General features: G+C 62.4%; 57 protein-coding genes and 1 pseudogene (2 of these 58 only partly in view). 36 read left to right on the top strand and 22 right to left on the bottom strand.

Features of this window, described 5'->3' with window-relative positions:
* The 7 genes from HU230_RS28405 to HU230_RS28375 form a co-directional block, all read left to right on the top strand.
* Positions 1-88, top strand: the final stretch of a protein-coding gene (locus HU230_RS28405; protein ID WP_176528959.1) for a hypothetical protein. 356 nt of this gene lie to the left of the window's left edge; the window shows 88 of its 444 coding nt (coding positions 357-444); its start codon lies beyond the left edge, outside the window; its stop codon occupies positions 86-88.
* A gap of 123 nt (positions 89-211) precedes the next feature.
* Positions 212-613 (top strand): phosphoribosyl-ATP diphosphatase, encoded by a 402-nt coding sequence (gene hisE / locus HU230_RS28400; RefSeq protein ID WP_176528960.1) that lies wholly within the window; start codon positions 212-214, stop codon positions 611-613.
* A gap of 63 nt (positions 614-676) precedes the next feature.
* Positions 677-1,258 (top strand): YqaA family protein, encoded by a 582-nt coding sequence (locus tag HU230_RS28395; protein WP_176528961.1) that lies wholly within the window; start codon positions 677-679, stop codon positions 1,256-1,258.
* A 124-nt stretch (positions 1,259-1,382) separates the two neighbouring features.
* Positions 1,383-1,883 carry a superantigen-like protein SSL4 gene (locus tag HU230_RS28390; RefSeq protein WP_176534827.1) on the top strand — a complete coding sequence of 167 codons (501 nt, stop codon included), beginning with the start codon at positions 1,383-1,385 and terminating at the stop codon, positions 1,881-1,883.
* A gap of 170 nt (positions 1,884-2,053) precedes the next feature.
* Positions 2,054-3,025 (top strand): NAD(P)H-dependent flavin oxidoreductase, encoded by a 972-nt coding sequence (locus HU230_RS28385; RefSeq protein WP_176528962.1) that lies wholly within the window; start codon positions 2,054-2,056, stop codon positions 3,023-3,025.
* On the top strand, positions 3,025-3,798 hold the full coding sequence (locus HU230_RS28380) for a thioesterase family protein (RefSeq protein ID WP_176528963.1): 774 nt from the start codon (positions 3,025-3,027) through the stop codon (positions 3,796-3,798). Before HU230_RS28385 ends, HU230_RS28380 begins: the two co-directional genes overlap by 1 nt.
* A gap of 237 nt (positions 3,799-4,035) precedes the next feature.
* Positions 4,036-6,207: an ATP-binding protein gene (locus HU230_RS28375; RefSeq protein WP_176528964.1), complete on the top strand. Its 2,172-nt coding sequence runs from the start codon at positions 4,036-4,038 to the stop codon at positions 6,205-6,207.
* Positions 6,208-6,357: 150 nt separating this feature from the next.
* Here the strand turns inward: HU230_RS28375 and HU230_RS28370 are convergent, their stop codons facing one another.
* Positions 6,358-7,920: an AMP-binding protein gene (locus HU230_RS28370; protein WP_176528965.1), complete on the bottom strand. Its 1,563-nt coding sequence runs from the start codon at positions 7,918-7,920 to the stop codon at positions 6,358-6,360.
* A 64-nt stretch (positions 7,921-7,984) separates the two neighbouring features.
* On the opposite strand from HU230_RS28370, the gene HU230_RS28365 reads away from it, so the two are divergent.
* The 3 genes from HU230_RS28365 (at position 7,985) to HU230_RS28355 (ending at position 10,202) form a co-directional block, all read left to right on the top strand.
* Positions 7,985-8,983 carry an NAD(P)H-dependent flavin oxidoreductase gene (locus HU230_RS28365; protein ID WP_420840811.1) on the top strand — a complete coding sequence of 333 codons (999 nt, stop codon included), beginning with the start codon at positions 7,985-7,987 and terminating at the stop codon, positions 8,981-8,983.
* A gap of 115 nt (positions 8,984-9,098) precedes the next feature.
* Positions 9,099-9,356: a hypothetical protein gene (locus tag HU230_RS28360; protein WP_176528967.1), complete on the top strand. Its 258-nt coding sequence runs from the start codon at positions 9,099-9,101 to the stop codon at positions 9,354-9,356.
* Between the two features lie 108 nt (positions 9,357-9,464).
* Entirely contained in the window at positions 9,465-10,202 is a 738-nt protein-coding gene (locus tag HU230_RS28355) for a hypothetical protein (protein WP_176528968.1), read from the top strand.
* A 140-nt stretch (positions 10,203-10,342) separates the two neighbouring features.
* Here the strand turns inward: HU230_RS28355 and HU230_RS28350 are convergent, their stop codons facing one another.
* Positions 10,343-11,767: a toll/interleukin-1 receptor domain-containing protein gene (locus HU230_RS28350; protein WP_176528969.1), complete on the bottom strand. Its 1,425-nt coding sequence runs from the start codon at positions 11,765-11,767 to the stop codon at positions 10,343-10,345.
* Between the two features lie 398 nt (positions 11,768-12,165).
* Between HU230_RS28350 and HU230_RS28345 the strand changes: the two genes are divergently transcribed.
* From HU230_RS28345 to HU230_RS28335, 3 genes are all read left to right on the top strand, one after another.
* Positions 12,166-13,305 carry a patatin-like phospholipase family protein gene (locus tag HU230_RS28345; protein WP_176528970.1) on the top strand — a complete coding sequence of 380 codons (1,140 nt, stop codon included), beginning with the start codon at positions 12,166-12,168 and terminating at the stop codon, positions 13,303-13,305.
* Positions 13,306-13,418: 113 nt separating this feature from the next.
* Positions 13,419-14,003, top strand: a complete 585-nt coding sequence (locus HU230_RS28340; protein ID WP_210284170.1) for a hypothetical protein — start codon at positions 13,419-13,421, stop codon at positions 14,001-14,003.
* Positions 14,004-14,030: 27 nt separating this feature from the next.
* Positions 14,031-15,356, top strand: coding sequence for a TRAFs-binding domain-containing protein (locus HU230_RS28335; RefSeq protein ID WP_176528971.1), 1,326 nt, complete (start codon positions 14,031-14,033; stop codon positions 15,354-15,356).
* Between the two features lie 23 nt (positions 15,357-15,379).
* Here the strand turns inward: HU230_RS28335 and HU230_RS28330 are convergent, their stop codons facing one another.
* On the bottom strand, positions 15,380-16,045 hold the full coding sequence (locus HU230_RS28330) for an O-methyltransferase (protein ID WP_176528972.1): 666 nt from the start codon (positions 16,043-16,045) through the stop codon (positions 15,380-15,382).
* 94 nt (positions 16,046-16,139) lie between these two features.
* Here HU230_RS28330 and HU230_RS28325 point away from each other — a divergent pair, with 94 nt between their 5' ends.
* Positions 16,140-16,772 (top strand): TetR/AcrR family transcriptional regulator, encoded by a 633-nt coding sequence (locus tag HU230_RS28325; protein WP_176534829.1) that lies wholly within the window; start codon positions 16,140-16,142, stop codon positions 16,770-16,772.
* A gap of 308 nt (positions 16,773-17,080) precedes the next feature.
* Here the strand turns inward: HU230_RS28325 and HU230_RS28320 are convergent, their stop codons facing one another.
* Positions 17,081-17,332 (bottom strand): C40 family peptidase, encoded by a 252-nt coding sequence (locus tag HU230_RS28320; protein WP_176528973.1) that lies wholly within the window; start codon positions 17,330-17,332, stop codon positions 17,081-17,083.
* A gap of 538 nt (positions 17,333-17,870) precedes the next feature.
* On the opposite strand from HU230_RS28320, the gene HU230_RS28315 reads away from it, so the two are divergent.
* The 13 genes from HU230_RS28315 (at position 17,871) to dhaK (ending at position 29,052) form a co-directional block, all read left to right on the top strand.
* Entirely contained in the window at positions 17,871-18,335 is a 465-nt protein-coding gene (locus HU230_RS28315; protein ID WP_176528974.1) for a RidA family protein, read from the top strand.
* A gap of 609 nt (positions 18,336-18,944) precedes the next feature.
* Complete coding sequence (locus tag HU230_RS28310; RefSeq protein ID WP_176528975.1) at positions 18,945-20,303, top strand: ABC transporter substrate-binding protein; 1,359 nt, start codon at positions 18,945-18,947, stop codon at positions 20,301-20,303.
* A 75-nt stretch (positions 20,304-20,378) separates the two neighbouring features.
* On the top strand, positions 20,379-21,353 hold the full coding sequence (locus tag HU230_RS28305; RefSeq protein WP_210284171.1) for a carbohydrate ABC transporter permease: 975 nt from the start codon (positions 20,379-20,381) through the stop codon (positions 21,351-21,353).
* Positions 21,350-22,312 carry a carbohydrate ABC transporter permease gene (locus tag HU230_RS28300; protein ID WP_176528976.1) on the top strand — a complete coding sequence of 321 codons (963 nt, stop codon included), beginning with the start codon at positions 21,350-21,352 and terminating at the stop codon, positions 22,310-22,312. The genes HU230_RS28305 and HU230_RS28300 overlap by 4 nt, the downstream gene beginning before the upstream one ends.
* Complete coding sequence (locus tag HU230_RS28295) at positions 22,309-22,509, top strand: hypothetical protein (protein ID WP_176528977.1); 201 nt, start codon at positions 22,309-22,311, stop codon at positions 22,507-22,509. The genes HU230_RS28300 and HU230_RS28295 overlap by 4 nt, the downstream gene beginning before the upstream one ends.
* Before the next feature lie 3 nt (positions 22,510-22,512).
* Positions 22,513-23,610 carry an ABC transporter ATP-binding protein gene (locus HU230_RS28290; protein WP_176528978.1) on the top strand — a complete coding sequence of 366 codons (1,098 nt, stop codon included), beginning with the start codon at positions 22,513-22,515 and terminating at the stop codon, positions 23,608-23,610.
* Complete coding sequence (locus HU230_RS28285; protein ID WP_176528979.1) at positions 23,603-24,628, top strand: ABC transporter ATP-binding protein; 1,026 nt, start codon at positions 23,603-23,605, stop codon at positions 24,626-24,628. Before HU230_RS28290 ends, HU230_RS28285 begins: the two co-directional genes overlap by 8 nt.
* A 21-nt stretch (positions 24,629-24,649) precedes the next feature.
* Positions 24,650-25,273 (top strand): dihydroxyacetone kinase subunit DhaL, encoded by a 624-nt coding sequence (dhaL, locus tag HU230_RS28280; RefSeq protein WP_176528980.1) that lies wholly within the window; start codon positions 24,650-24,652, stop codon positions 25,271-25,273.
* On the top strand, positions 25,270-25,662 hold the full coding sequence (dhaM, locus tag HU230_RS28275; RefSeq protein ID WP_092118687.1) for a dihydroxyacetone kinase phosphoryl donor subunit DhaM: 393 nt from the start codon (positions 25,270-25,272) through the stop codon (positions 25,660-25,662). The genes dhaL and dhaM overlap by 4 nt, the downstream gene beginning before the upstream one ends.
* A gap of 22 nt (positions 25,663-25,684) precedes the next feature.
* Positions 25,685-25,996, top strand: a complete 312-nt coding sequence (locus HU230_RS28270; protein ID WP_176528981.1) for an HPr family phosphocarrier protein — start codon at positions 25,685-25,687, stop codon at positions 25,994-25,996.
* Between the two features lies 1 nt (position 25,997).
* Positions 25,998-27,617, top strand: coding sequence for a phosphoenolpyruvate--protein phosphotransferase (ptsP, locus tag HU230_RS28265; protein ID WP_176528982.1), 1,620 nt, complete (start codon positions 25,998-26,000; stop codon positions 27,615-27,617).
* Positions 27,610-28,032 carry a hypothetical protein gene (locus HU230_RS28260; RefSeq protein WP_224943655.1) on the top strand — a complete coding sequence of 141 codons (423 nt, stop codon included), beginning with the start codon at positions 27,610-27,612 and terminating at the stop codon, positions 28,030-28,032. Before ptsP ends, HU230_RS28260 begins: the two co-directional genes overlap by 8 nt.
* A 36-nt stretch (positions 28,033-28,068) precedes the next feature.
* Positions 28,069-29,052, top strand: coding sequence for a dihydroxyacetone kinase subunit DhaK (gene dhaK / locus HU230_RS28255; RefSeq protein ID WP_176528984.1), 984 nt, complete (start codon positions 28,069-28,071; stop codon positions 29,050-29,052).
* A gap of 464 nt (positions 29,053-29,516) precedes the next feature.
* Here dhaK and HU230_RS28250 read toward each other — a convergent pair whose 3' ends face one another.
* From HU230_RS28250 to HU230_RS28220, 7 genes are read right to left on the bottom strand one after another with little or no spacing between them, the layout of a single operon-like run.
* Positions 29,517-30,503, bottom strand: coding sequence for a phosphotransferase (locus tag HU230_RS28250; RefSeq protein WP_176528985.1), 987 nt, complete (start codon positions 30,501-30,503; stop codon positions 29,517-29,519).
* 18 nt (positions 30,504-30,521) lie between these two features.
* On the bottom strand, positions 30,522-31,010 hold the full coding sequence (locus HU230_RS28245) for a hypothetical protein (protein ID WP_176528986.1): 489 nt from the start codon (positions 31,008-31,010) through the stop codon (positions 30,522-30,524).
* Positions 30,997-31,251, bottom strand: a complete 255-nt coding sequence (locus HU230_RS28240) for a multiubiquitin domain-containing protein (RefSeq protein ID WP_176528987.1) — start codon at positions 31,249-31,251, stop codon at positions 30,997-30,999. The genes HU230_RS28245 and HU230_RS28240 overlap by 14 nt, the downstream gene beginning before the upstream one ends.
* Positions 31,251-31,739 (bottom strand): ubiquitination-like system serine protease family protein, encoded by a 489-nt coding sequence (locus HU230_RS28235; RefSeq protein ID WP_176528988.1) that lies wholly within the window; start codon positions 31,737-31,739, stop codon positions 31,251-31,253. Before HU230_RS28235 ends, HU230_RS28240 begins: the two co-directional genes overlap by 1 nt.
* A gap of 58 nt (positions 31,740-31,797) precedes the next feature.
* Entirely contained in the window at positions 31,798-33,054 is a 1,257-nt protein-coding gene (locus HU230_RS28230) for a HesA/MoeB/ThiF family protein (protein WP_176528989.1), read from the bottom strand.
* Positions 33,055-33,089: 35 nt separating this feature from the next.
* Positions 33,090-33,485, bottom strand: a complete 396-nt coding sequence (locus HU230_RS28225; protein ID WP_176528990.1) for an E2/UBC family protein — start codon at positions 33,483-33,485, stop codon at positions 33,090-33,092.
* The gene (locus tag HU230_RS28220) at positions 33,485-34,003 is read right to left on the bottom strand and encodes a hypothetical protein (protein ID WP_176528991.1); all 519 of its coding nucleotides are present in this window, start codon (positions 34,001-34,003) and stop codon (positions 33,485-33,487) included. Before HU230_RS28220 ends, HU230_RS28225 begins: the two co-directional genes overlap by 1 nt.
* A 191-nt stretch (positions 34,004-34,194) precedes the next feature.
* On the opposite strand from HU230_RS28220, the gene HU230_RS28215 reads away from it, so the two are divergent.
* From HU230_RS28215 to HU230_RS43700, 3 genes are read left to right on the top strand one after another with little or no spacing between them, the layout of a single operon-like run.
* Positions 34,195-34,491 (top strand): hypothetical protein, encoded by a 297-nt coding sequence (locus HU230_RS28215; RefSeq protein WP_176528992.1) that lies wholly within the window; start codon positions 34,195-34,197, stop codon positions 34,489-34,491.
* Positions 34,492-34,518: 27 nt separating this feature from the next.
* Positions 34,519-35,607, top strand: a complete 1,089-nt coding sequence (locus HU230_RS28210; protein WP_176528993.1) for a HigA family addiction module antitoxin — start codon at positions 34,519-34,521, stop codon at positions 35,605-35,607.
* Between the two features lie 52 nt (positions 35,608-35,659).
* Entirely contained in the window at positions 35,660-35,788 is a 129-nt protein-coding gene (locus HU230_RS43700; RefSeq protein ID WP_275949074.1) for a hypothetical protein, read from the top strand.
* Between the two features lie 75 nt (positions 35,789-35,863).
* On the opposite strand, the gene HU230_RS28205 is transcribed toward HU230_RS43700, so the two are convergent.
* On the bottom strand, positions 35,864-36,907 hold the full coding sequence (locus tag HU230_RS28205) for a nucleotidyl transferase AbiEii/AbiGii toxin family protein (protein WP_176528994.1): 1,044 nt from the start codon (positions 36,905-36,907) through the stop codon (positions 35,864-35,866).
* A gap of 9 nt (positions 36,908-36,916) precedes the next feature.
* Positions 36,917-37,585: a DUF6088 family protein gene (locus HU230_RS28200; protein ID WP_176528995.1), complete on the bottom strand. Its 669-nt coding sequence runs from the start codon at positions 37,583-37,585 to the stop codon at positions 36,917-36,919.
* Between the two features lie 183 nt (positions 37,586-37,768).
* Between HU230_RS28200 and HU230_RS28195 the strand changes: the two genes are divergently transcribed.
* Both HU230_RS28195 and HU230_RS28190 read left to right on the top strand, forming a co-directional pair.
* The gene (locus tag HU230_RS28195; RefSeq protein WP_176528996.1) at positions 37,769-41,800 is read left to right on the top strand and encodes a type II TA system antitoxin MqsA family protein; all 4,032 of its coding nucleotides are present in this window, start codon (positions 37,769-37,771) and stop codon (positions 41,798-41,800) included.
* A complete protein-coding gene (locus HU230_RS28190) occupies positions 41,793-41,954 on the top strand; it encodes a hypothetical protein (RefSeq protein WP_176528997.1) in 162 nt (53 codons plus the stop codon). Before HU230_RS28195 ends, HU230_RS28190 begins: the two co-directional genes overlap by 8 nt.
* A gap of 988 nt (positions 41,955-42,942) precedes the next feature.
* On the opposite strand, the gene HU230_RS28185 is transcribed toward HU230_RS28190, so the two are convergent.
* Complete coding sequence (locus HU230_RS28185) at positions 42,943-43,185, bottom strand: MerR family transcriptional regulator (RefSeq protein ID WP_224580947.1); 243 nt, start codon at positions 43,183-43,185, stop codon at positions 42,943-42,945.
* Positions 43,186-43,802: 617 nt separating this feature from the next.
* Between HU230_RS28185 and HU230_RS28180 the strand changes: the two genes are divergently transcribed.
* On the top strand, positions 43,803-44,003 hold the full coding sequence (locus tag HU230_RS28180) for a hypothetical protein (protein WP_057848204.1): 201 nt from the start codon (positions 43,803-43,805) through the stop codon (positions 44,001-44,003).
* Between the two features lie 21 nt (positions 44,004-44,024).
* Here the strand turns inward: HU230_RS28180 and HU230_RS43695 are convergent, their stop codons facing one another.
* From HU230_RS43695 to HU230_RS28150, 8 genes and pseudogenes are all read right to left on the bottom strand, one after another.
* Positions 44,025-44,150 (bottom strand): hypothetical protein, encoded by a 126-nt coding sequence (locus HU230_RS43695; protein ID WP_256459636.1) that lies wholly within the window; start codon positions 44,148-44,150, stop codon positions 44,025-44,027.
* Between the two features lie 554 nt (positions 44,151-44,704).
* Positions 44,705-45,100: a hypothetical protein gene (locus HU230_RS28175; RefSeq protein ID WP_166104310.1), complete on the bottom strand. Its 396-nt coding sequence runs from the start codon at positions 45,098-45,100 to the stop codon at positions 44,705-44,707.
* A 204-nt stretch (positions 45,101-45,304) separates the two neighbouring features.
* A complete protein-coding gene (locus HU230_RS28170; RefSeq protein ID WP_176528998.1) occupies positions 45,305-45,802 on the bottom strand; it encodes a hypothetical protein in 498 nt (165 codons plus the stop codon).
* A 674-nt stretch (positions 45,803-46,476) separates the two neighbouring features.
* Positions 46,477-47,192: pseudogene (locus HU230_RS28165) on the bottom strand (IS5 family transposase).
* Between the two features lie 1,208 nt (positions 47,193-48,400).
* Positions 48,401-50,143 (bottom strand): ABC transporter ATP-binding protein, encoded by a 1,743-nt coding sequence (locus HU230_RS28160; RefSeq protein ID WP_176528999.1) that lies wholly within the window; start codon positions 50,141-50,143, stop codon positions 48,401-48,403.
* Between the two features lie 775 nt (positions 50,144-50,918).
* Positions 50,919-51,044, bottom strand: a complete 126-nt coding sequence (locus HU230_RS43690) for a hypothetical protein (RefSeq protein WP_275948935.1) — start codon at positions 51,042-51,044, stop codon at positions 50,919-50,921.
* Between the two features lie 313 nt (positions 51,045-51,357).
* The gene (locus tag HU230_RS28155; RefSeq protein WP_176529000.1) at positions 51,358-51,615 is read right to left on the bottom strand and encodes a hypothetical protein; all 258 of its coding nucleotides are present in this window, start codon (positions 51,613-51,615) and stop codon (positions 51,358-51,360) included.
* 1,147 nt (positions 51,616-52,762) lie between these two features.
* Positions 52,763-53,029, bottom strand: coding sequence for a hypothetical protein (locus HU230_RS28150; protein ID WP_224943641.1), 267 nt, complete (start codon positions 53,027-53,029; stop codon positions 52,763-52,765).
* Positions 53,030-53,694: 665 nt separating this feature from the next.
* On the opposite strand from HU230_RS28150, the gene HU230_RS28145 reads away from it, so the two are divergent.
* The 3 genes from HU230_RS28145 to HU230_RS28130 form a co-directional block, all read left to right on the top strand.
* The gene (locus HU230_RS28145) at positions 53,695-53,931 is read left to right on the top strand and encodes a hypothetical protein (protein WP_176529002.1); all 237 of its coding nucleotides are present in this window, start codon (positions 53,695-53,697) and stop codon (positions 53,929-53,931) included.
* Between the two features lie 935 nt (positions 53,932-54,866).
* Entirely contained in the window at positions 54,867-55,037 is a 171-nt protein-coding gene (locus tag HU230_RS28135; RefSeq protein WP_176529003.1) for a hypothetical protein, read from the top strand.
* Positions 55,027-56,508, top strand: partial view of a recombinase family protein gene (locus tag HU230_RS28130; RefSeq protein ID WP_176529004.1) — the 5' portion only. Its footprint extends 588 nt past the window's final position; 1,482 of the gene's 2,070 nt are visible here — the first part of the coding sequence; its start codon is at positions 55,027-55,029; its stop codon lies off the right edge, out of view. Before HU230_RS28135 ends, HU230_RS28130 begins: the two co-directional genes overlap by 11 nt.

The raw sequence follows: 56,508 nt of genomic DNA, 5'->3' as shown, positions 1-56,508 counted from the left end.
TGGGCCGGCCTATTATGGCGGCGGACCGTACTATGGTTATCACGGCTATTACGGGCGCCGCTCGGCACTGCCCTATACGCCGTACTGACATCGTCATCGGTTCGCAGAACTGTCACAAAGTATCGAATCCACCGGCTGTGAGGCCGGTGGATTTTTCGTTGTCGGCTTGCCCGTTAACACGCTGGCGACGCGTTTCGATTAGGCTCGTAGGATGAGTGATTCGATCGAGCGGCTTTACCAGGCGGTGATCGCGGCCAAGGATCTTGATCCGGCTACGTCGCGCACGGCACGGCTGTTCCAGCGCGGGCCGGCCAAGATGGCCAAGAAGCTCGCCGAGGAAGCGGTCGAGGTCGTGATCGACGCCGTCAGCGGCAAGCCGGATGCCGTCGTCCGCGAGAGCGCGGACCTGCTCTACAATCTCACCGTTCTCTGGGCATCGGCCGGCGTGAAGCCGGGAGATGTCTGGCGCGAGATGGAGCGGCGCGAGCGGCTGCTCGGGATCGCCGAGAAGTTGCCGAAGTCGCCAGTCAAGCTGCCCAAGACCGCGCCCGTTCCGGTGGTTCGGCGTCGAATTGTCGCGCTGGAGAACCGGCTGCGCAAACGGCAGTCGTAAATCAACCAAATTCGATCCATTCCCGGCATGGACAAATCCGCTCCATGATGGTTCATCGCGCCCATGTTGAAACGGATTTACGACTGGTGCGTCGCAGCGGCCGACAAGCCCTACGCACTCTGGATTCTCGCGGCCGTCGCCTTCGCCGAGAGCTCCTTCTTCCCGATCCCTCCTGACATCATGCTGTTGCCGATGTCGCTAGCGCGGCCGAAGCGGGCCTGGTGGTTCGCGGCCGTCTGCACCGTCGCGTCCGTCGCCGGCGGCGTGCTCGGCTACGCGATCGGCGCGCTGCTCTATGACTCGCTCGGGCAGTGGCTGATCCATCTCTATGGCCTCTCCGACAAGGTCGACGCGTTCCGCGCCTCCTATGCCGAGTGGGGTGCCGTGATCATCCTCGTGAAGGGGCTGACGCCGATCCCCTACAAGCTCGTGACGATCACGTCGGGCTTTGCCGGCTACAACATCGGGCTGTTCATCATGTGCTCGATCGTCGCACGCGGCGGCCGCTTCTTCTTCGTCGCGGTGCTGCTCAACCGCTATGGCGATGTCATCCGCGCCGAGCTCGAGAAGCGGCTCGGCCTGTGGGTCGCGATCGGCGCGATCGTGCTGGTGCTGGGCTTTGTTGTCGCATTCAAGCTGATCTGACCAAAGTTCTAGCTGTTCGCGTCTTTGCTCGCGGACGGCTTCGGACTACGGTCGCTGCGTTGGCTGATGGAATCGACGACCCGTGAACCTCGCGAGACTCAATCCCGCCAAGGCGTGCGTTGCGATGGCGGGCCTTGCGCTGTCGATGGCGCTGCCTGCGACCGACAGCGCACGGGCGCAGACTGCGCCGCCCGCGCTCGGCGTGCAGTCGCCGGCGCAGCAGCCGGCTGAGTCTCCGCAGCAACAACAGATCGAGTTGCCGCCGGCGCCGGTCGAGCGCGAGAATCCCGGGCTGATCAACGAAATCGGAAAGCTGTTCGAGAAGTTGAAGTCGGCGCTACCGTCGTTGAAGAGCCCCGGCGAGACCATCAACGATCTGTCGAACATCGCGCGCCCCTCGACGATGGTGACCGGGCGCGCGGCCTGCGTGGTGGCCTCGAACGGTGCGCCGGACTGCAAGATCGGCGCCGACCGGCTGTGCCAGAGCAAGGGGTTCAAGGAGGGCAAGAGCATCGATACCGACGCCTCCGAGAAATGCTCGCCGCTGGTCTATCTGCCGGGCCACAAGCGAGGGCCGAACGACTGCAAGACGGAAAATTTCGTGACACGGGCGGTCTGCCAGTAGGGGCGGTCGAAACTGCGTCTGGGATGCCAGATCCGCCCGAAAACACGACATCTGGATGAGGTTTTGTCATCCTTTTTGCAGCGCCATGACGCAATACTTGACACTGGAAAGATTGCCTTGTTGGTATGACGGTCAGCATCGAGACCAACCAATTTGAGGATCTGCCGCCAATGTCCATGCCTGCTCTGTTCAAGGGCCGCCTGTCTCTTCCCGTGATCGGGGCGCCGCTGTTCATCATCTCGGTGCCCGACCTCGTCATCGCCCAGTGCAAGGCCGGTGTGGTCGGCTCGTTTCCGTCGCTGAACGCGCGGCCGCCGGAACTGCTCGACGAATGGCTGTACCGGATCAAGGAAGAGCTCGCCGCCTACGACAAGGCGCATCCGGAGCGGCCGTCAGCGCCGTTCGCGGTGAACCAGATCGTGCACAAGTCGAACAACCGGCTCGATCACGATATGGCGCTTTGCGAGAAGCACAAGGTGCCGATGATCATCTCCTCGCTTGGCGCGCGCGAGGAGCTGAACCAGGCCGTCCACGGCTGGGGCGGCATCGTCTTTCACGACGTGATCAACCAGAAGTTCGCGCACAAGGCGATCGAGAAGGGCGCCGACGGCCTGATCCTGGTCGCGGCCGGCGCCGGCGGTCATGCCGGCACGCTGTCGCCGTTCCCGTTCGTGTCCGAGACCCGGCAGTGGTTCGACGGGCCGATCGCACTCTCGGGCACCATCGCCAATGGCCGCGCCATTCGCGCGGCGCGCATCATCGGCGCCGACTTCGCCTATATCGGCTCGGCCTTCATCGCGACGCAGGAGGCGAACGCGGTCGAGGGCTACAAGAGCATGATCACCAATTCGTCCGCCGAGGACATCGTCTACTCCAATTTGTTCACCGGCGTGCACGGCAACTATTTGAAGCCGTCGATCGTCGCGGCCGGCATGGATCCGGAAAACCTGCCGACCTCCGATCCGTCGAAGATGAGCTTCGGCACCGATTCGTCGGGCGAGCGCGCCAAGCCGAAGGCTTGGAAGGAGATCTGGGGCTCCGGCCAGGGCGTCGGCAGCATCTCCAAGGTGGTGCCCGCGGCCGAGCTGATCGCGCGGTTCAGGAAAGAGTACGAGGAAGCGGTCGATCCGGCGCTTGCGTGATGGAGCCGATCTTTCGCGTTGACGGCGACCGCGTCGTCACCAGTCCGGATGCCGCGGGTCCATGGGATCCGCGGATGCAGCACGGTTCCGCGCCGGCCGCGCTGGTGGTGTGGGTCGCAGAAGCCATCCCCACGCCGGTGCCGATGCGGATTGCGCGGGTCACGATCGACCTGATGCGTCCGGTGCCGGTGGTGCCGCTGACGGTCTCGAGCGAGATCCTGCGCGACGGCCGCAAGATCCAGCTCTGCGGCGTCAGACTTCTCGCCGACGGCGTTCTCGTCGTCTCGGCCACCGTGCTCAAGATCAAGCAGCAGGCGGCCGAGTTGCCGCCGGATGTCGCAGCCGTTCCGGTCGATCTGCCGGGCCCCGACGAAAGTATCGTCGAGCCGGGCAATCTCGCGAATAGTCCGTTCGTGAAAAACATCTCGATGCGCGCCGCGCGCGGCCGCTTCGGCGTGCTGGGCCCAGGCGCGATCTGGTTCCGCGTCAACCAGCCGCTGATCGCAGGCGTCGCCGTTTCGCAGGCGATGCGTGCGGTGGTCGCCTCGGATTTCTCCAACGGCGTTTCGCCGGCGCTCGATTTCAGCCAGTGGACCTTCATCAACGCCGATCTCACCGTGAGCCTGGCGCGCGAGCCGGTCGGCGACTGGGTCCTGCTCGACAGCGAGTCCTGGATCGGGCCTGACGGCGCAGGGCTTGCGATGTCGCGGCTCGCCGACCAGCGCGGCTATTTCGGCCGTACCGTCCAGAGCCTCGTGATCGAGCGGCGCTAGCGCCGGGCCGGTTTCAGCCGCCACGATGGAGAGAAGGGCAGCCCGCAGCGGCCGCCCTTGTGCAAAAATACCCCTGCGCCTCCGGAACGGTTGGCGGCACCAACGAGTTTTGGTCTCGTTAGGGGGTGTCATGACGCGCATCGATCTCGCCGCCGGTTTCCTGGCCAAGGCCGTCCGGCGGCCTTGTGCGTTGCGGGTGGATGGTATCGGCGCTCCGGAGCGGCCCGGAGCCTCGCAGTGAAGCCCGGCCCGTCCTCGGAACGCGCGGTCATCCTCGCCGCGAGCGAGCGGGACGCCGTCAAGACCGCCCACCTGATCAAGGAAGCCGGCTACTACGCCAACATCTGCGGCGACCTCGCCGAGCTCGAGCACCAGGTCGCGAGCGGGGCGGGCCTTGCCATCATTGCCGATGAGGCGATCAGGACCGCCGACCTTGCCGGCCTGACGAGCTGGCTGAATGAGCAGCCGTCATGGTCGGATTTTCCCATCGTGCTGATGAGCGAGAAGGGCGGGCCCGAGCGCAATCCTGAAGCGGCGCGGCTCGGCCGCGCGCTCGGCAATGTCACCTTCATCGAGCGTCCGTTCCATCCGACCACGCTGGTGAGCCTGGTCGCAGCGGCGGTGCGCGGCCGCCGCCGCCAGTACCAGACCCGCCAGATACTGGAAGACCTGACCGAGAGCGAAGACCTTTTGCAGACCGCGCTCGATGCCGGCCATCTCGGCGCGCTCGAACTTCATCTGCCGGATTTCGAGCTCGAGGCGTCGCCGACCTGCAAGGCATTCTTCGGACGCAAGCCTCGCGATCCCTTCACCTATCAGGATCTGCTCGACGCGGTGCATCCCGATGACCGCGCCCGCCGCAGCGAAATCGTCGAGCAAACGCTGCGCACCGGCGCGGATTACCGGATCGAGTATCGCAACATCTGGCCCGATGGCACCCAGCACTGGGTCGACGTCCGCGCCCGTGCGGTGCGCCGCCCCGACGGCAACATCCGATCGCTGGTCGGGGTCTGCTCCGACATCACCGCGCGCAAGACCGCGGAGATCGAGCGCGAGGCGCTGCTGGCGCAGCTCGCCGCGGAGCGCACCGCGCTTGCCGAGCTCACCGCGACGCTGGAGCTGCGGGTCGAACAGCGCACCGCCGACCTGATGAAGGAGGTCGCCGCGCGCGAGCGGGCGCAGGAACAGCTCCGCCATGCACAGAAGATGGAGGCGATCGGCCAACTCACCGGCGGCGTCGCGCACGACTTCAACAATCTGCTGATGGCCGTGATGGGCAATCTCGATCTGCTGCGCAAGCGGATGCCGGAGGACCCGCGCCTGCGCCGGCTGGTCGATGGCGCGTTGCAGGGCGCCGAGCGCGGTGCCTCGCTGACGCAACGGCTATTGGCCTTCGCACGGCAGCAGGATCTGCGCGCGGTGCCGGTCGATCTCGGCGCGCTGGTGCGCGATATGAGCGAATTGCTCGAGCGCTCGCTCGGGCCGCGCATCACGCTGCGCCTCGACATCCCGGACGGACTGCCGGCGGCCTGCGTCGATACCAACCAGCTCGAGCTTGCGGTGCTCAACCTTGCGATCAACGCGCGCGATGCGATGCCGGATGGCGGCGTGATCGAAATCCGCCTCGCGGCCTGGCAGGCCAAAAACGATCAGGCCAGAAACGATCAGGTCGGGAGCGATCAGATCAAGGGCGATCCCGCGCTGCAGCCGGGCAATTACCTGAAGCTGTCGGTGGTCGACAGCGGCAGCGGCATGTCGCCGGACGTGCTGAAGCGGGCGATCGAGCCGTTCTTCTCGTCAAAGCCGGTGGGCAAGGGGACCGGTCTCGGCCTGTCGATGGTGCACGGGCTCGCGGTGCAGCTCGGCGGCGCGTTGCAGCTGTCGAGCGCCGTCGGCAAGGGCACCACGGCCGTGCTGGTGCTGCCGGTCGCGACAACAGCGCCGGCGGTCGAGAGCCCGGCGCCTGCGGCGCAGAAGGTCAAGCGATCGGCGGTGATCCTGCTGGTCGACGACGATCCGCTGATCGCGATGTCGACCATGGAGATGCTGGAGGACCTCGGCCATCGCGTGATCGGCGCCAGTTCCGGACCGCACGCGCTCGATATCCTCCGGAGCGACCAGGAGATCGACCTGATGATGACCGATCACGTGATGCCCGGCATGACCGGCCTCGAACTGGCCGCAGCCTCGCGCGAGTTGCGCCCGCATCTCGTCGTCCTGCTCGCCACCGGCTATGCCGAATTGCCCGACGGCACTCAGGTCGACCTGCCGCGGCTGGCCAAGCCCTACCACCAGGATCAGCTGCGCGAGCGGCTCGATCAGCTGCTGGGGCAGGGGGGCGGTCAGCTCGCGGCTGCAGCGAGCAGCGACAGTCTCGCCGCGCCTTCCACGCTCTCTCCGTCACCCTGAGGAGCCGCGAAGCGGCGTCTCGAAGGGCGACGGCCCAGCTCTTGCCGCGAGGACAGGTTGCTTGCAGCACACGGCGGCATCGGGGCCGTGCATCCTTCGAGACGCGCGCAAGGGCGCGCTCCTCAGGATGACGGTTGGGAACTTGCGCAGCTACCCCACCATGCGGTCGCGGCCGGACCAGAAGCGCGCCTTCAGCACCTTCTTGTCGACCTTGCCGACGCCGGTCATCGGCAGCTCCTTGACGAACTGAATCTGCTTCGGCGCGTGCGCCGAGCCCTTCTTCGCCTTGACCAGGCTGATCAGCTCGTCGGCGTCGGGCACAGCGCCCTCGCGCGCCACCACGACGGCGGTGACGGCCTCGCCCCATTTGTCGTCGGGCACGCCGACCACGGCGACCATCGCGACGTCGGCGTGCTGCGACAGCACATCCTCGACTTCGCGTGGAAAGATGTTGAAGCCGCCGGAGACGATCATGTCCTTCTTGCGGTCGAGGATGAACATGTAGCCGCGCTCGTCCTTGCGTGCGATGTCGCCGGTGTGCAGCCAGCCGCTCTTCAGCGTCTCCGCCGTGATGTCGGGCCGCTTCCAGTATTCGGCCATCACATGCGTGGCGCGCACGCAGATCTCGCCGGCCTCGCCGGTCGCGACCTCCTGGTCGTCCTGATCGAGGATATTCACCTGGCAGGCGGTGATCGGGAAGCCGCAGGACAGGAACAGCTCCGGCGTCTTCGGGTCATGGTCCGCCTTGCGCAGCACCGAGACCGGATAGCATTCGGTCTGGCCGTAAAGCTGTGAGAACACCGGGCCGATGCGCTCGATGCCTTCGACCAGCCGGCTCGGCGACATCGCGGATGCGCCGTAGAGCAACAGCTCGAGCGAGGAGAGGTCGGTTTTGGGCAGCGCCGGATGATCCAGCATCACATAGATCATGGTCGGCACGAACAGCGTGAAGTTGATCTTCTCGCGCGCGATGGTCTTGAACACGGCCTCCGGATCGAACCCCTTCAGCATGTGCACGGTGCCGCCGCGCATCAGCGTCGGCAGCACCTTGGTGCCGGCGACATGGCTGATCGGCGCCACCGTCAGGTAGCGCGGCGTCTCCGGAATCTCGAAGTCGGCAAGGATGGCGGCGGCGAAGCCGCCATATTCGCGGTGATAGCGCAGCGCGCCCTTGGATTTGCCGGTCGTGCCGCCGGTGTAGTTCAAGGTCGAGATGTCGTCCTCGCGGGCGAAGTTCTTCGCGGTCGCGCTGCCCGCATCTTCGACCACCTGCAACAGGTCGGCGCCGTAATCCGCCGGGCCGAGCGTGAACACGGTCTTCAGGCCGGCGGCCTTGGCGGCGAGCTCGCCGCCACGATCGCGAAACGTGATGCCATCGACGATCAGCATCTCGGCCTCGGAGTCCTCGATCTGGAACAGCTGGTCGTCGAGCGAGCCGAGCGGGTGCAGCCAGGTGATCGCGAGCCGCGACAATTGCGCGGCGACGCCGGCGCACCAGCTGTCGGCACGGTTGGCGGTGAGCAGCGCGACGCGGGTGCCCGGCGCGAAGCCGAGCCGCATGAACACGCTCTGCATCCGTCCGATCAGGTCGGTCGCGCCCTGATAGCTGAGCGAGCCGCCCGGCCAGGCGAAGGCCGTGCGCGACGGATAGCGTGCCAGTGCCCGCAAGGTCTGCTCGCACACCGCCGGAAATGCATAGAGCGGATTGCTCATCTCGTTGTCCCTCCCGCTTTGTCTTTGGCTTCTCTCGTGCCAATGTTGGCGCAACGCTAACACAATGATGCAGGGAAGAAACAACTTGTCCGCTGATCCTCTCGCGCGTTTTCGCGACCGCCTCCGGTTGCCGCTGATTGCCGCGCCGATGTTTCTGGTGTCGGGCGTCGAGCTGGTGGTAGCTGCCTGCCGCAACGGCGTGGTCGGTTCGTTCCCGACGGTGAATTGCCGTGAGGCGGAACAGCTCGATGCATGGCTCGGCGACGTCGCGCGCCGCCTGCAAGTGCATGCCGATGCAAGCGGCAAAGCTGCAGCGCCGATTTGTCCGAACCTGATCGTGCATCGCTCCAACACGCGGCTGGCGCAGGATCTCGCGGTGCTGCTGCGGCACAAGCCCGAGCTCGTGATCACCTCGGTCGGCTCGCCCGCGCCGGTGCTCGCACCTCTGCACGATGCCGGCGCGCTGGTGTTCGCCGACGTCGCCTCGATCCGTCATGCCGAGCGCGCGGTCGCGGCCGGCGCCGACGGGCTCGTGCTGCTCACCGCGGGCGCCGGCGGGCAGACCGGCTGGCTCAATCCGTTCGTGTTCGTCCGCGCGGTGCGCGCATTCTTCGACGGCCCCATCGTGCTGGCCGGCGGCATCAGCGACGGCCACGCGCTGCGCGCCGCGGAGGCGCTCGGCTGCGATCTCGCCTATATGGGCACCAAGTTCATCGCGACGCGCGAGAGCATGGCGGACGCGAGATACAAGCAGATGCTGGTCGAGGCGACCGCCGATGACATCCTGCTCACGACGGCCTTCACGGGCCTGCAGACCAACATGCTGCGGCCCTCGATCGAGGCCGCCGGCCTCGATCCCGACGACCTGCCGGCGCGCGGCGCGATCGACATCGCCAAGGACATCGACATCGGCGCCCGCGAAAGCCGGCCGAAGCGCTGGCGCGATATCTGGAGCGGCGGTCATTCCACCTCAGGGGTGACCGGGGTGCTCGCGGTCGATGATCTGCTGGCCCAGACGATCGCGGAGTACGAGGTGGCGAGCGCGCGGGTGCGGCTCGCCTGACCCATCAAGTCCCGCCTGTCCGCTTAACGCGGCATTAACCATGCCAGTCCCAACAATAGCGTCACGGGATGGTCCGCCGCCGCGGCTGGCCGCCCGGCAGTTGTGGGAATGCGACATGGCTTTTGAGGCGCACTTCGCCAAGGATCCGGCCAAGACTCCGGCATCGCTCGACGATCTCCGGACCCGCGTGTTCTACGCCCTGCAGCGGCATCCGCTGTGCCGTCAGGTCGAATTCGACATCGTCAGCACGCCGCGCACCCGCCGCACCAACTGGACGGTCAGCCTGCACTCGGTCCAGCCCGGTGCCCTCTGGACGGCGCATGAGATCGTGGCCGACATCCAGGAAGCCTATGAGCTTGACGCCGCGGCCTGATTTTCGGGCCGTTTCGGGACGATTTCACCTATTTGGCACTGTCACGGCACGGTAACGCCGCATTTCTCGCGCAGTTTGCGGCAACACCGGCCGGGAATGGAGTAGTTTTTGACCAGAGCCATCACCCTCGCCGCGCTGACCTGCTTCCTCCTCGCCGGCGCCGCGATAACAGCCATTTTGGGCCGCGACAGCCTGCCCGCGGCGCAGGCCGACATTGGTCCGGTGGCCAATCGCGCCAGCAAGCAGGACAAGCTTGCGGTCACGACACTCGCGACCGCCGCCTTCGAGGCGCCGCGGCCGGCCGAGCCTCCCGCCAGTCCGTCGCCGCTCCTGCTGCGCGCGCAAGCCGCGATCCCGCGCGCGACCGATACCGTGCGCCAGGCCTATGCCTCCGCCGAGCCTGCCGATATCGGCCTGCCGAAGATCAATGACCCCGTCGATGCGGCCCAGCCGCAGATCGCCGAGCCCGCCGCACAGGCGCCGACCGCCCCCGCCGCGCTGCCGAAGCCCAAGGCGGCCGCCAAGCCGGCGCCGCAGAAGACCTACGCCCTGCTCAGCGACGCGCAGATCGCCGGCATCAAGGACCGGCTCAAACTGTCGTCATCGCAGGAGTATTACTGGCCGGCGGTCGAGACTGCGCTGCGCGCCGTCGCGCGCAAGATCCACGCCAAGCGCCAGGGCGATCCCGCATCGGGAACCATGCCGATCGATCCCGACTCCGAGGAAGTCCAGCAGCTGAAGTCGGCGGCGATGCCGCTGCTGTTCCAGCTCCGCGAGGATCAGAAGAACGAGGTCCGCTCGCTGGCGCGCCTGATCGGTCTGGAACGCGTCGCTTCGATGATCTGAGCGCAAGGGTCGGCCGAACCGAACCTGCGGCCGATGAGTTCTAGAGCGTTTTCGAGCGAAGTGGACACCGGTTCGCGTGAAGAAAACGCGTCAAAACAACAATCTAGAGCTTCGGTTCTGATTTAATCAGAACTGAAGCTCTAGTGGGCTTCCAGCGGACGCAGCTTGTCCACCTTGCCCTGGGTTTCGACGAGTAGTTGCTTCATGAAGTCCTTGTTGCGCTTGAGCCAGGGCTCCAGCGTCTGCCGCACATCGCCCGGCGACTTCTTCTCGATGGCCTGCGCAAGCCGGCTCTGAAACGTCCCCCAATCCTTGAACATCTCCTTCAAGAGCGCATCGTCGGAGATGTTGATCGTCGACTTGATGTCGCCGACGGTCTCGAGCTCGCGCATGTTGCCCTGTCGTAGGATCGAATCGAGGTTTTCCAGGCATTCGTGGTAGCGCTGCAGCAGATCGTCCCATCGCTTGGCGCTGAAATCATCGTCCAGGTTCTCGACCGCGTTGTACAGCGGCTCGAGAAACGACCATCTGAAGCGTCGCGCCAGTCGCAGCAGGATCGACAGGAAGACGATGTCCTTCGGCATGTTCTGCGCGACCATCAGTCTTGGATCCTCGCTGAATGGCGGCATCGGCACGAAGATGATGACGACCGAGAACGGCGTGCTGTCGAGATATTCGAGCCGGGCAATGACCGGTTGATACAGCTTCAAATCGCGAAATATCGGACTGAGGACCTGCTCGCGGCTTCGCCGGCTGGCAATGTCCACGTCGGAGAACGAGTTCGCGACGTAGCTCGTCAACTCGTCGAGCCAGGCGCCACTGTCATACCGGTTCTGTGCGCTGATCAGGTCCTCCCAGTCGAGATCAGCTGCATCAGGGCCGGACAGCAGCGTGGTGGTGGCGGGATCCGCCTCCAGCCTGGCATCCGTCAGGAATCCCCGCGCTCGGTCTGACGGCGGCAATGCCTTCAGCGCATCGGCCTTCTGCCGGAACGACAACTCGTCGCTGAACACGATGCGAAGCCGCAGACGAAACAGCTCTTCCGGGCGGGTGATCTGCATGAACTGCGCGTGCAGGTCCTTCACCGCCTCGTTGAAGTCGCGGGCGTGATTGGCGTTCAGTTTCGGCCGTAGCGGCACGGCACCGAAGGTCGGCCGCACGAACAGATCTTCGAGAAACCGCCGGACCTCGTCCTCGCCGATCCCGTAAAACTCGTTCTCTGCCAGCATCGGAAACGAGGGTGAGGCATCAACCGAGAACCACAGCACCTTTGACATGAGCTTCAGCGCGCGCTTGTAGCCGTCGAACTGGGCGATCTCGGACGCGCACCACGTCCAATTGTGCTCGGCATTGGTGTGAATGAAGATCAGGCAGTCGGCCTTCGCCGTGTTGTCGATCATCCATTGCCGCCACTCCGTGCCGCCCGGAATTTCCTCGCACACAAAGCATTCCACCGAACGCTGACCGTCCAGGCTGCTGAGATATTCGAGCCGCGCCTTCAACAGACGCGCGAGAAATCTGTCTTCGGCGCGGTGGCTGATAAAGACCGAGAAATCATTTTGCATGGCAAAATCCGATCTGCATGAATTTGCTGCGACGGCTGGCCGTGTCTCATCGGCCGAATGCCGCGGCTGCACGTCCTGCCGCGGACAGAATGATAGCTCGTCTCTGAAATGTGCGATCGCCGGGCGCGAAAAAGAAAAACCGCCTGCCAGTGATTTACCTCACTATACCTTAGGGTGTGCCATGTGCAAGATACCTAGGGAACCGGCGCGCGATGCTTGTCGTGTATCGGGGCGGATTGGCTAAAATTTTTCGAAACTCTGCCGATGTGTCGATTTGAACGCATCGCTTTATTTCATGACCTGGCGCGGTTCGCGCCTGGACGCACGACCAATTGAGCCTTCGGCCGTGATCGGCCGGCCGTATCGAGATCAGCAAAAATCATAGTCGGGGGGCAGTCATGCCGAAGACCAAGCAGCAGCATCTCGATCGTGACGCCGGGCCGAAACGGATATTGGCGCTCGACGGTGGCGGCATTCGCGGCATTCTGACGCTCGAATATGTCGGAGCCATCGAGACGATGTTGCGCCAACGCTTCGGCAGGAACGACCTGCTGCTTTGCGATTACTTCGATCTGATCGGGGGCACCTCGACCGGGTCGATCATCGCAGCCGGGCTTGCCTGCGGCATGACCGTGGACGCCTTGAAGAAGTTATATCGCTCGATCGGCACGGACATCTTTCAGGAATCGTTCTGGCGGCGGGGGCTCTTGGCGCCGAAATTCAATTCCGACGCCTTGCAGCGCGCGCTCGATGCGCAGCTCGGCGCCGACACCGTGATGGGCGGCGATCGCATCCGTACCGGCTTGATGATCATGACCAAGCGGCTTGATACCGGCAGCCCCTGGCCGTTGCATAACAATCCGGACGCCGTCTTTGCCAAACAGGACGGCGCGTTGCGGTTGACCCAAGTGGTGCGCGCCAGCACCGCAGCGCCAACCTATTTCAAACCGGAGGAGATCACGATCTCGGCGCGCGACGGTCACACGGTCAACGGCGCCTTCGTCGACGGCGGCGTCAGCCCGTTCAACGATCCGGCTCTGCAACTCCTGATGCTCGCGGTACTCCATGGCCATGGCTTTCGCTGGCATACCGGCAAGGACAAGCTCTTGCTGATCTCGGCGGGTACCGGCGTATTCAAGGCAACCTATTCGACCGACCAGATCGTTCACATGCCGGCGGCGGAGCAGGGTGTACGCTCGCTGCAATCGCTCATGGACGATTGCAGCCGGCACAATCACGGCATGCTGCAATGGCTGACCAACTGCCTGACGCCGTGGCCGATCGATCGCGCGGTGACGGATATGATCGCGGACAGCCAGAACGGGCCGCAACTCGCGACCTATGCGCGGTACAACGTGCTGCTGGAAACGGCTTGGCTGAAGGAGAAGCTCCGCATCGATCGGACGCCGGACGCGCTTGCGAAGGTCGCAGCGATGGACGACCCGAAGAACATGGACGAACTCGCCGGGATCGGACAGCTCGCCGCGAAGGAGCAGGTCAGGCCGGAACATTTCCCACAGGCCTTCGATCTCACGTAGTGCCGCGCGGAGCGCGCGTCGCAACACGCGGATCCCGGCTTCGACAAGGAATTTAGCTTCAGTTAAGTTCGTCACCTGGACACAATGATCCAATCATGAGTCGAGGTGTCGCGATGACCACGGAACAAGACGCCAAATCACCGAACACGGTGGTTCTCTTCAGCGGTCACATGATCGATGCGCCAGATCGAAAAACGCCACGCTTTTCCCCGGACAAGGAGCCTGCTGCGGCCGCTGCGATCGCCGCAGCGCTTGTGCGGATCGGGGTCCGCGAAGGCGATCTTGCAATCTGCGGCGCGGCCTGCGGTGGCGATCTCCTGTTTGCGGAAGCCGCTCTCGCGCAGGGCATGCGGCTTGAGATCTACATTCCGTTCGATGAGCCGACCTTCCTCGCCAGCTCGGTGGATTTCGCCGGTGGCAATTGGCGTGCGCGCTATTTCGCGGCGAAATCGAAAGCGACGCTCCACGTCATGCCCGATGAACTCGGACCGCTGCCGGCCGGCGAAAACGCCTACGAGCGCGACAATCAATGGATGCTGCAGCGCGCCGCCCGGTTCGGCGACGAGAAGATCGCCTTCATCTGCCTGTGGAACGGCGAGGGCGGCGATGGCCCTGGCGGTGCGAAGCACCTGATGGAAGAGGCGGGGCGCAAGACGACCTGGATTTACTGGCTGGATACGAGAAAATTGTGGGACTGAAGGAATTGGAAGATGCCGTCGTGTTTCATGATCATGCCTTACGGCCGCAAGCCGACCCAGGCCGACCCCAAGTTTGGTCCAGCCGAGATCGATTTTAACGCGCTCTGGGATCGGGCTTACGTTCCGGCCATCAAGGCACTGGGCTATCAGCCGGTGCGTGCCGACCAGGACACCAGCGCGCTGATCGTCAGCGAAATGCTGGAGCGGATCTACTTCGCCGACCTCGTGCTGGCCGACATGACGATCCCGAATGGCAACGTCTATTATGAGGTCGGCATTCGCCACGCATCACAGGAGACGGGATGCGTCCTGCTTGCGGCCGACTGGTCCAAGCAGTTGTTCGACGTCGTCCAGATACGGACTGTCCGTTACCCGCTGCCCGAAGGTGAGATCACCGAGGCGACCGCCACCGCGATGCAGGCTGCCATCAAGGATCCTATCAAGACGCTCGCCGCCGGGATTTCGCCGATGCATCAGTCGATCCCGGGTTTTCCTGACAAGGTCGATCCGCGCAAGGCAACGTCGATGCGAGGTCAACTCGCCGAGCAAGCCGCGTTTCAGACCAAGATACGCGCGGTGCGCGCGGCGGCCCCGGATCAGCGCATGGCGCGGGCCCAAGCGCTGATCGCGACCGAGGGAAGTCCGCCCGCCACTTATGCAAAGGCGCTAGCTTTGTTGCTGATGCTGCGCGACTGCGTCAACGATGCCGCCGACTGGAACATCGTGCTGGACTTCATTAGCAAGCTTCCCGACCGCTTCGCCAACGAACCTGAAGTGCAGGAAAATCGTGCATTTGCCGCGGCCCAGGCCGGCGACGACATCCAGGCCATTGCCGAGATCCAGACATTGATTGATTTCGCGGGGCCGACGCCGGAACGGCTCGGGTTGATGGGTGGCCGCCACAAACGCCTCGCCAGAGCCGCACCGGCCGACGCTCCTCGCCGCAAGGAGGAGCTCGAGAAGGCGATCGACTGTTATCAGCAGGGTATGGAGCTCGATCTCAACGCCTATTATTGCTCCAGCAACTTGCCCCGTCTCTATCGTGCTCGGGGGAACCCGGGCGACGAGGATCTTGCGCAGGCCACCGTGCGGGTCGCGATTGCCGCCTGCGAGCGGGCCAGACGATTGCAGCTTGCCGACGAATGGCTGCGCCCGACGCAGCTTGCCGCGGCCTTTGATCTCGGTGATCCCGACAAGGCCGAGGAAGTGGCAATGCAGGTGGTTGCCGAGGGGCAAGCGAAATGGAAAGTGGGCAGCGTCCTTCGCGACCTCGAAGGCAGTCTCCAATACGTCACCGACCCAGCAAAGCGCGCGCGGTTGTCCGCCATCATCGACAAAATCAAGACGGCTTGATCGCGCGCTCCGCCAGTATCCGCTCAACTAAGCCGCATCGACAGCTCGACGTCGTCGCCGAACGGCACCGACAAATAGCCGCTCGCCGGCGAGCGGACCCGTGCCAGATAGTCGGGGCTGTGGTCGGCATTGTCGGCGACGACGAAGGCGCCCGGCTTCAGGCGGCGCTCCACGAGATCGAGGATGTCGGGGTAGAGCGCCTTGGCGCCGTCGAGTAGCACGAGGTCGATCGTATCGGGCAGATCGGCGCGCAGCGTCTTGAGCGCGTCGCCCTCGCGGATCTCGACCAGGTCGTCGAGGCGGCCGGCGGCGAGATTGTCCCGGGCACGCGCCACCTTGGACGGCTCGAACTCGGATGTGATCAGCCGGCCGCCGCCATTGTCGCGCAGCGCGGCGGCGAGGTGCAGCGTTGAGATGCCGAACGAAGTGCCGAACTCGACGATGTTCCGCGCCCGCGCGCCGCGCGCCAGCATGTAGAGCAGGGCACCGGTCTCGCGGGAGACCGCGAGCGGCACATTGTTCAGGCGGCCGTAGAGCGCGCGGTAGTCGGTCTTGCTCCGCATCAGGCGCGCCTGTTCCGCCTCGGAAAGGTCGGCCACCGCGAGCTGGGTCTCCTCGTCAGCGGCGGAAGCTTGCGCGAGCAGACGGTCGAGCAGGCCCGCGAGCTCAGGCGAAATGAGGGTGGTCATGTCGGTCTCCGGTCTGAGAAGCGGCGCGTCCTTGCGCCTCGCCAGAAATACGAATAATTATTCGCATTCGCTAATCGCATTCCTCAGGGCGTTCATGGCCGGACGGCGAAGCACTTCAATTTCCTCGCGAAAACAGCCGCAACAGGCTCGCTCGGCCGAGCTCGTCGCGGCGATCCTCGATGCTGCTGTTCAGGTTTTGACGAAGGAGGGCGCGCAGCGTTTCACCACGGCACGGGTGGCCGAGAGGGCCGGCGTCAGCGTCGGCTCGCTGTACCAGTATTTTCCGAACAAGGCGTCGATCCTGTTCCGGCTGCAGAGCGATGAGTGGCGGCAGAACTCCAGCCTGCTGCGCACCATTCTCGCCGATCGCACGCGGCCGCCATTGCAGCGGTTGCGTTCGCTGGTGCACGCCTTCATCCGTTCCGAATGCGAGGAGGCCGCGGTGCGCGTCGCGCTCAATGATGCCGCGCCGCTCTATCGCGATGCGCCCGAAGCCCGCGAGGCGCGCGCATCGGGCGAGCGCATCGTCGAGGTCTTCATGCGCGAGGCATTGCCGAAGGCATCCGACGCGGTCCGGGCGACGGCCGGCGATCTGATCACGGCCACGATGAGCAGGGTGGGCAAGGATTTTTCAGAAAGCCCGCGAAGCCAGGCTGAGATCGAAACCTATGCGGACGCAATGGCCGACATGTTCTGCGCGTATCTGAAGAGTGTCGCAAAGCGCTGAAGCGCGCTGTAAATCCGGCCGTCGTTCACAGGTAGTGGTTGGCGACCAACAGAAACCCGAGCACGCCGCCGATCACAGTGAAAACGGCCACGCCATTGCAGAAGCTGATGTAAGCGGCGGACCAATACGAAACGGTCTGAGAGGCCGTCGCAACTTTTTTCGGTTTCCGAGGCAAACCAATGCATTCCTGAAAAAGGCGCCGCCACCTGGTCAACGCAGGTGACGGCGCCCGTCTGAGGGCTTCAGGGCGAAACCCCGCCTCAGCGTAAGTCGCGATGATGAACGGTTCGTATATCGCGTCGAGGTTCCTAGAACGAAGCGTAAGCGTTTCGGAACGCGATGGCGCCGGCCAATGAGCGCGGTCTTGTGCGCACGGCATGTCCGTCGTTGCCGCTCTGGACGACCCACTGGCCGTTCTCGTGGCCCACGATCTTGCCGACGTGGTGACGCCACACGACGATCGCGCCAACCGAAGGGCCGCCTGCGTTGCTGCCGTATCGCGCCCAGGATCGCGCCAGATTGTATTGCGGACCCGGATCGCTGCCGACCTGCGTGCGCATGAACCACCCGCACCACGCAGCGGGGCGACCGGAATGTGCATGGTGTCGATGATGGTGATGACGGCCGCGAGCTTCAGCAGCGGATGAAGCGAAGGCCAAAAGCACGGCGACAGCCGCGAGAGTTTTACGCATTACAAAGTCCTCTTGTTGTTGGCAGACCATCCTGATTGTGGGAGGGGCGCAGCGATGATCTGCGATTTGGTTGCGAAGCGACCGCACCGGCCAGGCGACGCAAAACAGAGGCGGGACATGGCCCGCCCGGGGCTTTAAGAAACGGGCTATGGCCAAAATATGACGGCTATTTCCCGTCTGGCGGCTGAGACATGGCCCGACATGCTCTGCGCATATCTGAAAAGCCGCGCACAGCGCTGACGCCGGCAGAATTGCTCCGAGAGCATGTTCCCGGGTACCGCGTCTCGCAGAACCGGGTTAACAGAAGCGCCCCGCGGCAGACGGAGCTCCGCTTCGCTCAGACCAGCGTTGCTTCAGAAGCCATGCCGCGATCCGGACAGGAGGGCCAGTTCGCTGGCATGCAATCGTGAACCTCGAGCAACGTCTGAACGAACTCAACATCGAGCTGCCGATATCGGCGGCGGCCGGCGGCGCCTACGCGCCGGTCGTGGTCCATGGCGACACGATCTATGTCAGCGGTCAGCTTCCGCGCGACGGCGACAAGGTGCATGTCGTCGGCCAGGTTGGCCGCGATGTCACACCGGACGAAGCCAGACGAGGTGCGCGGCTGGCGCTGATCCGCGGATTGGCCGCGATCAAGGCGCATCTGGGGTCGCTCGACAACGTCACGCAGATCCTGAAGCTCACCGTGTTCGTGCACAGCGCGGCGGATTTTAGCGGTCAGACCGCGGTCGCTGACGGCGCATCGGAGCTCATCATGGAGCTGTTCGGTCCGGAGCGGGGACTGCACACCAGGACGAGCGTTGGGGTCGCGCAGCTACCGCGTAACGCATCGATCGAAGTCGAGCTGATCGCAGCGCTGGCGCGCTAGGCCGAAGCGGCGCCTTCTTCCTTCCGTGCCAATTTCGCGGAGCATCTGAGCCAAAAGCGTCCATGCATTGACGGCTTCTGAGCTTCGGGACGACACTCATGCCAACAAGCAGGCCCCTCGGTCGATCGTGTTTGATCGCGTTCGCCTTGCTTTGACGAGGTGATGCGAAACGGGCAGGCGCGTTGGCCATCGCTCGTTTCAGATGACGTAAGGCGAAGCGGCAATGCGTTCGTCATTGCGCTGAACGTTCAGTAAAATGACTCACTAAACATCAGGCAGAGCCCAGCGCTGGGTGCTTTCCACTATCGGCGTTGGTGCACTGCAGCGATTCTTCCGCGTAGGATAGCGCAGCCAGCCCCTCTTGAGGTTCGCAAGAAAATCGGCTTGACGGGGTCCTGAATTTAGTAATACGTTTAGTATTACAAAAACGATAAACATCGCACATCGAGCTGATGTGTGGGAGGAGCCCCGCCATCCGGACCCAACTTCCGGACGCGTTCAGTCTCGCTCTCCATCATCGCTCATCAACTCGGTTTCGAAGTCTCGGTGTCAATCCGGCAGGGATGCGCCGGGCGAGTTAGGTGCTTCAACGATACGGAGGAAATGGATATGCGAAGATTGGGATGGTTACGCAGTACGGTGGCGTCCGCGGTCGTTGCGACCGCTGCGGTTGGGGTTCTCGGCGGCGGGGAAGCCGCAGCACAAGGCAAGCAGCTCACGCTGTGCTGGGCGGCATGGGACCCGGCCAACGCGCTGGTCGAGCTGGGCAAGGACTTCACCAAGCAATCCGGCATCGAGATGAAATACGAGTTCGTCCCCTGGACGAGCTACGCCGATCGCTTCCTCAACGAGCTCAACTCGCACGGCAAGCTCTGCGACCTGATCATCGGCGACAGCCAATGGATCGGCGGTGCCGCCGAGAACAAATGGTACGTCAAGCTCAACGACTTCTTCGACAAGGAGAAGATCTCGATGGACGATTTCGTCCCGGCGACCGTCGTCGGCTACTCGCAGTGGCCGAAGAACACGCCGAACTACTGGGCGCTGCCGGCAATGGCCGATGCGGTGGGCTGGACCTACCGCAAGGACTGGTTCTCGCGGCCCGAGATTCAATCCGCGTTCAAGGCCAAGTACGGCCGCGATCTGGCGCCGCCGAAGACCTATGACGAGCTGAAGCAGATCGCCGAGTTCTTCCAGGGCCGCGAGATCGCCGGCAAGAAGGTCTACGGCGCCTACATCTTCACCGAGCGCGGCTCGGAAGGCATCACGATGGGCGTGACCAACGTGCTCTACAATTACGGCTTCGCCTACGATAATCCGAAGAAGCCGTACCAGATGCAGGGCATCGTCAATTCCGCCGACGCGGCCAAGGGTCTCGAGTTCTACAAGGAGCTCTACAAGTGCTGTACGGCGCCGGGCATGACCAACGCCTACATGCAGGAAGGACTTGATGCCTTCAAGTCCGGCCAGGTCGCGATGCAGATGAACTGGTTCGCCTTCTTCCCCGGCCTCTACAAGGACCCGAACGTCGGCGGCGACAAGATCGGCTTCTTCGTCAACCCGGCCGGTCCGAAGGGGCATTTCACGCAGCTCGGCGGGCAGGGCATCTCGGTGGTGGCAACCTCCGACCACAAGGACGACGCGCTCGCCTACATCAAATGGTTCGCGCAGCCTGCCGTGCAGCAGAAATGGTGGCAGATCGGTGGCTACTCGGCGCTCAAGGCGGTGGTCGATGCGCCCGACTTCCCGAAGAGCGCGGCGTTCGCGCCGCAATTCCTGGAGTCGATGGGCATCGTCAAGGACTTCTGGGCTGAGCCGTCCTACGCGCAGCTGCTGCTCGACATGCAGAAGCGGGTGCATGACTACGTCGTCGCCGACAAGGGCACGTCACAGCAGGCGCTTGATCTCCTGGTCAAGGACTGGACCAAGGTGTTCAAGGAGCAGGGCAAGGAAGTCGCCTCGCAATAGTAGACGCCCCCACTTCACCCGAACTGGATTCCCCGAGGGCTGCCTCGGGGAATCCGAACCGGCCGAGCCCCGCTGATGGACACGATGACGACGATCCTCCAACCCGATCATGCTACGATCCCAGGCGTGAGCAAGCCTGTTAAATCCCGCGCCGGGCGGCGCGTCCGCGGCCTGTCGGACCGGGCCATCGCCTGGCTGTTCGTCGCGCCGACGATTGCGCTGCTGCTCGCGATCAACATCTTTCCGCTGATCTGGATGATCCGGCTGTCCTTCACCAATCTCAACCTCAGCATGTCCTATCTGCCGCTGCGGTTCGTTGGCCTCGACAATTTCAGGGACATCCTCACGGACGAGGACGTCTGGTTCCGGCTGCAGACAACGGCGCAGTTCGTGATCTCGTCGGTGGCGTTGCAGGTGGTCATAGGCTTCGGCCTGGCGCTTCTGATCAACCGTCAGTTTCGCGGCCACAGCTTCTGGACCACGATCATCCTGCTGCCGATGATGTTGTCGCCGGCGGTGGTCGGCAATTTCTGGACGCTGCTGCTGCAGCCGCAGATCGGGCCGTTCAACTACCTGATCAGCCTGTTCACCGGCGTGCCGCCGAGCTCGTTCAGCATGACGGGGCAGGTGTCGCTTGCGCCGTGGACCATCGTGCTGGTCGATACCTGGATGTGGGCGCCCTACGTGATGCTGATCTGCCTCGCCGGGCTGCGCTCGATCCCCGACTACATCTATGAGGCCGCGGAAGTCGATCGCGCCTCGCCCTGGCGGCAGTTCTGGTCGATCACGCTGCCGATGACGGTGCCGTTCCTGATGCTCGCGGTGCTGTTCCGTGCGATCGAGAACTTCAAGATGTTCGACATGGTCAATCTCCTGACCTCGGGCGGGCCGGGCTCGACCACCGAGCTGGTGTCGATCTCGCTGAAGCGCGCGGCGTTCGAGAAGTGGCGCACCGGCTATTCCTCGGCGCTCGCCATCATCCTGTTCGTGACCGTGTTCGGCGCTGCCAACATCTACATCAAGACGCTCAACAAGGTGAAGCAACGATGACCGCCGCCGCCACCAAATCCACTGCGCATTCCATCGTCGAAGCCTCGCCGCGCACCAAGGCATTCGCCGGCGGCTTCGTCATCCTGTACGCCGTGATCACGATCCTGCCGCTGCTGTGGATCGTCGCCACCGCGTTCAAGTCGCAGAGCGACGCCATCGCCTATCCGCCCAAGGTGATCTTCGAGCCGACCCTCGAAGGCTACGTGAACCTGTTCACCGTGCGGACCCGCCAGGCGCCGGATTTCATCGCCAAGCTGCCGCCGCCGGAAACCTGGTACGACAAGCTGGTGCGCCAGCGGGACATGGTGATCGCCGGGCCGTCGAAGGTCGTGCCGCGCTTCGTCAACTCGTTGATCATCGGCTTCGGCTCGACCTTCCTCGCGGTCTTCCTCGGCACGCTCGCGGCCTATGCGTTCTCGCGCTTCCGCATCCCGCTGGCGGACGATCTGCTGTTCTTCATCCTCTCGACGCGCATGATGCCGCCGGTCGCGGTGGCGATCCCGATCTATCTGATGTACCGGCAGCTCAATCTGACCGACACGCGGCTCGGCATGATCCTGCTCTACACCGCCGTGAACGTCTCGCTCGCGGTCTGGCTGCTCAAGGGCTTCATCGACGAGATCCCGCGCGAGTATGAGGAGGCGGCGCTGGTCGACGGCTATACGCGGCTGCAGGCGCTGCGCAAGGTGGTGTTGCCGCAGGCCGTCACCGGGATCGCGGCGACCGCGATCTTCTGCCTGATCTTCTCCTGGAACGAGTACGCCTTCGCGGTGCTGCTGACCAGCGGCGAGGCGCAGACCATGCCGCCCTTCATCCCGTTCATCATCGGCGAGGGCGGACAGGATTGGCCGGCGGTTGCCGCGGCGACCACGCTGTTTGTCGTCCCGATCGTCATGTTCACCGTGCTGTTGCGCAAGCATCTGCTGCGCGGCATCACCTTCGGAGCGGTGCGCAAATGAGCGGCTCAGTGGTTGCCAAAGGTGGCGTAGCGCGCTGGTTTCGTCGCGGGCCGTGGGAGGCCATCGCGATGACCCTGATCGGAGGCGGCATCGTCATGCTGGTGCAGCCCTGGTCGATCGATCTCTACAGCTACTCGTTCGTGACGATCCTTGCCGGCACGGTCGGCTTCGTCATCGTCAGCCATTTTCCGGAATAGGCCATGGCACAGATCCGCATCGAAAACCTGCGCAAGTCCTTCGATCAGTTCACCGCGGTGGAAGGCTCGACCTTCACGATCGACGACGGGACATTCTTCGCGATGCTCGGGCCCTCCGGCTGCGGCAAGACCACCACCTTGCGCATGATCGCCGGCCTCGAGCTGCCGACCGAGGGCAAGATCCTGCTCGATGGCGAGGACGTCACCTTCCACCGCGCGGCCGCGCGCGATATCGCCTTCGTGTTCCAGCTGTTCGCGCTCTATCCGCACATGAATGTCGGGGAGAACATCGGCTTTCCCCTGAAGTGCCAGGGCATGGGCCGGCGTGAGATCCGCCAGCGCGTGCAGGAGACCGCGCGGATGTTGCAGATCGAGCATCTGCTGTCGAGCAAGACCTCGAAACTCTCGGGCGGCGACCGGCAGCGCGTCGCGCTCGGGCGAGCCATGGTGCGGCGACCGAAGGCGTTCCTGATGGACGAGCCGCTGGGCGCGCTCGACGCCGAGTTTCGTCATTTGATGTGCGGTGAGCTGCGCGACCTGCACGATCGCATCAAGGCGACCACGGTCTATGTCACCCACGACCAGCTCGAGGCGATGTCGATGGCCGACCAGATTGCCGTCATGAACAAGGGGCGTGTCGAGCAGATCGGCACGCCGCAGGAGGTCTATGACCGGCCCGCGAGCATGTTCGTGGCCGACTTCATCGGCTCGCCGCCGATGAATTTCCTGCGCTTCGAGGGCGGCCTGCGATCCGGCGACCGTGCGGTCAGCTTCCATGACACGAGGCTCGCTGTGCCGGAGATCCGTGAGGACCGTGCCAGCGCGCCGCTGGCGCTCGGCGTTCGTCCGGAGCATATCCGCTTCGCCGACGCGGGCGCCGTTCGCGGCGAGGTGTTCGGCGCGGAGTATCTCGGCACCACGCAGATCGTCACCGTCGACACGGCCTATGGGCGGGTCGCGGCGCGGCTGCCGTCCAGCGCTTCGGTGCGGATCGGCGAGACCATCGGCCTCGAATTCAACGCCGCGCGGCTGGCGCTGTTCGATATCGGCAGCGGCCTTGCGATCCGGACCGCCAGCGAGGAGGGCGTGCGCCATGGCTGACGTCACCCTGCGCAACGTCAACAAGCGCTTCGGCGCGGTGGATGCGGTCCGCGACTTGTCGCTGACGGTGAACGACGGCGAGTTCCTGGTCCTGCTCGGACCGAGCGGCGCCGGCAAGACCACGACGCTGCGGCTGATCACCGGACTGGAGAGCCCCGATACGGGCTCCGTGATGATCGACGGGCGCGACGTGACGCACGATCCGCCCGGCTCGCGGGACATCGCCTTCGTGTTCCAGCAATATTCGCTGTATCCGCATCTGACGGTCTACGACAATCTGGCGTTTCCGCTACGCTCTCCCGCGCGGCGGGTCGCGGAGCCGATCATCCGCAAGCGCGTCGAACAGACCGCGGAGCTGCTGCATATCGCAAGCAAGCTGAGCAACCGCGCCACCCGGCTGTCCGGCGGCGAGATGCAGCGCGTGGCGATCGGCCGTGCGCTGGTCCGCGATCCCTCGATCTATCTGATGGACGAGCCGCTGTCCTCGCTCGACGCAAAGCTCCGCGCCGAGCTTCGCCTCGAACTCAAGCGGATCCAGATCGAGCTTGGTGCGACCATCCTTTACGTCACCCACGATCAGGTCGAGGCGATGACGATGGCCTCGCGGATAGGCGTGATCAGGGACGGCCAGTTGCTTCAGCTCGGCACGCCCCGGGAGATCTACGAGAGCCCGTCCAGCAGCTACGTTGCCTCGCGGCTCGGCACGCCTCAGATCAACTTCCTGCCGGCTCGCCTGCTCTCCGATGTCGCGGTGCCGGCCGGAACCGAGACGGTCGGCATTCGCACCGAGCATCTTCAGCTCGGCGCGCGCAATGGCGGGCAGATGGTCGGCCGCGTGCATCGGGTCGAGCACCTCGGCGAGCAGAATCATGTTCATCTGGACTATAAGGGCGAAACGCTGGTGACGCTGGCGGATCCGCATCAGCCGCTGCAGGCCGGCCAGGAGGTCGACCTGCATCTGGTGCATCCATTGTGTTTCGACCGCGCGGGGCAGCGCATTGCCGCGGCGGTTCATTAGAGGGGCGAGAGGATCGAGGAGATGTCGGTGCCATCAGAGACAATCAAGTCGTTGGTCAAGGCGGCCGCAGAGCAGGTCATCGCCAGCGCGCCGGAGCTGACGAGCCTGGATCAGGCGATCGGCGATGGCGACCACGGGACCAACATGAAGCGCGGTTGCGAAGCTGTGCTCGGCAAGCTCGATGCGATCTCGGCGCAGCCGCTCGACGAAGCGCTGAAGATGATCGGCAAGACTCTGGTGATGACGGTCGGCGGCGCCTCCGGGCCGCTCTATGGCAGCTTCTTTCTTGCCGCCGGCGAGGCGCTGTCGCACGACAAGAACCTGCCCGAGGATCTCGCCGACGTGTTCGGCAGCGCCGTGAACGCAGTGAGCGCGCGCGGCCGCTCGCAGGTCGGCGAGAAGACGATGCTGGATGTGCTGGTTCCCGTGCTCGAGACATTGAAGACGGCGGCCGGCCAGCCGGATCTGATCGCGCGGGTGCGCACCACCGCGACCGAGGCGGTCGAACGGACGGCGCCGATGCAGGCCACCAAGGGACGCGCGTCGTTCCTCGGCGCGCGCAGTGTCGGGCATGTCGATCCCGGCGCGCGGTCGACCTGCGTGCTGGTGCAGGCGGTGTGCGCCGGCCTGGAGGCACGGGCATGACCGACACCGTGGGGATCGTGATCGTCTCGCATTCCAGCGACATCGCCAAGGGAACCGCCGACATGGTGCGGCAGATGGTCGGCAGCGAGGTCAAGGTGGCGTTCTGCGGCGGCAATCCAGACGGCGGATTGGGCACCAGCGTGCCGCTGATCATCGACGCCATCAATGACGCCTGGTCGCCGAAAGGTGTCGCGGTGCTGGTCGATCTCGGCGGCGCCGAGACCAACAGCGAAATGGCGGTGGAGATGCTTGAGCCTGCGCGGCGCGATCTCGTTGTCGTCTGCAACGCGCCGATCGTCGAGGGCGCCGTGATGGCGGCGACCGAGGCGGCGGGCGGCAGCTCGCTGGCCCAGGTCAAGGCCGTGGCCGAGGAACTCTCTGCCGATTGAGATGTCGGCGAAGCGATGATGGATGATGAGCATGCTTGATAAAGCGGACGGACAGATCTTCACCGGCAATGTGCGGCTGGTGCATGCGGTGGGCATGCATGCGCGCCCGGCAGTCAAGCTGACCAAGCTCGCCAAGAAGTTCCAGGCGCAGATCTCGGTGCGGGTCGCGGGTGCGCCCGAGTGGATCAATGCCAAGAGCGTGGCCAAGATCATGGCGATGCGCGCCGCGCACGGCAGCACGATCGAGATCAAGGCATCCGGCAGCGACGCCGAGGCCGCCGTCGCGGCCCTGGTCGAGCTGGTTGCCAGCGATTTTCCGGATGGAGCGGGCTAGCATGCAGGGCGGCGCTGCAGGAACGGCTTACCGCGGCAGGACCGCCTCGATCGGCTTTGCCCATGGTCCGCTGGTCCGCGTCGACGCGGGCGCCGGCGGCGAGCGGGTCGCCGGCACGCTGGTCGAGGAGGCGCTCGCCTTGCGCAAGGCGATCGATCTCGCAAGCGGGCAGATCGCCGATCTTGCCGCCAGCGCCGGCGGCGAAGCCGCGCAGATCCTCGAATTCCAGGTCGCATTGCTGGAGGATGAGGATCTGATCGAGGCGATCTTCGCGTCGATCGGCGAGGGGCGTCCGGCCGACGTCGCATGGCGCTCGACGCTCGACGAGCAGATCGCGGAGTACAATTCGGCGGCGGATGAGTATCTGCAGGCGCGCTCTTCGGACCTCGCGGACCTGCGCGACCGCGTGGTTCACATCCTGCGCGGCGACGAGGGCGAGCGGCTGAAGATCCCGAGCGGAGGCGTCGTCTGTGCCGACGACCTGCCGCCGTCGCGCTTCCTGGAGATCGACTGGTCCGGCGGCGGCGGCCTGGCGCTGCTGCATGGCAGTCCGACCAGCCACGTCGCGATGCTGGCGCGTGCGCGCGGTATCCCGATGGTCGTGCAACTCGGCGCCATCCCAAATGCCGGCGCCACGGCGCTGCTCGATGGCGAAGGCGCGACGCTCGAGCTCGATCCCAGCGCCGAGCAGGTGCGCATCTTCGAGAAGCGGCGCGAGAGCCACCGCAAGAGCAGGGCATCCGCCCGCGCGATCCTGCGGCGGCCGACGGCCTCGTGGCGCGGCGAACACATCAAGCTCCTGATCAATATCCAGCGGGTCGGCGACCTCGATGATGCGGACGCGCAATATGCCGACGGCATCGGCCTGATGCGGACGGAATTCCTGCTCGCCGGGCGCAGCGACCTGCCAGATGAGGAGACCCAATTCCAGGCCTACGACGCGGTATTGCGCTGGGCTGGAGCGCGGCCCGTGACGATCCGCACGTTCGATGCCGGCGGCGACAAGCCGGTGCCCGGCTTCACGCTGGATGGCGAGGCCAATCCGTTCCTCGGCGTGCGCGGCTTGCGGCTTTGCCTGGCCCGGCCAGAGATTTTTGCCGTCCAGCTCCGCGCGCTGGCCCGTGCCGCGGTGCGCGGCAATCTCAAGGTCATGTTCCCGATGGTGACGTCGGCGGACGAGCTCGAGGCGGGACGGAAGCTGTTCGCCGGCATCGTGCAGCGCTTGCAGGCGGACGGCATTGCCGCGATGCTCCCGGAGCTCGGAATCATGGTCGAGGTTCCGGCGGCGGCCCTGGCGGTATCGAGCTTCAAGGCGTCGTTCTTCTCGATCGGCTCGAACGATCTCGCGCAATATGTGCTGGCCTGCGATCGTTCCAACGGAGCTCTCGCCCCTCTGATGGACCCCTTGCATCCCGCAGTGCTCGAACTGATCGCGCGGACCGCGGAGCACGGCCGCCGCGCCGGCATCGGCGTCAGCCTGTGCGGCGACATGGCGGGCGATCCGCGCTGTCTTCCCGCGCTGCTGAATTGCGGCCTGCGTGAATTGTCGGTCAATGCCTCCGCGCTGGCTCAGATCAAGCAGACCATCGACCGGCTGAGCAGCGGAGGCAATGTTGGCTGACACGGCGGCCGATGAAGCGCCCGAAGCCGGCGCGGTTGCGGTCTACAAGCGCATCTTCAAGGAAGTGCTGGAGAGCCGCCCGTCCGGCATGCGGCTGCGCCTCGCCCATGCCATGGGCAAGAACCGCAGCTTTGTCAGCCAGATCAGCAATCCGGCCTATCCGGTGCCGATCCCGGTGCAGCATCTCAACACGATCTTCGATGTCTGCCACTTTCCGCCGCAGGCGAAGACCGCCTTCTTGCGCGCCTATGCGCGTGCGCATCCGCGCCGCGTCGGCCGGCTGAGCGAAGGCTCGCACGAGCGGACACTGACATTGCATCTGCCGGATCTCGGCAGCGCCAAGCGCAATGCCGAGCTCGACGCGCTGCTGCAGGAATTCACGCGGCGCCTGATCGGCATCATGCGGGAAAAATAGGCGAAAACGCCAAGCGGACGAAGCGGGGAGGACACCATGAAGAAGTTCATCAATGCGGTCGACAATTTGCTCGGCGAAAGCCTCGACGGCTTCGCCGCCGCACATGCCGATCTGGTCGTGCTGGGCGCCGAGCGCAAATTCGTGCGTCGCCGCGAGCTGAACGGCAAGAAGGTCGCTCTGGTCTCGGGCGGCGGCAGCGGGCATGAGCCGCTGCATGCCGGCTTCGTCGGCCACGGCATGCTGGATGCGGCCTGCCCCGGACAGGTGTTCACCTCCCCGACGCCGGACCAGATCGTCGAGGCCGCCCAGGCGGTCGCGGGCGATGCCGGCGTGCTGTTCATCGTCAAGAACTACGCGGGCGACCGCATGAATTTCGAGATGGCGGCCGAGATCGCCGAAGGCCGCACCGCCACCATCGTGACCGACGACGATGTCGCGGTCGAGAAATCGACCTACAGCATCGGCCGCCGCGGCGTCGCCGGCACCTTGATCGTCGAGAAGATCGTCGGCGCCGCCGCCGAGAAGGGCGCCGATCTCAAGACCTGCGTGGCGCTCGGCGAGCGCGTCAACGCGCGGACGCGTTCGATGGGCGTGGCGCTGACCAGCTGTACCGTCCCGGCCGCGGGCACCCCGACCTTCACGCTCGGCGCAGACGAGATGGAGATGGGCGTCGGCATCCACGGCGAGCCGGGTCGTCGTCGCGTCAAGCTCGCGGAGGCCGACGCGATCGCATCGGAAATGACGACCGCCATTGCCGACGATCTTGCCGCGCCCGCAGGCTCCGAGGCCCTGCTGCTGGTCAACGGCTTCGGCGGCACGCCGACGATCGAGCTCTATCTGATGTACAACGCCGCGCGCCGCATGCTCGAGCAGCGCGGCCTGCGCATCGCGCGCTCGCTGGTCGGCAGCTACGTCACCTCGCTGGATATGGCCGGTTGCTCGCTCACCGTGAGCCTGCTCGATGCCGAGACGTCGGCGCTGTGGGACGCCCCGGTGCGCACAGCCGCATTGAAATGGTGATCGCCGCCGGTGTCGGCCGCATGTATGTCGGCGCAGCTCAAAAGGACTGATATTGGAATCCGCGGGCCCATAGCCGAAATGAGGCCGTCCGTCTTCGCTCTCGCGTCGCTCGAGCTTCGCCGGACACGCTTCGCCTTTGCAGTCTTGGCGTGGCTGCGCCGCGAAGCCCGCTAGGGCGAAGCGTGGTGCCCCTGGCCGGCAATCGCTTAGTACCATAACCGTTTGAATTTGATGGCACTTTTATCGTCGATTGCTGCCGATACCAGCACAAATACCAGCAGGATGACGCGCGGTATTCGCCGACAAAATTAAAACAGCAGGCTTCCCGCAGCGGGCGCGGTTCCGGTCTCTACAGCGTCCCGAGCGGAATCGAACCCAGTTCTGACTCATAATCCTGGCAGGATCGATCCAGCCAACTATCGCGAGCTCAAGGAAGGGGCATGCCTGCATACGCCCGCCGGCCTTCACGCTGCGTCGGGCGTCCGATGGGCTGTCCGGAGATGCTCGTCGGCTAATTGACCGATGATGCGGTCCGCCAGACGGTAGGCGTGCACTCGGCGCCGCTGGCCCTCGGCGCCGTCGCCGCCGTACGACGCCTTCCGCAGCAACTGCAGTGCGACGACGACGGGGTATTCCACGTCCGAGAACTGGACGGCAAACGCTGTCTGCCGGATGTAATGGAGCGCGTCGAGGAGGTTGGCTGCATCTCGCTCGGGCCGCGGCGGCACGGCGGGCGCACGCAGCGCTTGCAACTCATAAACCTCGTCGGCCAATCGTATCCAATCTCCATCGGTTGCGAGGCACGTGTCCATCATCAAAGACACGTCCAGGGCGGCGGGATCGACGGTCAACGGTCCGTAATCGACGGATGCGAAGTCGATCAAAATCGCGTCCGCGCCGGCGATGCGGACATTGTTGCCATGAAGGTCGCCATGCGTCGTTCCGTAGCGGTACTTGATCGCGGGAAGCGCCTTGAGCATGGCGTCGAGTTCATCGAACGAGCGGACGGACGCTCCCGCTGAAAGCTGGCGCTTTTCGAGCCTCTTCTGCCGGTAGACATTGTACGTACCGGGTCGCGACCGGCGAAGGTGTTGCAACACGCTTCCGTCGGCGACGTACTGGCTGTCGTAGAACGGCTGGCGCCGCCAGCCGCGCAACGCGCCCTCGAAGAGGGAATGGAGCGCATCACGCCCGGCGCCGCGGTCGATCGCCTCCATCAAGGACTCGGACTGTTCGACGAAATTGCCGACGATCACGCCGCTCGAGTGAGAAAGCAAACACCGTTCGTCGTCGAGGTTGGGTCGCTGATTGAACGGAACATGCAGTGTCGTGCATTGCCGGTAGTTGTCGAGCTCGCGTTCGATCTTCTTGCGGCCGTCGAACTTTACAAAGAACGGCAACGGAATCGGTCCGACCCGCGAATTCAGCAGGCTCGCGAACGCGCAGAACACCTTCGCGCTTCCTGTGGACTACTTCACCAGCTTGACCGTCGAGCAGTCGCCGAACGCGCGCTTCAGCAGGATTTCCTCTTCGGACGATAGCGACTCGCCGCCAACCACCTGCAGTTCCGCGTTAATCGTGGGCTGTTCCCGCACGCGAATGATCTCTTCGAGCAGATCGCTTTCCTCGCCGCGCGGCAAGATCCCAACTATTCCGTTGAGCCGCCAATTTTTCAATGCGACGGCGACCGCCGTGGCGTCGTTGAACGAGCACGACACGAAGGCCATCAGCCCATGCGCCAGAGCTTTGCGCAGCATCGTTGCGGTATCGGTCTGCAGCCCCGCGGTTGACGTTCCGTCGTCCAAGGCCACGATCATCGCACGGCCATCCCGCAGATGCACCGCCGATGGTTGTCCGGCGATGCTCTCGATATCGAGTTTCCCGAATTTGCAGGCGTCCAGACAGTCCTGCCCTGGACTTCCCCCGCACCAGATCACTTTCCGCCTACGCGTGTTCATCGGGTGGGCTTCCGAAAGCCGTGGGAGGTTTCGAGAAGACGCTCGGGCAAGATTCCGAAAGGTCGATAGTGTCGGTGTCGCTCACGAGGCGATCGGGCTGGTCGCCGACGCCCTCGACGATGATTCCGTGGCCGGCTGGAATTCGGGCGAGGAGGCGCAACTGGATGACGGTTATCGTCGGGCCTGGCGCTTCGAGGCGCTGACCGTTGAGCAAAATTGCATACTGCCGCTCCTCGTTCATCATGCCGTCCTGTCGACTTTCGATGAGCGCGGAGCATTCGGCGCCGACGCCAGCCCGAAGCGCGAGCCCTTCTCGGAGGGAACAGCCACGCGGTCGGCCACGAGCGCCTGGCAAGTCCAGAGCGCCTCCCAAGGGATGACGTCGAGTTGCATGGCGAGGTCCGCGTAATGCGCGTGTTGAAGTCCCGGCGCGGGCAGCAGCTTGTGAATGCGCCTTTTGAGCTCTTCGCTCCGCCAAGAATGCGGATCCGATACGTCGCACCAGATCAGCCTGTTCCGCCAAAGGATGAAATGCGCCTCACAGCCGCTTTCTCTCCACACCGATGGAAAGAGCGTAAGACTGTCTTCGCGGTCGTATAGCTTCCAGGCAGGGCCCGTTCGCGGATCGAGGTTCACGCTGATGACCTCGCCGCAGCCGTCGGGGCACCGTATCGCCAACGATCTCAGCGCGCCCCGCCGCACCAGCGCCACGTCGCCGGCTTCGGGCACGAGGTCGACCGCGTCGGAGTGCCTTTCCGCGGTGCCGCGCAGACTGATTGATCTGGCTCTAGCCATGACGGCGCACCGGAAGTGGTTCGAGGTCTTTCCTACCAGCCGGCGAGTCCGGTCCGCAGAAATTGCAGGTCGGGTTCCGTTCCGCGACCACACCGGACAGTCGCTGTCGGTTGCCGTCGTAGACCAGGAAGCGCGCCGGCGCGTCCAGGCCGGTCACCATCGAAAGGAACATGGTGACCGCGGCCGAGGCGACGGTGGAGTTGATGCTGATAATCGAGGGCTGCACCACGCGGGCGCCGACCACGTAGGGGTCGGCCTTGCGTTGGTCCGGCGTCATCATCTCCTCGCGGATCTGCTTGGGGTCGAGGTGATTGAGACACCAAAGACATGCCTCGCCATCCTCAAGCGCCTTAACGTGGCCGGCGAAGGTCACCGTGGACCCCGACGCGTCGACGACGACCCCCATGTCGATGGCCGGGATGCCGTACTGGTAGGCCAATTGATTGATGACGTGCCTGCTCGCATGCGAATCCGTGCAGCAGAAGACGAAGTCGCATTCGGTGAGACGCTTGGCAGGGCCCTCATCGACGACGTCGCCCTCGATCTCCTCGATCCGGGCGTCCGGCCGTACCGACCGGATCATTCGAGCCGCCACGGAAACCTTGGGTTCGCCGACCGACTTCGGCGTCGATCCGACGGTGCGGTTGAGATTGGTGGTTTCGACTGCGTCAGGGTCGATGAGCAGGAAATCCGCCACGCCCAGATGGGCGAGCTGCTGAACCACGACGGACCCGGTGCCGCCCAATCCGACCACTCCGAGGCGCAGTCGCGCCAGCGCGGACTGGCCGTCTTCTCCGAATGCGCGGATCTGGCGATCGTAGGTCGACGCCGTTTCGTGCGGAATATCCGTCACTTTCACGGTCTCCTCGGTGCCAAGTCGCCGCGCGGTTTCGGCCTCGCTGCCAAAGACCAGGGCGCAGTGCGGAATTCCCGGAATTCGGGCTTCTGCGTATTTGGCGAGTTCGATCTCGGCATGATCATCGATGTGGGAGAAAACGACGTGTTTCGTTTGATGCGGGTGCGTGTGGCAGTATACCAACGACAGGCCCTCGACGCGCCCCTTCTTTTCGATAGGTAGTCCGAAAGCCGGATCGACCACCACCGCGGTCGCGGTCCGAACCAGGCATGCCGCGGGCGGCACGACGTGCATCTCCCTCACGACCAGGCGCCAGTCGTCGCCCGAGCGCTTGGGATCGCAGAGCAGGATTGCCGCGGTCTCGAGGCCTTCGTGCCAGATGTCGTCGCGCAACCGGCGGAGCTTTCCGGCCGGGAAGATCATCTCGATCATTGTGGGCGTCGCAGTCGGTCGATCACGATCGAAACGAAGGTCATCAGGTCGTCCCTGTTGGGGCTCCAGTTGCTCTGTCCGTCGACGACGTGCCACGAAAACCACAGGCCGACGATGACGGTTTCGGGGATCTGCTGGATGTTGCTGGCCTGAGGTTGGCCTCCACCGGCGAGCCTAAGCGTCTGGTCTGCCCAGAAGCAATCGGGCGGCGGTCCGGGATAGCCGACCGGCACCAGGAAGTGAACGTTGGTCGACGCGGCGGACCAGCCCGGCGGCAGTGCGATCCCCGGTATCGAGACCAACGCGGCGCCGGAAGGCAGGCCCTGAAGAGTACCTTCCGGATAGCGTTCCTTGACCCGCTCGAATTGTCGTTCAGTGACGCTGGACAGCATCAGCGCGCTCCGAAGTTGGTCGGCGGCTTGGAGAAGAAATGCTTGACCGGATGCGCGGAGTCCACCTTGAGGGAGACTATCTGGCCGTCCTCGATCACTTTGTCCTCCCCGTGTCCATGGCCTTCCTCGATCAGAGTGTGGCTCAGATCGAAGTCCGGATCGACCGCCTTGATCATCGCCTTAATCCGGGCGCCGGTCGCCGTCGGCGTGGCCGACCGGATCTCGTGCTTCTTGTAGAAGAAATAGTGTCGCTGCCGCTCGAGCTTCAGATGGAGCTCGTCAGCGTCGCCGGCCACCGACCCCAGCGTCTCCGGTTCCTTCAGGGCCTTGTGCTCGTGGAACAGGCCGAAGGTAATCAGCTCGCCTTTCTCGTCGACTCCTTCCGTCAGGCCGAAAGCAACCAGAACCCTGGATTTGAAGGATCCTAAGGTTTCGTCGCGGTGAACCTTGTGGTCGTGAAGTTTGTCGTCGTCCTCGGGATACCGGACCTTTACGTCGATCTTGCCGGCCTCGCTCATGTTCGTGTCCTCCAGTAGCGGCGCGCCGAAGGGCCGCCCCGGGAACCAAATCGCAGATTCGGCCCCAAAGGTCAAATTTTATGTTTCGTACTAGGTAACACTTTTGTTTTTTCTGTGCATGCTGCAGCGAGTTAAGTTGCAGAGGTCTGGAAAAAGTGTTTCCCATTGCTAAACGAATCAATGGGTCCGCCTTGCTTGTCTTGTTCGAAAGCGCTGCCGACCAGCGCCTTTTCTGTTCGGCAGAACTGCTTGATCGGCGTTTTGGACCCCTGCTGTCGAATAAGATCAAGGTGCGGTTGCATATGCTCAGGGCCGCACCGACCCTGGCACAGGTTCCGACTTGCCAGCCTTTCTGCCTCAAGAAGGCGTCTCGTGGCGACTTCACGCTGGATCTGTCTCCTCCGAAGGTCCTGCGTTTCGCGACTCAAGGCCGTCGTGGCGATCCCATCACCGCAATCAAGACAGTCAGGCTTCTCGGCGTCGAATGACCGGCCGCAGCAGTTCAAAGGGGAATCATGACACGTGAGCAATTTACATTCGAGCCGGACTATTCGATCAGCCCAGGGGCGGCGTTGGAAGAAAGCCTCGAAGCCATGGGAATCTCGGCTCGCGAACTCGCCCGCAGGTGCGGACGCTCCGCTAAGCTGATAGTCGAGATACTCTCCGGAAAGGCACCTCTCGAGCCCGAGACGGCATTGCAGTTCGAGCGGGTGACCGCCGTGAGCGCCGCCGTGTGGCTCGGGATGGAAACCCACTATAGGCTCGACCTGGCCCGGAAGGAGGAGGACCAACAGCTTGCCGGTCGCTACGGTTGGGCGAAGGACTTCCCGCTCAAGGAGATGAAGGAAAGAGAGCTCATCGATCCGCCGAAGGACAATGCCGATGCCGTCAGACAGCTTCTCAAGTATTTCGGCGTCGCCAGCATCGATGCCTGCGAGGCGGGCTTCGAATCTCTCTCTCTCTCGTACCGGCATTCTCCGACTTACGTGACGGATCGAAATTCTCTCTTCGTGTGGCTGAGACTTGGGGAGATGGAGGCGGAGTCCATCGAGTGTGCGGAGTACGACAAAGCTACGTTTCTCAAGTCGCTCGCGCAGATACGCTCTCTAACGTTGGAGAGCATCGAAGTGTTCCTGCCGAAGATAGAGCGCTTGTGCGCGAAGGCTGGTGTAGCATTCGTTCTTACAAAGCCGGTAGGCAAGATGTCGCTCAGCGGAGTTTCCCGTTGGCTCTCTCCACGCAAGGCGATGATCCAGCAGACTCTGCGCCACAAGGCGAACGATCACTTTTGGTTCACGTTCTTCCACGAAGCGCGCCACGTCCTCCACGGCAGTCGAAAGACAGTGTTCGTAGACGGGACGGGACTGGAAGGCGCCTCGCCGGAGGAAGAGGAAGAAGCAAACGCCTGGTCCGCCGAATTCCTCGTTCCGCAGGCGCGGCTCTCCAAATTTTTGGCTGACGGAGATCTGTCTGAAAGAGCCGTACGGTCGTTTGCGAACGAGTTGGGGATTGCCCCGGGGATCGTTGTCGGTCAGTTGCAGAAGCGCAACTTTTTGCGCTACGGGCAACTCAGCGGCTTGATCGAGCGTTTCGAGTGGACATGAAAACAAGCCTCCGGGGCATGCGCCGGTCTCGAGCTAAGCGGCTTCGGAGTTCTTGGCGGCGGTGACCGAAATTTCTTTCGAAGAGATGTTGAAATGGGCGTTGGGCGAGCCTGAATGTGTGCGTTCGGCAAAGAACCCCAATGCGAGCGCCGCCGGGATCATCATCCCGTTCGAGACGTAGTCGCCGGATATGCGCTCGGCATCGTGCTTCGGACCGCCGAACTCGTAGGCGGTGAACGAATGGCGGGGACGACGGTCAGATGGCGTTCAGGGTCGCTTCGGCCGTTTTGATCTTGCCGATGATGTCCTCGAACGACGGCACGTCGCCGAAGATCATGCCGGCCATCTTTTCGTAGTCCGCCTTCAGCGGTTCGAGCATGCCGTCGGCAGGTACGATGCCGAACGTACCAGGGGTAGCCTGGTCTAGATCGAGAGGTCTCCGGTCAAAGTAGAGGCGGGCATGCTTCGCGCAGCTTTCGGCAAGCTTCAGATCCGCGAGCGCGACGTCGCCATGTTCGGAGGCGAGAAGGCGGAATACGTCGTAGTAGTGCCGCGATAGCCGCTGTCCGTCCTTGTAGAGCTCGCCCCTGTTCTGAAACCAGTGGCGCTGTCCGTGCAGGATGATGATCTTATCCCAGAACGTCCTCTCCGGCTTGATCGTCAGCACGTTCGGCACGGCGAGATCCAGCCCGTCGGTGTCGGGTGCGGAGTACGGAACGATTGTCTTGGTCTCATGCGGGTCGAGCGCAGACTTCGCTCCGGACTCGATCTTCACGACGCGGCGGACGTAAGCCTCATCGGAATCCGTGAACGCGCTAGGATAGTGGAAGAGCAGGGACTGGGCGTCGGGGTCGTCCGAATCGGGCTCGATCTTGAACTTCATTCCTTCGAGCTCGGTGGCGGCGTACTTCGTCAGCACGGCCTGAAATGGGCCGTTGATGTAGCCGCTGCAGCGATCCTTGATCTCGTCGAGCTTGCGTCTGCGCTGGTTTGATCCCATCGCGCGGAGTTCGTCATCGGACGGGAATGGATCGCCCGGCAGGTCGTCACGGAATACGGTGATGTCGATGTCTTCCGAGAATCGCTGGATCAGGTCGAATGCCTTGGAGAGCGAAGTGCCTCCCTTGAAGAGCAGACGCTCCTTTATGCCTGCCCTGTTGTAGAGCGCATCGAGGGTCCAGCAGACCCAGAAGTCCTTTTCGACGTTCTCTGGAGCGCACGAAAGACGCTGTCCGGTCGTCTGGAATAATCCCCGACGGTCGTCGGCGCTCGCTCGGATTATCTGCGGCAGGTCGCTCATGGTCGCCTCTCAGGGAGCGCTAGCCGGCGACGGCGGATCCGGCGGCGTCGCGTCGGATTTCAGGATATCCTTCACCAGCGGAACGAGCCAGTCGGGCAGATCGCCCAGATGGTCCTGCAGATCCCTGCGCATCCGTTGCCCGTCGTCGCCGTCGTTCAGGATCGACGTGAGGCGCTTCGCTATCTTGTCATCGTCCGAGGGCAGAACGTCACGCAGCCAGATCAGAGCCTGCACCAACTGAGCCGCCGGGCGGTCGGCCCACACCAGCCGGCTGGACGCGACCTTTTTGAAGTCGATGACCATCTTGTCGAGACGTATCGGCTTCACGCGCGCGTCCGTCCATACGACTACCTTCGCCGGCACCGCGTTGGTGAGGCCCAAGTTGTTGGCGGCGGTTATGCCGTCGACCAGCACCCTGGCGCCGTCCCGTCTCGCCACCGCCTGAATCACCGACTTGTAGTCGGGCGGGGAAATTTTGTTCGTCAGCCGGTTGGTGCGCGGAAGGTCGTAGAGACCTTGGTCGATGCGCCTGATTTTTTTGTCGCTCCGGAGACGATGGAGGGCGACGTCCACCGCCGACCGGGAGCCGGTGTCCGCGAAATCGCGCGCGGTCCACACCTTGCTCGGCTGGGCGTCGTGGCTCATCCGGTCGTAGATTTGGGTGGCTGTACCGGCCATTCTCTCGGTTCCATGTAAGAAATATGCATCAAAAGTCTTACAAAGTCTAGGATTTACGTAAGAAATATGCATCAAATTTCTTACGAAATTGGGATGGCGTAAATACTTGTCATCCCCTACCAAATAAAATAAGTGACCACAATGGTACATGCCTTATCTTATTGACCATTGTGGTTTCTATCTATGACAAAATCAAAGCCTACCGAACTGACACCGCAGGACATCCGCCGTATCCGCGCAAAAATCGGGTTGTCGCAAGTCGAGGCTGGAGAACTGCTTGGGGGCGGCCCGCGCGCCTTCACAAAATACGAATCCGGCACCATCAAGCCGGCGTCGGCGACGGCGAACATCCTGCGACTCCTGGACGCCAACCCCTCCGCCATCATCACGCTGTCCGGCGGCAAGGTCGCGCCGATGGAGGCGGACAGCACCGGGCCGTTCCAGGTCACAGGCAAGCACATCGCGGCGCTCAGCCCGAGAAAGTTTATGGTGCTCATGAGGCGGCTGCTCGACGGCGAGGCGTGGAGCGGCAACCTGCCGATGGACGGCATCCATGTTGCCGCCAACATCACCGCCGCCGACGGTGGCGAGGACGCGCGCATCGAGTGGCAGAACGGCCCCGACCGGACCAAATTCTTGCCGAGCCGCATCGCGCAGTTCCAGTTAAAGGCCGGGCCGATTTCGCCGGCGGAGGCCGGCGCCGACGTTGTGACGCCGACCGGCGAGGTCAAATCCATGGTGCGCGACGCCCTTGAAAAGGGCGGCACCTATATACTGGCGTGCGGACACTCCTACGAGAACAAGCTCGTCAAGGCACGCGCCGAAAGCATCCGCAAAGCGCTCGCAAAAGCCGGGCTCAAGGTCCGCCCCGACCAAATTCAGTTCCGCGATGCCGACCAGCTCGCATCATGGGTCAACATCCTGCCGCCCGTGGCGGCCTGGGTGCTCGAGCAGACGCAGCCCGGGCTGGTCGGGCCCTTCAAGGACTGGACGCATTGGGCCGGTCGCTTCGAAGGCTTATCCTGGGTCCCAGATCCGCGCTTGCCTCCATTCCGCGAGAAGCTGCGCGCGCTGGTCGGCAAGCCGCGCGGCGCTGCGCGTGTCGTGGGCCTGTCGGGCGTCGGCAAGTCACGGCTGACGCATGAGACGCTCGGCCCCACGGAAGAGGAAGAAGCGTCGGGCGTTCAACTCTCCGACCTCGTTCTTTATTCGGTGGAATCCGAAGCTGGGGCGGTGGCCATCAAGGGTATTGTGCAGAACCTCGTCGACTCCAGCTTCCGCGCGCTCGTTGTCGTCGATCGCTGCCCGCTGGAGTCGCATCATGATCTCGTCGCGATGGTGCGGCGTGCGGGCAGCCGGGTGTCGCTCATCACCATCGACCACGACGTTCCCCCATCGGTCCAGGGCGACGACGAGTTGCTGATGGTCGATCCGGCAAGCGATGCCGTCGTGGAAGGTATGATCAAGCAGATCGCGCCGGATCTGCCGAGCGAGGATCATCGCCGTCTCTTGAGATTTGCGCGCGGGTTTCCCCAGATGGCAACCTTGCTCGGTCAGGCCTGGCTCAGCGATATGCCCATCGCAGCCGCCACGGATGACGAGCTTATCGATAGGATTCTTCTCGGGCGGCGTCCGACCGACCCGGCGCTGCTGAAAGATGCGGGAATGCTGCTCGGGGCGTTCCGGCTGCTCGGCATCACCGGCGAGTTGAATGACCTTGCGCAGGTTGCAGGGTTTACGCGTGGTCGGTCTGTCGATGATCTCCGTGCCGCCTTCGCCGATCTGCAGGGGCGCGGGGTGGTGCAACAGCACGGGCGTCTTGTCAGCCTGCAACCCAAGCCGCTCGCATTGGCACTTGCCGAGCGGCAATGGCGTCAATGGGGACAAGAAACGTGGGACGACGTCCTCGCGGGCAATCTTCCAGAGCGACTTCGCCAGAATGCCGCATGGCAACTTGCCCTCCTGAACACCGGCCCTGTTGCTCCTCAGGTTGCGCGGCACCTGATTCGTTTTGATGGTCCCTTTGCTGCGCTGGAAGCTCTTGGCCAGGAAGGTGCTGGCGACGTCGTCAGCGCCATGGCGGAGATTGATGCCGAAGCGGTCGTCACGCTGCTCGAACACATCCTGAACCCGCTCTCCATCAAGCGACTCGTCGGCGTTGGCGGCGACTTGCGGCGCGGCCTCGTTCGTGCGCTTGAAAAGATCGCTTTCATCGACACGACCTTCGAGCGTGCCGCGTTGTTGTTGCTCAAATTGGCTGTCGCCGAAAACGAGCAGTGGGCTAATAACTCCGTTGGGCAATTCAAGGCATTGTTCCCGGTATTCGGTGGGAACACGGTTGCCTCGGTCGCGCCCCGCTTGCGCCTCCTGGATGAGTTGTTGCAAAGGAATGACCCGTTAGAAATGCCGATTGTAATCGACGCGCTTCTGGATGCGTCCAGCATGCACTCGCGCGCGAGCTTTATGGGCCCGGAAACGCATGGCAGCCGTCCGCAATTGGTTCCTTGGCAACCGAAATACTGGAAGGATGCTTGGGACTACGTGATCGCCTGCGTTGATCGGCTGGTCGCGATCGGGTTGCGAGACGACGCGCTCGGTGCCAGTGCGCGCGACGGGATCGCACATGAGTTTCGCTCCTACGTGGACGGCGGCTTGATCGACCACGTCGAGAGGTGGGTTGCACAGGTTCAGGCGGTTCATCCGTACTGGCCTGCCGCCCTGAACGCGTTGGGCGATGTGCTGCAATATGATCTAGAGGGGCTCAAGAACGACGAAGAGGCGCGCGTCCGCAAGCTCATTGCCGATCTTTCCCCGCGAGATATCGCCAGCCGCATCCGCCTGCTCGTCACCGAGATGCCTTGGGATTATCCCGCCGACGCGAAACTTGAGTTTCATGAGCGGGAAAAATACCAGACCGACACCGTGCGCGCCCTGGCGAAAGAGGCGCTTGGGCAGCCCGAGACGCTGCAGGCGTCGCTCAATGCCTTGTCACGCGATGAGCAACGCATGTCGGTCGCTTTCGGCAAAGCCATCGCCGAACTCGCCGGTGACCCGCTTGCGTGGGAAGAGTCGATCAAGCGGGCCTATGCCGCCACGCCTGAGGGCAGCCGGAACTACGGGCTGGTCACCGGATATTATTCAGGGCTCGCGGCGCAACACCCCGCGGTGGTCGCCGCCTATAAGAACGGGGCCATCACCTCGCATATCTTTGCGCCCACACTGCCGTTCTTGTGCCTGTTGCTCGGCATCACGGCAGACGATGTCCGGTTGGTATGTAAGGGCCTGAAGTCTGGCACGCTGCCGCCAAGCGCGATGTCGCATTGGAGCATGGGCGGGGTGTTCTCCAAGCTTGACGCTGCCTCGGCCGCGCCATTGTTCAACCAGCTCCTCGATATGGACAGCGTGGCCTACTCAGTGGCGCTCGACGTCATGGGAATGTTCGTCCACAGCAATCGCGATAGGCTTGAGGAGTTGCGGCCCCAGATCATGCTGGCGGTTAAGCATGTCGGTAAGCGGCCGAAGCGTAGCGGTTCGCAAATGAGCGCGCATCACTTCGAGCACGTGGTGGCGTGGCTCCTCAAGAGGGGGCGGGACGACGCCGATGCCCGCGTGGCAGCCGGGAAGTTGGCAAACTATCTCGCGGCCAGCCCGGACGGGGACGCGGCCAAGATGATCAAGCCGTTGTTGCCAATCATGTTCACGAACTTCGCCTCTATCGTCTGGCCAGTATTCGGTAACGCCATCATTCGGGACCGGGCGACGGCGTGGCGCATAGAACGCGCAATCGGGGATGGCTTTTCATTTGCCGACACCAAGCAGCCGGCGGTTTTACACGTGCCCGAGGACATTCTGTTTTCCTGGGCGCACGCCAATCCCGATGGTGGACCTGCGTTCCTCGCGCGAACGTTGCCGGTCCTGAACTCGCGTGCGCCGGGTGCCGAACGAGGCTTCCATCCCCTGATGATGCGGCTCCTCAATGAATTTGGTGATCGCGACGACGTACGGCGCTACGTCATGCAGAATATGCACACGTTCGGCTGGTCCGGGTCTCTGACGACCTATTTTGCGCTTTACGAAGAGCCGCTGCGATCGCTCTTCGAGCATCCAATCGGGGCCCTGCGGCGTTGGGCGACGGTCGCGCACACTCAAATGCGCAAGCAGGTGGAGTCCGCCAAGCGTGATGACGACGAGCAGGATGCTCAATGGAATGCATGACCGTGCCGCCGGGAAACGGGCATGTTCGCAAGATCAATCCACCGCGCCGGTCGAACTGGCCGCCGCCCATCAGGACTTGAAGTCGCTTGCCGCCGCTGAGGGACTTGAATGTGAGATGGGCCGACAATTCCGCAGCAAGATCATTCGCAAGTAAGATCCGCAACGGCCAGATCAGGCTCTTAGCTCCATCACATTAACTCCCGCAGTCGACGTGTTTGAGTCGGCGTTCGCGCCATCGTTCTTGCGGACCATCTACACAATTCCTTCGTTCGGAAATCACGAAATTCGCCGTCAACGTTTTTCCTTAGATACCATCAAAAATACCAGCAAAACGATCGGCTGCAGCGGGCGCTTCCGCGAACTTTTGCCAAAGTTTTCAAATGCCCAGCCCAAATTCTTCTGAAAAATCAGGAATCGAACTAGGGCTACAAGATATTGATATTGCTACTGTTTTATGCCTGGCGGCCCCTGGCCGACAACCGTCTCATACTATAACTGTCTGAATTCGCATAAATTTTTATAGTCGAATGTTGCCAATACCAACAGAAATACCAACAAGCAGGCCGTATCAGCTGGCAAAAAAAGATCAGGCTCCCCCGGCAGCAGGGCTGGCACCATGCCGTTCCGGTCTTCAATGTCGCGACCGGAATCGAACCTGGCGATGAATCGAAATGCCGGTGGCTGGGACGACTTCGGGGCGACTCTATTGCCTGGGCGCGAGACCGACACCAAATGCGCTGATCGTGCGGCGCTGATCCGCGATGCTGGACGTCCAATGACGATGGCCTGCCAATGTCCAACAACACACAGAACGCGGGGCTGCGGGCACGAACTGCGATACTGCCTCGGCGGCGACCATTGGGCGCACGGCTTCCACTCGACCGCGTCGCCCACTGCTCAACGAGGAGGGCACGTTCGACGGCGATGTAGTGGAAGCCCAACTCGCCCACTACACTGAGAAAGTAGCGCTGGTGGCGCGATGAGGTGGTGCGGCGCCGCCTTGGCAGAGGCCGACAAGATCCTCGGCATCTATAACTGTGCTGCCTATTGGGCCGGACGCGTGCGTTTGATGCAGCGTGCACTGATCGCCTCGACAGCCTGCGCGACGGTGCGCCTGCCGTTCCGCTGCGCAGATCGGCGGTCTAGCTTGCTCTCGCTTCGACCCTCGGCAGCGAAGCGTGATATTCATCCACGCTGTCGAGATCGATCATGGTCTTACCTCCCATCTTGTACGCTCTGATCCTCTCGTGGGCGATCAGCTCATAAGCCTTAGTCTTTCCGAATTTGCCATAGCGGCAACCATCCTTGAACTCGACGAGCCGGCGCCGCTTGTTGTTATCATTGTCAATCATGGTTTCTGTGTGTGCTTCGATGATTTCCGCCACAATCGGATCAAGTCCCGCTGAGCGAGATCGGCATAGGAATTTCCATGGCGCGACCTTGGTGTCGGCGCGGGCTTACCAGGAAGGCATTGCTTTTGTGGTAGCTGATGAGGTTCATGCTGACTTGATTCGACGCCAGCTGCGCGCAGCCCAATTGCCCGGATGCGTCGATCTATGTCGCCTACGGTGCCAAACAAAAGGCTCTCTGATGCCGCGACTAACTCCTGCGCGCTATAGCGTACAAATCGGACAGACCGGATGCGCTGTTGGCAAGTTCGTAACACGCCGTCCCCGTGCTCAATTGGCCCCGTGTGCAAAGAAAAGACGAAAGTCGGCGTGAAGGCGCGCGAGCGCCCGGCCCGGGGCCTTTTGAAACGTCTGGACGCCGCGCTCGTCGCGGATGAATTCTGCAGCACTGGTGGTCATACCCGCCGCTAGCAGCGCGTCAATGCGTGATTGAACCTCGGGCAGGGGCCGAATCTCTCCGGCATCAAATCGCCGGCAAACCTGACATCATGAGCGAGTTCATGCATCGGACCAGCCTATAGGGTCAACCGATGGAGAGTTGCGCCTCAATGCGGCTGTGCTAGTACGCCCGCTCTCGAATCGAGGAGCTAAAAGTGGCGAAGAAGGCAAAGAAGACGGCTACGAAAAAGAAACCTGTGCGTCGCGAATACACAAAGGCTGACGTAAAGGAGCTGCGCGCTCATTCGAAAGCCAAGACTCCGGTTGCAAAAATTGCGAAGCTCACAAAGCGCTCCGAAGGCTCACTCCGCCAAAAGGCGCTCAAGCTTGGAATCCGGCTTGGTCACCAGCGCTAGAAGGCGGCATCATGATGCTCTTCAATAGAGTGTTGCCGCATTGACGGCTCCCTCGATCGCAAGGCTTAGATAGGTGTCCGACTTCTCGTCCCATCGCTCAGCGTAGGCAAACGGACCGGGAAGCGTACCGCCCACGGCAGCCTGCACGGCCTTGACCAGAACCTCCTGGTTCTCTAGCCGCGGCAGGTAGACATAGCGATTGAGGTACTCGCGGAGGTCCTTAAGTGCAGGCGGGCAGAGGCTAAACCCCGGCCCAGACCGCGGAATGGTGCCCGAAGAACCTGCACCGTGGCTGCAGCTTACTATGTCGGCACGGCGGCTCTTCCTGGGTTGCGCCGCCTGAAGCCGATGCGGTAAAACAAACGCGGATTTCGAGATCAGCGATGGTACTCGTAATTCACGCTGACGCCGAAAGCGACGTGGGACGCTCAGCTCAGGGTCTCCGCTCAAGCCGAAGTTCACCAAAACCAAGCCCAAGTGGAGAAACCGAAGATGAAAGCACCCGTCAGCAAACCGCGCAATCACATCCGTAGCACGATGCGTTCGACGGTTCGAGATGTTTAGCAGCACTTACGGCACTGGGGACCCGAAAGGGTTGAGCGCTGTCACGCCAGCTTCTTGCTACGTGAAGTACCTGTTACCAAGCTGATACCCCACCAGTTTTAGGCCCCGGTCACCCGGGGCCTTTTGCTTTGTGGTCGTCAGTCTGCCTTGGGCCACTCGAAGTCGAGCTTGTTGGCCCATGACTCCAGGATGAGGTCGGAGAAGCCGCCGCCCTTCTTGAACCACATGGTCGGGCGACTGCGGACGCTGGTCAGCTCCACCTTGTAGTAGATGCTGTTCAGTTCGTGCGTGAAAAACTGGTTCAGGTTCTCGGCGTTTGCGCGGGTGTAGCAGGAGGCAAGATCCTTCAGTTTGTGTCTGAATACGGCGAGGAGTTCCTCGACGTCCTGGAGAATGATGACCGCGACATTGCGCTCTTGTACTGACATGTCGGCGATGAAGTACAGAGCCTCGTCGCCGTAGCCATCTGGCGCAACCGACGCCAGCTTGCGGTGGATCGTCTCCAGATCCCTGATGGCGTTATAGTCCTTCACGACAGCGGTGTGGCCGGTAAATGAACCGAAGGTATGGTCCCGGGTCTCGATCGCGTCCTTGCCTCGCCCTTTGAGCCGGCGGGTCCGTAGTAGTCCGACTCGTCCTCGGTCGACTCGTTGCGGATGATTTCGGTCAGGGTGAGCTGACCGCCGTGCGGATGCTTCATCCTGCGAAGCAGCTCATGGACTTGGGGGAGGCTGGTCCTAAACTTCCGATAGGCCCGCGTCGCCTCCAGGGCGACCGGCTTCAGCTTCTCCAAGATGGCCAACTTCGGAGCCACCAGCGGCAGGTTCGCGAGAAGGTAGTCCTCCTCGAACTTCCATACCCTTGTCGGCCTCGGCCAAGACGTCGGCGTCGGCGCAGCAGTTGCCGATGAAGGCGCAGCACTGGAGGTCGGGAAACCAGACGAGAGTGCCGGTCAGAAAGCGGTTTGGTGCACACATCGGGCAGGGGCAGAGGTCGCCGTCCGGCCGCCTGGTCCCATTGACCGTGATGAGCTGCCAGAGCTTCCTGAACTTGGCATCCTTCGGGATGCTGTTTCGATACAGGGACTCGATCAGCTCCGGTTGGCCAGTCTCCGTGATCTGCGCCACCGTCTCCTCGATCCAGATACCTGACTGACGGTCCTTGAAGGTCCGCCAGGGTAACACTTTGACTTCAGAACCTTTCGTACCACGCGACTTACGACCGTCTTTGGTCATGAACGCCCCTATGAGAACGAACCCAAAAGATTCCGTTTGTTCTTTGTGTTGAGCCTGCCGGGTTCCAGGAACTCCCGATTCGCATGCCTACAATTAGTACGGTCGCAAGGCGTGTAGCTCAATATGCTGCGCGTATCTACCCCCGGTAGTCCCAGCATCCACAGGGTCAGGTCGCGTGTAGGGCCCCTGTTCGATGGCGGCCATAAGCTCGGCTCCTGTGGAACAGGTCGGTGGTTCGAGCCCACCCAACTGTACCAGAGCGCTCCCTAAGTGCTTCTGCCGCAGCAAGTAATTGAACAGCCAGACCATTTCGCTCGCTCTTCAATACAAAGAGCGATACAGATGCCCATCCGAATGGCTGCGCTAAATTTCTCAGCAACAGGTACGACGAAAACTCGCAAGGCCATCCCGAAGGATGTTCGCGCAGAATACAAGCGGCTATACGGCGTCAGCCGCGAGGCAATCCTCCGTACCCCGGCAGGAACCTCCAAGGCTCAGGCCAAAGCGCTCTATGGACAATGGCTGGCAGAGGTCGAAACGCGGATCGAACGCATCCGCGCGGCGGCAAAGGGCCAGGGCCAGCCACTCACGAAACTCAACGCCTTGGCCTTGGCAGGCCGGTGGTACGCTTGGTTTCTCGAGAAGCACCAGAGCGACCTAGGGCCGATCGACATTCATGACATCCAGATCATTGCGGCTGCGAGATGGATGAAGCCGGTAAAGTTGGCGGCTCGCCTGTCATAACGGGTTGCCAGGCGTCGGAAGTGTTTGAGTCGGCAGAAGCAGCGCTCGATGCAGTTGCGCTGTTTGTAGGCGTCAACGTCGTGCGGGATGATGATCCTGCGAGTGCGGTTTGACGGGATCACCGCCGTTGCGCCGATTTCCGCGATAATCGCACGCAGGGCGTTGCTGTCATAGGCTTTGTCGGCGAGCACCGCGTCGCCGCTCTGGCCATCAAGCAGTGCGGGCGCCTGGGTAATGTCATTAACCTGCCCAGCTGTGACGATGAAGCGGAGTGGACGGCCGAGCGCATCGGCCAGCATGTGGATCTTAGTCGTCAGTCCGCCTCGGGAACGCCCCAGCGCCTGATCTTTGGCCCCCCTTTTCCGCTCGTCGCCTGCCGGTGGGCGCGAACGATGGTGCTGTCGATCATCAGATACTGGTTGTCGCGATCGGCGGTCAGAGTGGCGAACACGCGTTCCCAGACGCCAGCATGGCACCAGCGGCTGAAGCGCTGATGTACCGTTTTCCACTTACCGTACCGATCCGGCAGGTCGCACCAGTGTGCGCCCGACCGCAAGACCCACAAACATCCGTTGACGAACAGACGATTATCCGCAGCCGTACGTCCCGGGTCGCCAGCTTTCCCCGGCAGCAGTGGCGAGATCATCGACCATTGCGCCTCGGTCAGCTCATATCGCTTCGCCGCCATCATCTGCTCCGTGTCGAATCACGGAACTCTATGAATCAGCGATCAAACCACTTGGGAATCCTGAATGTCGATCGGCCCTAGCCCATTGATGGCCACTGATGCTATCTCGGGTTTCTGACACCCAAGTCTACGGTTGCATACAACTTAGACGTTTGCAACAGTCATTGTCTACTCAGGGCGCGACGAAACCGCGCGCTCTCCCTTGGGTTTTCGTGCACACGGCTGCGCTCGGCCGCTCGGCTTTATCAAACTCCGAATTGCTCAAGCTCCTGCCGAAAGCGCGGACAACGAACCTGCAAGCCGTGCTTGCCGTGGCCTACTGCACTTACGATCGAAAGCCCGACGCGGATATAGACGCAAAAGACGGCGAACATGGTCAGTCCAAAGACGTGCCGCAATCCTAATTCGCTGCGTCCTCTCTGAAAAGAGCGCAGCCTGTTCGTCTTAGCGATTGTTGCCGGAGATCTATCACAGGCGGACGTAATCAGACCCGCAGGTTTTCTGCGGTGCTTTTGCTCGCTTGGGGGCGACTTTGACTTCGTAAGAAATCTTTTGGCCTTCTGCCAAACCGGAGAGTCCAGCGCGCCCGCCAAGGCTCACCGCGCTTTCGGCAGCAATCGACGCCGATCGATCGCCAGCCTGTTTCGGTCCGGGTTCCTAAACCCGCGGTCAGCCTGCACCTAAAAATTCATCTCCTTTCGGGGAATTGCGTTCGCTCGCCCGTTCGGGTTGTATCGTCGTCATGACAGAACACCCGGGCGTTTCAGAAAAACCAGACTTGGGAACGAGCCGCCGATGTCACGACCGCCGAAGCGCGATCGGTGCTGTCAATCGTACCCGTCGTCGGACAGGACCTCCAGGAAGTGGTGACAGCGCTCGTCCCCAACCAAAGAGCCGAACGCTTCGAAAAATACCTTCTCCTGCTATCCGACGAGCTCAACTGGCTGGCGGTTGCTTCATAGTCCCCTCCGATTCGCGAGCTTGCGGGAAGGCTTGAAGATAGCTGACTTTTTGAGCCGCAGGCGCTGACCGCAATTACGTCATCGTATGCACAATTGACACGCCTTGATTGCGTGGACCACTTCTTGCAATTACGAAGGCATCTCGTCCAGCAATGCTGCCTACAGTGCAGACAATCAATGCGCCGGGCTGATCATCCCCTTCGCCTAGGTCAAGGACAAACCGCAGTCGGTCAGCTCGACCACGACGTCGGTTGTAGAAATGACGCCTTTGTGATGAGTGATTGCCAGCACGGTCACATCTTCCGCCAGGCTGCGAATATGGTCCAAAATGTCGCGCTCGGTTCGTTCGTCAAGCGCGGAGCTGGCCTCGTCGAGAAGAAGGATCGCCGGCTCGCCATAGAGCGCGCGGGCAATCGCAACACGCTGGCGCTCCCCGCCTGAAAGCTTCAAACCGCGTTCTCCAACGGTTGTTTCAAATCCTTCCGGCAGAGCGTCGATAATGCGGAGAATTGCGGCTTTTTCCGACGCACCGCGAAGGCGCACCTCGTCGCGGGGCCGTCCTAGCAGAATGTTGTCGGCTACCGACTCATTGAGCAACATCACGTCCTGCGGCACAACAGCAACTGCGGCATACCAATCCGTGTGATCGATGGTCGCTATATCGGTTCCATCGACCAGAATACGGCCGCAGTCTGGCTCGATCGATTTCAGGACGAGCTTGAATATTGTCGACTTCCCCGATCCGGATTCGCCGACAAGGAAGGTAATGGCGCCGCGCCTAGCCAGAAACGAGACATTCGTAACGCCACGACCGTTGTCGTAGGCATACCGAATGCCCTCGAAGGATAGCTGGCCAGCGGAGGGCGTGAAATCATGAGCATGAGATGTTCGCCGCTCTTCTGGTGCGACCCACAGTCTGGCGAGAGGAATGAGGTCGGCTCGCGACCGCGCCGCGTCAGAGATCGCGCGCGCGACCATCTCGAAGGGCGTATTGAGTTGGAGTAGAAGCGTGTTGAATAGCACAATATCGCCGATCGTGACCGCGCCGGCCCGGTATTCAGGCATTAGAAGGAGAAGTGTGACGGCAAATTGTAGCGCGATGGCTAAGCCGAGCACGGCTATGTAGGCCAATCGTTGAAACACGTAGGCTCGCCAGTTATCGCGCACCTCCCGCGCCTTCATCGTAAAGCGCTGGCTCATCCAGGAATGACTGCCGAAATGGCGCAACGTGTCCATGGAGTTCATGACGTTGCCGACGAAACGCGCATTCTCCTGTCCGGCTTCGATGGCCCGGTCCAGAAACACGCGCGCCCGACGCGTGGAATTCCACCCCAATGTAATCGCGACAGCCCCATAAGCGACGACGATTGCAGCGATTTGGATATTGACGAGCACACCGAGAGTAGCGAGCGTAAGCAGAAGTTGCGCTGCAGCCGGGATGAATATCATAATTCCAAGCTGGACCAACGTCGTCAACCCGCTGCACCCGCGCGCGGCCGCACTCTGTATCTCCACGGGATTGTGCTCAAGAAAAAAGGCCGAGGTTTTTCTCAGGATGCGATCGAAAAAGCGAGTTGCAGCGATGAAGCCCAGGTTCTCGGCTGTCATGAAGGAAAGATACTGCAGCATGCGCTGCAATGCGGAGGCTATGCCGAGCAGGACCGCATAGCCGGCGAATCCCCAGGCAAGCGCCGACATGCCTTCCCCCCGCGGGAGACGATCAATGAGACTCGAAAATACATAGGGGGCTGCGACGCTGCTCGCGCTGGAGATCAGCACCACTGTGGCAACGATGAGAAGCAAGCGCCGATCGGATCGCCAGTACGCATGCAGAATTTCGGAAACCGGCGACAATGCGCTGTCGTTGACCTGATCTGCGGTTGATCCAGGGAATGGGGCTTTGCTTACACTGAGAGAGCCGACATGGCCTTGCGATCTGGATTCCATACGATCTCACGTAAAGATGCGGCTCTGTGGAATTTGCTGCCGTTTACCGTTACTAGACTCCAACCCAGTTTTGTCCAGCACCGTCATCCAACCCCGCCAAATCTTGGTAGGTTGTCGCCCGGGTTCTCACATGAGAGAAGTTATAGTGTGGCTCGACACGCTGCCGCGCCACACGACGAGAAGCCCGATCACGCTATCAATAGGAACAGACATGAAGAGCGCAACTGCAGACACGTCTAAGCGGCCATCGCGGCCCGATACAACTGACCTCCTCTTACCGGTGCTGCCACCTCCCACTATTGTGGGGCCGAAGGGCCCCTCCCTAACGACAGCGCTAATGAACGCTACCTTTAAGATCATTCTTCACTCCGTTACCGCCTCTCACACGAGAGGCGGTAACGTTTAAGTCGAGGAACAAATGCTCAAGGCCACTCTGAAAATAGCCGACTTGGAAAACTATGGCGTTCATTCGGTCGTAATAGCCCTTGCGTCTACGGATCAGTTTCGTCAGCACTACCAGAAATGCATGTACTGGCCCGCTCGATTTTATCGTGATCGAGGCCGCTCGCCGGGGTCATCGGTTGCGTGTACGAGCAGGCCATATAGGTAGCCTCCCAATTTACCTCCATGTGGAGGAGCGCACTCGTACGGTTACGCCCTCCTGGAATTTCGTGGATCTTTTGGATAACTCGGGAACGATTGATACAGAAATCATAGCCCATCATCCATCTATGAGAACGTTCTATTCTGCGCGGCAGGCCTGCGTTGGCGCTAATCAGTTAATCTGCTGCGGCTGCATGGAACACTCGGCCGTCCCGGCAGCGGCCATGGTGCCGAACGGGGCGTTTGCGTAGGTGATGATACGAACCGCCGCGCGATTTTCGATGGAAACAAGGGCCATCGGCGTCCTCTCTCCTGCCGCGCACCGGCTGCTCGGGGCCGTGGTCTCCATCGGAGGCACCCTCACATTCTGGATGAACTTTCCAACCTTATAACGGATGCAAAGTGACCGCGGATGAGGCAGCCAAATCGGCATCCGGCGGTCGCTCGAACAATCTCGCTTGAAAAAGGCTGGCCGATCTCCGCGTTGAGGTGGCCCGGGACTACGTGCCGAAAGACACGCTGGGTGCACTTGAGAAGCGCGTTATCGACGCGATCAATGCCGCCGGCAGTGCATTGACAGCCTGGCGAAACACGGCAGCACTAAGATTCTGTCACTGATGAAAATCGGCTTCATTCGATTCTTGTTCTTCAGTGGGCGCAGGGGCTAGCGAGCCATCGGCCTGAACGATCATCTTGGGCGAGAGGGGCGCGCCAAGCGGCGGAACTGCTGATCGCCGGATCTGCGGCGGATATCGCCGGGAAAACGCCGCAATGAGGCGCTGGCGGCGGCCAGCTTTTTCCACCACCTTCTCGATGGTCTTCTCTTTGGAGCGTAGCGCGGCGCGGTGCGTCGGCGTTGGCGGTTCCACTCCTGTACGTCCGTTAACAGCCACATTACCTCACCTGCTGAAGTGCTCGCCCACGGAAAATTTGGCTCTTCAGCTCAACGAGCGATTGTTCGAGGCGTGGTCTTGAAGTGCGCGGCCAGTTGGACCGCTGTCATTAAGATGCCGATAAGGCCGATCGATGTCGGTCCAACATCCGCAGTGATGCGCTCCGTGCTGTCTTTCATTGCTCGCGAGCCGCCCCTAGCCAAGCGACCACGAGCGGGCGGCAGCTTGCCATTCATGAGCGATACTCTTCGCGCACGCCGCGAGAATATGATCTTGATCAGCCTAAAGAGCTAAGTGCTCGTCACCGCGAACTCATCAGGGCCTCCGCGCTGGCGGATGACCTCTCGGAGTGCAGATGGCTTCTCAGGGGCGGAAGAGCGAATAGCGGCCTCGAAGGCCGGTATGAATTTGAGCCGGTCCATTACAGCACACTCCACAAAGCCATCGTGAGTGTCAGTCGGGGAAACGAGCTTTTGGTTTTGAGGCCGGCTAGGGGGCGGCCCAGTCGCCGTGAGCTGCGCAATCGTCGCGAGAACTACGCTCGTTTCGGTCGTTCCCCCAGACCAATCTCCGAGCGCCGCGATGGCGCCTTCCAAAGCCTTTTCACGGCTCATGTGAACTATCTCCCCAGCGAGCCTGTTGCAGAAGACCGGTAGAACCCAGGAAAAGAGGCGCGGGCGTCTGGAGGAGCCGCCCGCGCGAAGTTTGCTACGCCAAGCTTGGCTGCTGGGGTTGCGTGAAATAAACAGCCAAGCCAAAAGGCTCTCAGCAACTCGCGTGCCAGACGGTCACGAACTTCAAGTGTAGAGATAAGCGGTGCCAGTCTTTTCGCCCGTCGTCGCCTGACCTCGACAGAGCATGGCGGCTAGCGCCACGATGGAAAGCCGCGCGGGCGGTGGCTGAGGGACCGCCCGCACGAGTTACGGTGCGAGGACTTGGCCCTCAATCAATAAGCGACCAAGCCATACTTGGCTCAGCAATCAATGGGCCAGACGGCCACATTGCGCAAGAGGCAAACGGCGCGCTTTCATACCTTGTGCAGACTAACTACTCGCGCGAGCGGTGCTTTCCGGACGACAATGTCACGAACCGGACGCAACTGAGCGACATCAGACGTGCCGCGTTAATGACGACGAGCGCGCGAAATAGTCGGACTGATCTCGTCATCGTGCACGATGAGAAGCTCGCCGGGCTTCACGCCAAGTCTTCGCAACTGCTCCTCTTCGATTGGGCAGTTGAGCATTGCGGCTTTTGCGCCGCATTCCGCGATGGTCATCCTCACCACTTCCGCAGGATCGGCGACGGCCCCCACGCAAATTATGTGCCCGAATTCTTCGTCATCGTCGCCATCTTCCGTGAAGAAAGCCGCTGTCACTATCCAACCATCCATCTTGTTGAGCTCCGTGGGCCCTGAGCTGCCGAACCTCTTAAGATCCCGAGGCATCGGACACCCGCGGCTGAACACGAGGACGGCCACCTCATTGCATAAATATTACGACCGCGGCGATGGCGAGCGAGGTTAGTCCCATCAAAATGACGTATGCGATATACGGAAGGTCGCCACGCACTACACATCTCCAGCACTTGACGGAGCGTGCACTCCGAGACGCGGCACACCAGCACAGGCCGGCACGCGTTCCGCACCCTGACACGGCAACCCGAGCCCTACACCTACTTGTCTGCATAGGTGCCAACCTGACGGCGACGCCATTAGACGTTAGCACGCGCTCAACCTGCGGAGTATCTCGTTGACGCATCGCGGGGCGAAGGTCCGTCCTCCCGCAACCGAATCCCAATAGGGATCGGGCTGGAAGCCAGCTATTCAATTGAACCACCATTTGGTGCAGCACCCTTCGATTGTACGGACGCAATGGCACCTCTCAATCAGACGAGCGAGCATGAAGTTCTGAGTGCCCGAGATTGTTATAGGTTGCTTGCTCACGGAAGCTCCCTGCCGTCATCGAAGCTATGCAAGTAAGCCTGAGCGTGCACGCAGAGCCGCCAGCTCCGGTCAACTACGACCACAACCATCCCCCTGCGAGCTCTGCTGTCCTCATGCCTGGCGAGCCCCGCAATGATCTGGATGACGGGCTTGCGTGGAATGAAGTGGAGCTTGACGACTACGAAGGTGACCGCCCCGATTTCGGCGACATGCATCTTTTCTTCTTCGGGTATCGCGGCACGTTCACAAGCGGCCACACTCCCGAGCGTGCTGGCGATAAGATCACCGAACACGCCCGCTCGTCGAGTTTAACGGTGGCTGCGAACACAACAGTCAAACCTGATGAGTAAGGAAGCGGGATGACAAAACACGGTTCGATCATTGAAGAGTTGCAGCCATTGAAGAGTTGCAGCGAGAGCGAGCGAACATTGATCAGCTTTTGGCAGATCTTGAGGTCGCCAAGTCCGCGTCCATGCGGTGGACGGCTCCGAGGCCGTTGACACAGCCGAATATGTGGATGGCCTCAGGCAAGCCTGCTTAACAAAGCAATTGCGGCCTAAGGAACATGGATACCTGAAGTTAGTTATCCACGACGGCCGGGCCGCCGTCACGCAAGATGTGCCGGTATCCTTGATTAGTCATCCGCTTGGTCCGGGCGATATACGTCTCATACGCTCGGCGGGCGCGCTGCGGCTCGCGTTTAGGATTGATGCGCAATACGATCTCCGCTACCTCTCGCCAGTCTGCGCACTCTGCGTCTGATCTTCCCCCGAGAAAGTGGACTGGTTTAGGCGGCTTTTAGCTCCATTTCGATCGGGGCGATATATCCCAGGGCGGAATGGAGCCTTGTTCGGTTGTACAACGACGTTTGAGAACGCCCACAGGACCGTTCTTCGCGAGGTTCTTTATCGGCATCATCCCTGGTTTGGTCGCCGAGTTTGCGTTCATGGGGCGGTCGACAAGGCTGACGATGTCGTTTTTCGCTGCACCCTGGACGGATCGCAAGCAGACCGTTGGCTGGAAGTTCCAGCATGGATGTTCGACCGGACGGCCTGCCCTGACGCCGAGCTTCTGACAGTTCGGCCGTTTGTTAGCATCGATGCACTTGCGGCGCTCGCTGCGCTTCTCGATCTGGCGTTGAAGGATCGAACGCCATCAGCTGCCCCGCTTTCTGGCGCATCCAGAGGCTCTCACGACCAGAATCGGGGAGCGACTCATGTCACGCGAGACGGCAATGCCAGGGAGCGGATACCGACACAATCGACAACCGCGGTTGCAGCAGCAGATGGATCTGTTCGGGAGCGGCCTGTCGAACGGCGCCCTCGGCGCGCCGGCATGGTCGGAGCTGCCGGCGGAAGCGCGGGCGGCCCTCACAAGCCTGATGACGCAGTTGATCCTCGACCATGCTGCGATGACAGCGACGCCGCCCGCGAAGGGGGTCGATCATGATCTCTGACAAGGTCAGGCCTCATCATCTGGAGCGTAAGGCGATTCTTTACGTGCGCCAATCCTCAGCACATCAGGTGTTGCACAATCGCGAGAGCAGCGCATTGCAATACGCCATGCGGGACCGGCTGACGGCACTCGGGTGGTCAGAGATCGAAGTGATCGATGATGATCTCGGTCGTTCAGCCGCCGGCGGCGTGCAACGCGCCGGTTTCGAGCGAATGGTAGCGGAGGTTTGCCTCGGTAAGGTTGGTGCGGTTTGCGCCCGCGAGGTCTCGCGCTTCGCCCGCAACAGCCGGGATTGGCAGCAACTCATCGAGATGTGCCGCGTGGTCGATACCGTTCTGGTCGATCAGGAGACTATCTATGCGCCAAGGCACGGCAACGACCGCCTGCTGCTCGGGCTCAAGGGCAGCCTCAACGAGTACGAACTGGATTTGTTGCGCCAACGCTCGCTCTCGGCCCGCTACGAGAAGGCGCGCCGGGGCGAGTTGGTTGTGGCGGCGCCCGTCGGCTTCGTGAAGGCCGGCGACCATTATGAGAAAGATCCGGATCGGCGTGTCCAGGAAGCGATCAAGCTGGTGTTCGACAAGGTCGAGGAACTGGGCAGCGCGCGACAGGCGCTCTGCTGGCTCCACGAGTACAATCTCGATCTACCAGTGAAGCAGTCCAACGGCGACACAGCCTGGCGGCGACCGAGTTACTCCGCCATCCACCGGATCATTGAGAACCCGGTCTACGGCGGCGCCTATGCCTATGGTAAGACGGCTGTGGCGGCGGGATACAGCGCCGGGGGCGTGAGCTTGAAGATCCGCCGCAAGACACGGAACGAATGGCTGGCGCTGAAGCCCAACACCCACGACGGGTATGTGAGCTGGGAGAGGTTCGAGGCGATCCGCACCATGGTCAGCAGCAACGTTCCCACCGGTCGGCATCACGGCGCACCCAAGCATGGTGACGCGCTGCTGGCCGGTCTGATCCGGTGCAAGCGCTGCGGCCGCAAGCTCACACTCCGGTACTCCGGCATGAAGCACCATATCCCACGCTACAGCTGCAGCCGCGCCTGGATGGACAATGGCGGTCCTCACTGCATCGCCTTCGGCGGATTGCGTGTCGATGATGCAATCGAGGAAGCACTGCTTGGCGTCGTCGGTCCGGGCGCTATCGCCGCTGCAACCGCTGCCGCCGAAGGAGCCAGGGAACGGCGGGATCAGGTGCGCGATGCGCTCAGTCGCGATCTGGAAGCGGCGCGCTATGCCGCCGACCGGGCTTTCCGGCAATACGATGCCGCTGACCCCGCGAACCGGTTGGTGGCGAGTGAGCTGGAAGCGCGCTGGAACAGGGCACTCGCTCACGCGGCGGAGGTCGAGGGCAAGATCGCCATGCATGATGCGGCCACGCCCGCACCCATTGCTGATCCAGCTTCGCTCGGCGTACTGGCCTCGAACCTCAAAACGGTCTGGGATGCGCCGACGACGGAT

The sequence above is a fragment of the Bradyrhizobium quebecense genome, assembly GCF_013373795.3.
In the GTDB taxonomy this organism is placed as follows: domain Bacteria; phylum Pseudomonadota; class Alphaproteobacteria; order Rhizobiales; family Xanthobacteraceae; genus Bradyrhizobium; species Bradyrhizobium quebecense.
The sequence above is the reverse complement of the archived record's forward strand: the minus strand, read 5'-3'. Positions and strand labels throughout refer to the sequence as shown.

Excerpts from the sequence above, each read along its gene's own strand:
- HU230_RS28305 (WP_210284171.1), top strand. The coding sequence starts at position 20,379 with ATGGACACGATGACGACGATCCTCCAACCCGATCATGCTACGATCCCA.
- HU230_RS28190 (WP_176528997.1), top strand. The coding sequence starts at position 41,793 with ATGCATGACCGTGCCGCCGGGAAACGGGCATGTTCGCAAGATCAATCC.
- dhaL (WP_176528980.1), top strand. The coding sequence starts at position 24,650 with ATGTCGGTGCCATCAGAGACAATCAAGTCGTTGGTCAAGGCGGCCGCA.
- HU230_RS28320 (WP_176528973.1), bottom strand. The coding sequence starts at position 17,332 with ATGCGCACGCAGGTCGGCAGCGATCCGGGTCCGCAATACAATCTGGCG.
- HU230_RS28335 (WP_176528971.1), top strand. The coding sequence starts at position 14,031 with ATGATCATGCCTTACGGCCGCAAGCCGACCCAGGCCGACCCCAAGTTT.
- HU230_RS28145 (WP_176529002.1), top strand. The coding sequence starts at position 53,695 with ATGCCTGGCGAGCCCCGCAATGATCTGGATGACGGGCTTGCGTGGAAT.
- HU230_RS28195 (WP_176528996.1), top strand. The coding sequence starts at position 37,769 with ATGACAAAATCAAAGCCTACCGAACTGACACCGCAGGACATCCGCCGT.
- HU230_RS28220 (WP_176528991.1), bottom strand. The coding sequence starts at position 34,003 with ATGAGCGAGGCCGGCAAGATCGACGTAAAGGTCCGGTATCCCGAGGAC.
- HU230_RS28170 (WP_176528998.1), bottom strand. The coding sequence starts at position 45,802 with ATGACCAAAGACGGTCGTAAGTCGCGTGGTACGAAAGGTTCTGAAGTC.
- HU230_RS28225 (WP_176528990.1), bottom strand. The coding sequence starts at position 33,485 with ATGCTGTCCAGCGTCACTGAACGACAATTCGAGCGGGTCAAGGAACGC.
- HU230_RS28385 (WP_176528962.1), top strand. The coding sequence starts at position 2,054 with ATGTCCATGCCTGCTCTGTTCAAGGGCCGCCTGTCTCTTCCCGTGATC.
- HU230_RS28285 (WP_176528979.1), top strand. The coding sequence starts at position 23,603 with ATGGCTGACGTCACCCTGCGCAACGTCAACAAGCGCTTCGGCGCGGTG.
- HU230_RS28360 (WP_176528967.1), top strand. The coding sequence starts at position 9,099 with ATGGCTTTTGAGGCGCACTTCGCCAAGGATCCGGCCAAGACTCCGGCA.
- hisE (WP_176528960.1), top strand. The coding sequence starts at position 212 with ATGAGTGATTCGATCGAGCGGCTTTACCAGGCGGTGATCGCGGCCAAG.
- HU230_RS28205 (WP_176528994.1), bottom strand. The coding sequence starts at position 36,907 with ATGAGCGACCTGCCGCAGATAATCCGAGCGAGCGCCGACGACCGTCGG.
- HU230_RS28200 (WP_176528995.1), bottom strand. The coding sequence starts at position 37,585 with ATGGCCGGTACAGCCACCCAAATCTACGACCGGATGAGCCACGACGCC.
- HU230_RS28290 (WP_176528978.1), top strand. The coding sequence starts at position 22,513 with ATGGCACAGATCCGCATCGAAAACCTGCGCAAGTCCTTCGATCAGTTC.
- HU230_RS28240 (WP_176528987.1), bottom strand. The coding sequence starts at position 31,251 with ATGAACGAGGAGCGGCAGTATGCAATTTTGCTCAACGGTCAGCGCCTC.
- HU230_RS28300 (WP_176528976.1), top strand. The coding sequence starts at position 21,350 with ATGACCGCCGCCGCCACCAAATCCACTGCGCATTCCATCGTCGAAGCC.
- HU230_RS28295 (WP_176528977.1), top strand. The coding sequence starts at position 22,309 with ATGAGCGGCTCAGTGGTTGCCAAAGGTGGCGTAGCGCGCTGGTTTCGT.
- HU230_RS28330 (WP_176528972.1), bottom strand. The coding sequence starts at position 16,045 with ATGACCACCCTCATTTCGCCTGAGCTCGCGGGCCTGCTCGACCGTCTG.
- HU230_RS28365 (WP_420840811.1), top strand. The coding sequence starts at position 7,985 with ATGATGCAGGGAAGAAACAACTTGTCCGCTGATCCTCTCGCGCGTTTT.
- HU230_RS28350 (WP_176528969.1), bottom strand. The coding sequence starts at position 11,767 with ATGCAAAATGATTTCTCGGTCTTTATCAGCCACCGCGCCGAAGACAGA.
- HU230_RS28270 (WP_176528981.1), top strand. The coding sequence starts at position 25,685 with ATGATGAGCATGCTTGATAAAGCGGACGGACAGATCTTCACCGGCAAT.
- HU230_RS28390 (WP_176534827.1), top strand. The coding sequence starts at position 1,383 with ATGGCGGGCCTTGCGCTGTCGATGGCGCTGCCTGCGACCGACAGCGCA.
- HU230_RS28395 (WP_176528961.1), top strand. The coding sequence starts at position 677 with ATGTTGAAACGGATTTACGACTGGTGCGTCGCAGCGGCCGACAAGCCC.
- HU230_RS28380 (WP_176528963.1), top strand. The coding sequence starts at position 3,025 with ATGGAGCCGATCTTTCGCGTTGACGGCGACCGCGTCGTCACCAGTCCG.
- ptsP (WP_176528982.1), top strand. The coding sequence starts at position 25,998 with ATGCAGGGCGGCGCTGCAGGAACGGCTTACCGCGGCAGGACCGCCTCG.
- HU230_RS28160 (WP_176528999.1), bottom strand. The coding sequence starts at position 50,143 with ATGGAATCCAGATCGCAAGGCCATGTCGGCTCTCTCAGTGTAAGCAAA.
- HU230_RS28135 (WP_176529003.1), top strand. The coding sequence starts at position 54,867 with ATGGATCTGTTCGGGAGCGGCCTGTCGAACGGCGCCCTCGGCGCGCCG.
- HU230_RS28340 (WP_210284170.1), top strand. The coding sequence starts at position 13,419 with ATGACCACGGAACAAGACGCCAAATCACCGAACACGGTGGTTCTCTTC.
- dhaM (WP_092118687.1), top strand. The coding sequence starts at position 25,270 with ATGACCGACACCGTGGGGATCGTGATCGTCTCGCATTCCAGCGACATC.
- HU230_RS28210 (WP_176528993.1), top strand. The coding sequence starts at position 34,519 with ATGACACGTGAGCAATTTACATTCGAGCCGGACTATTCGATCAGCCCA.
- HU230_RS28325 (WP_176534829.1), top strand. The coding sequence starts at position 16,140 with ATGGCCGGACGGCGAAGCACTTCAATTTCCTCGCGAAAACAGCCGCAA.
- HU230_RS28370 (WP_176528965.1), bottom strand. The coding sequence starts at position 7,920 with ATGAGCAATCCGCTCTATGCATTTCCGGCGGTGTGCGAGCAGACCTTG.
- HU230_RS28245 (WP_176528986.1), bottom strand. The coding sequence starts at position 31,010 with ATGAACACGCGTAGGCGGAAAGTGATCTGGTGCGGGGGAAGTCCAGGG.
- HU230_RS43690 (WP_275948935.1), bottom strand. The coding sequence starts at position 51,044 with ATGGCCCTTGTTTCCATCGAAAATCGCGCGGCGGTTCGTATCATCACC.
- HU230_RS28150 (WP_224943641.1), bottom strand. The coding sequence starts at position 53,029 with ATGGATGGTTGGATAGTGACAGCGGCTTTCTTCACGGAAGATGGCGAC.
- HU230_RS28345 (WP_176528970.1), top strand. The coding sequence starts at position 12,166 with ATGCCGAAGACCAAGCAGCAGCATCTCGATCGTGACGCCGGGCCGAAA.
- HU230_RS28310 (WP_176528975.1), top strand. The coding sequence starts at position 18,945 with ATGCGAAGATTGGGATGGTTACGCAGTACGGTGGCGTCCGCGGTCGTT.
- dhaK (WP_176528984.1), top strand. The coding sequence starts at position 28,069 with ATGAAGAAGTTCATCAATGCGGTCGACAATTTGCTCGGCGAAAGCCTC.